The organism is Actinomadura sp. RB99, from assembly GCF_014706005.1.
Taxonomy (GTDB): domain Bacteria; phylum Actinomycetota; class Actinomycetes; order Streptosporangiales; family Streptosporangiaceae; genus Spirillospora.
The window spans coordinates 1-55,594 of the sequence record NZ_JABMCA010000063.1 but is presented as its reverse complement, the minus strand read 5'-3'; the positions used below and the strand labels follow the sequence as shown (position 1 = coordinate 55,594).

Genomic DNA, 55,594 nt, shown 5'->3' with positions numbered 1-55,594 from the left:
GACCAGCTCCGCGACCTCCTGGACCGCTTCGCGCCCGTCCTCAGCCCCTGGACGCGCTGCACCGCCTGCAACGGCGTCCTCGTCGCCGTCGACAAGGAGGAGATCGAGCGCGACCTGGAGGCCGGCACCCGCCGCAGCTACGACGTCTACGGCCGGTGCGCCGGCTGCGGCCAGGTGTACTGGCGCGGCGCGCACGGCGACCGCCTTGAGAGGATCGTCGAGGAGGCGACCCGTCAGGTCGGGACCGCCCGCGCCGGAACCGATCGGCCCCGGGCGGCCGTCTCAGACGGGTAGGGACGGAAGGGGCTGGTCACCATCACCGATCTGGTCGTCGTGGGCGCCGCGATCATCCGCGACGGGCGGCTGCTCGCCGCCCAGCGCGCCGAGCCGCCGCACATGGCCGGCGGCTGGGAGCTGCCGGGCGGCAAGGTGGACCCGGGCGAGTCCGACGAGGACGCCGTGGTCCGCGAGTGCCACGAGGAGCTCGCCGTCAAGATCCGCCCGCTCCGCCGCGTCGGCGGCGACTGGCGGCTCAGCGAGCGCGCGCTCCTGCGCGTCTGGACCGCCGAGATCGTCGAAGGCGAGCCGCAGGCCCTCGAACACCTGGCCCTGCGCTGGCTCACCCGCGACGACCTGTACGACGTCGCCTGGCTCCCCGGCGACCGCCCCGTCATCACGGAGCTGGAGCCCGACCTCCGCTGAGGCGGGGCCCCGCTAGGAGATGCGGTTCGCGCCGGCGAAGTCGGAGCGGGTGGAGAGCTTGGAGATCTTCACCACGTCGCCGGTCTGCGGCGCCTGGAGGAACTTGCCGTCGCCGACGTAGATGCCCATGTGGTGGAGGTTGCTGCCGAAGTACACCAGGTCGCCGGCGCGCAGCGAGGAGCGGGACACCTTGGTGCCGAGCTGGAAGAGGTCGCCGGTGTAGTGCGGCAGGCCCGGCTTGCCGACCTGGGCGTAGGCCCAGACGACGAGGCCGGAGCAGTCGAAGGAGCTCGGGCCGGCGGCGCCCCAGACGTACGGGCTGCCGAGCTTGGTGAGGGCCTTGCGGGCCATCTTGGCGGGCAGGTCCGAACCCTTGATCGTGGCGGTGAGGCCGGACTTCGGGTCGGTGGTGTGGGTGGTGGTCAGCTTGTCGAGGCGCTTCATGACCTCGTCCACCTTGGCCTTGGCGGCCTTGCGGGCGGCCTGGACCTTCGCCTGGGCCTGCTTGACCTGCTCGGTCCGCTGCTGCGCGGCGCGCTGGGCGGCCTCGGCCTGGTCGACCTGCTTCTGCAGGGCGAGGACGGTGGTGGCCTGGTTCTGCTGGAGGTAGGCCGAGTCGGACAGGCTGTCGGCGCTGCCGCCGGAGCTGAAGATCGCGTCGGGCCCGCCGCTCATGTAGTTGGCGGCGGCCAGCTGGGCGAGCCGCTGGCGGGCGGGCTCGGTCTGCTGCAGCAGCTTCTGCGCGTACGCGGTGGCGGACTTCTCCGCCTTGACCGCGCGGCCGAGGTCGACGCGGGTCTTGTTGAACTGCTCGGTGAGCGTCTCGGCCTCGTCGTTCAGTTCCTTGAGGCTCTGCTTCAGCCCCTTCTCCGTGGTGGGAAGGGGGCTGGGCGTCCCGGTGGCCTGCGGTGCGGCGGCGGGGCCGAAGGGGGTCGCGGCGTGCGCGGCGACGGGGGCGGTGGTGCCGAGGCCGATGACCAGCACTGCGGCGGCGGTGGCGGTCGGCGCGACGCGCCGCCGGGGACGGGGGTCCGGTGCCAAGCCGGTGTCTCCTCTCCTCGCTCGCCTACCGGGTTAGCTGACGGGTTCGGGCCAGGAGTCGCCCTACGACGTGCGTCGATTCACCCCAGGGGGATGGGTCCCCGGTTCGTCCGCGGGTGGGTGCCGCGGGGGATTCGGCGGTCCGGTCGCAGCCCCGGGGGGTGGGGCTCCGGACGACCGGATCTCGGGAAGATTACAAAGGATGGGCAAAGATGGCCAATCGAGGCCCGTGTGAGGCAGGGGACGAGCGGCTCTGAACAGGCGGCGCCGTGCGCCAAGTAGAATGTTGGCAGCCGCGCGTCTGCGGCGACTCCCGAACTCTCACGCAAGGCGAGCCCGCATGCCCATCTCCACGCGCGACGACCTCCGGAACGTCGCGATCGTCGCCCATGTCGACCACGGCAAGACGACGCTGGTCGACGCCATGCTCTGGCAGTCCGGTGCCTTCCGCGAGAACCAGGACGTCGACGACCGCGTCATGGACTCCAACGATCTTGAGCGCGAGAAGGGCATCACCATTCTCGCCAAGAACACGGCCGTCCGGCACAACGGCCTGACCATCAACATCATCGACACGCCCGGCCACGCCGACTTCGGCGGCGAGGTCGAGCGCGGCCTGTCCATGGTGGACGGCGTCGTCCTGCTGGTGGACGCCAGCGAGGGGCCGCTGCCGCAGACCCGGTTCGTGCTGCGCAAGGCGCTCGAGGCGCGGCTGCCGGTGATCCTGGTCGTGAACAAGACCGACCGGCCCGACGCCCGCATCGACGAGGTCGTGGACGAGACGTACGAGCTGTTCATGGACCTCGACGCCGAAGAGGACCAGATCGACTTCCCGATCGTGTACGCCTCGGGGCGCGCCGGGCGGGCGTCGCTGAACAAGCCCGCCGACGGCGGCATGCCCGACAGCGAGGACCTGGAGCCGCTCTTCACGGTCATCACCGAGACGATCCCGGCGCCGTCGTTCGACCCGGACGCGCCGCTGCAGGCGCACGTGACGAACCTGGACGCCTCCAGCTACCTGGGCCGGATCGCGCTGTGCCGCGTGCACGCGGGGACGATCAAGAAGGGCCAGCAGGTCGCGTGGTGCCGGCACGACGGCAGCATCGAGAAGGTGAAGATCACCGAGCTGCTGATGACCGAGGCGCTGACCCGCAAGCCCGCCGACGAGGCGGGGCCGGGCGACATCATCGCGATCGCCGGCATCCCGGAGATCATGATCGGCGACACCATCGCCGACCCGGACGACCCGCGCCCGCTGCCGCTGATCACGGTGGACGAGCCCGCGATCTCCATGACGATCGGCACCAACACCGGTCCGATGGCGGGCCGCGAGAAGGGCACGAAGGTCACCGCCCGGATGGTCAAGGACCGGCTCGACCGCGAACTGGTCGGCAACGTGTCGATCAAGGTGCTGCCGACCGAGCGCCCCGACGCCTGGGAGGTGCAGGGCCGCGGCGAGCTGGCCCTCGCGATCCTGGTGGAGAACATGCGCCGGGAGGGCTACGAGCTGACCGTCGGCAAGCCGCAGGTCGTCACGCGGGAGATCGACGGCAAGAAGCACGAGCCGGTCGAGCGGCTCACCGTCGACATCCCCGAGGAGCACCTCGGCGCGGTCACGCAGCTGATGGCGGTCCGCAAGGGCCGCATGGAGCACATGACCAACCACGGCACCGGCTGGATCCGGATGGAGTTCCTGGTCCCGGCGCGCGGCCTGATCGGGTTCCGCACCGAGTTCATGACCGAGACCCGCGGCACCGGCATGGCGCACCACGTGTTCGAGGGCTACGAGCCCTGGTTCGGCGAGCTGCGCACCCGGCCGTCCGGCTCGCTGGTCGCCGACCGCTCCGGCGCCGCCACCGCGTACGCGATCACGAACCTGCAGGAGCGCGGCACGTTCTTCGTGGGGCCGACCACCGAGGTGTACGAGGGCATGATCGTCGGGGAGAACTCCCGCTCCGACGACATGGACGTCAACATCACCAAGGAGAAGAAGCTCACGAACATGCGCTCCTCCACCGGTGACGAGCTGGAGCGGCTCACCCCGCCGCGGGTCCTGTCGCTGGAGGAGGCCCTCGAGTTCTGCCGCGAGGACGAGTGCGTCGAGGTGACCCCGGCGAACGTCCGCATCCGCAAGGTGGTGCTGGACGCCAAGGAGCGCGAGCGGATGCGCGCCCGCACCAAGCGCGCCGGCTGACGCCGGGACGAGGCGCACAGGACGACGAAAGGAAACGGCCCCGCGGGTTCCGAGGAACCCGCGGGGCCGTTTCGTTGTCGGTCGTGCCGGCCGGTCGTGCTAGGCGAGCTGGACCGTGCCGGTCACGTCGGCGGCCAGGCGGAGCTGGTCGCCGTCGCGCAGCGGGGCCTCCACGCCGCGGGGGAGCCGCTCGCCGTTGACGAACGTCCCGTTGGTGGAGCCCTCGTCGCGGACCCAGGCCGTCCCGGACGGGTCGAGCCAGACCGTCGAGTGCCGCCGCGACACGTTGTCGTACTGGGTGAACGTGGCGGCCACGGGCGACTGGCCGGCGTCCCGGCCGAGCACCAGGTGCTGGCCGACGGAGACCTTCAGCTCGCCGGTCGGGAACTGGACCCGCAGGATGGGCGTGCCCTTCTGGGGCAGCGGCCGGCCGCACGAGTTGCACTGCGCGGCGCCCGGGTTGGTCAGCACGGCCTCGCAGTACGGGCACATGAACGCCGTGCTGTCGGGCTGCTGCGGGTGCTGGTGGCCCCGCTGCTGGTCGGGCGGCAGCAGGGTCGCCTCGCGGCCGTGCGGCGGCGGGATCGGCGGCTGCTGCTGCGGCGGCGGGCCGTACTGGTGGTCCGCCGGGCCGGGCTGCGGCATGTACTGGTCCGGCTGCTGCTGGTACGGCTGCTCGGGCTGGTACTGCGGTTCCGGCTGCCGGTACTGGTCGGGCGGCGGCTGGTGCTGCTGCGGAGGCGCACCCCACTGGTCCGGCTGCTGCTGCTGTTGCTGCTGCGGCGGCATGGCCCACGGGTCCGCCGGCTGCTGCCCCTGCTGCGGAGCCCCATGCTGCGGCTGGCCGTGCTGCGGCTGCTGCGGCGGCGGGCCCCACTGGTCCGGCTGCTGCTGCGGCGGTGGCCCCCACTGGTCCGGCTGCTGCTGCGGGGGCGGCCCCCACTGGTCCTGCGACGGCTGGCCGTGCTGGGGCGGGAGCCCGCCCTGCTGAGGGACGCCGTGCTGCGGAGCACCGTGTTGGGGAGCGCCGTGCTGCGGAGGCTGCTGGTAGTCGTGCTGGGGCGGCTGCTGGTACGGCTGGCCTTGCTGCGGCGGGAAGCCGCCGTGCTGGGGAGCGCCGTGCTGGGGAGCGCCGTGCTGCGGAGCACCGTGCTGGGGCGGGCCGCCGTGCTGTGGGGCACCGTGCTGGGGGGCGCCGTGCTGTGGAGCGCCGTGCTGCGGCGGGCCCTGGTCGTACCCGCCCGGACCGGCCCGGTGGCCGCCCCCCGGGCGTGCCAGGTTGGCCCCGCAGCTCAGGCAGAGCAGATCGCCCTGCTGGTACGGCTCGTCACAGACAGGACAGTTCAAGGTCGCCATGACACATCCCCCGAGCGCACGCCGGCGCGTTCGAGCCTCGACGTGAGGTGCTCCATGTCACCCCTTCGCGGGATCCCGATGTAGTACACCCGCCTTCCCTCCGGCCCTTCGTCCACGGACACCTGCACTCGGGGCCCTGCGTGTTCCCTAGTCTTACCGATGCCGGCCGATGCCCCGTACCGCTCCTCCCCCAGCGGGGTGAGCGGGACGGCGCGCTGGTTCGCCGACCCCCTCCAGAGTAGAGAGCCACCTTCCGGGTGTCGCCCCCTCGGGTTGAGCCGGTCGACGTACGGCCCCGCCATCACGGCATCGCACAGGTCGAGGATCTCGCGCGACCCCCTGACCCGCGAAAGCCGAGAGTAGACATATCCGCTGTACACCAATATGTCCAATGGCATCGTCTCACGCCGCGCGGCACGCCACGCGCGGATCCCGCGCAGCAGGGCGGCGAGCGCCTCGGGCTGCTGGAACGGCTCCCCGCCGGAGATCGTGATCCCGTCCAGCGGGCCCGGAAGGGACTCCAGCCAGCCGAGAACGGCCTCGACCGGCACGGCCTTGGCCGGGTCCGCCTCCCAGGTGTCGCGGGACAGGCAGCCGTGGCAGTGCAGCGTGCAGCCCTGCGTCCAGATGCCCGCGCGCGTGCCGGGGCCGAGTGTGGTCACCGGATAGTGCGCCTTGGCGAGCAGCAGCGCGGGAGCCTCGTCCGGGGGCTCGCCGGGGGAGGGGACGGGGGGTCCGGCGGTCACTGGATGTCCAGGTGGACGATGCCGCCCTCGCGCCGGATCCCGTACACGGTGATCCGCTCGTCGGAGCCCAGCTCGCGGTCGAACAGCGCGCGCGCCAGCGGGTTGACGAAGTGCGACTCCAGCGCCATGCCGATGCCCCGGCCGCCCTTGTCGAGCTCGTCGGTGCACCAATCGCGGAGCGTCTGCAGCGCGTCGTCCCGCACCGTCAGCATGAGCCGGTGCTCGTCGGCGACCCGCTTGCAGATGTTCGCGAACTGCAGGTCGAAGATCTTGTGCGCGGCGTCGCCGGAGATGAAGTCGAACACCACGATGTTGTCGCCGAACCGGTTGAGCAGCTCCGGCCGGTTCAGCACCTCGGTGAAGTGCGCGGCGACCGCGTCCTTGATCCGCTGCTCCACCTCGAAGTAGGACATCCCGGGTGTGATGTTGCGCACCCGGTCACCCGCGAGCGCCGGGACGGCCTCCAGCATGCCCGGCTCGCGGCCCGGCACGAACATCCCGAGGTTCGAGGTGAAGATCAGGATCGACTCGGAGAAGTGCACGGTGTTGCCGCGCCCGTCGGTGAGCCGCCCGTCCTCCAGGATCTGCAGGAACTTGTCCAGGATCCGCGGATGCGCCTTCTCGATCTCGTCGAACAGGATCACCCGGAACGGGTCCTCCCGGACGGCGTTGGTCAGCTCGCCGCCCGCCTCGTGCCCGACGTACCCGGGCGGAGCCCCGATCAGCCGGTCCCCGGAGCCCTCGGCGGAGAACTCGCTCATGTCGAAGCGCAGGTAGGCCGACTCGTCGCCGAACACCAGCTCGGTGATCGCCTTGGCCAGCTCGGTCTTGCCGGTGCCGGTCGGCCCGGCGAAGAACAGCACGCCGCGCGGCCGGCTGCCGGACCGGGTCGCCTGCGCGCCCGACAGGCCCAGCACCGCCCGCTTGAGGATGTCGAGGGTCTTGGTGACGGCCTGCGGCTGCCCGATCACCCGCTCCGGGACGCGCTTCTCGCCCTCCAGCACCCGGCGCCGCAGGTGCCCGCGGCTCCACGGGTTGTCGAGGACGCCGAGCTTGTACGTGCGGACCGCGTCGGGCAGGTCCGCCAGGTCGACGTTGCGCTCCTTCGCCAGCCGCGTCACCTCGATCATCGACTGGAGGGTGAGCCCGTCGGCCTGCTCGGCGAACGAGTCGCACGCCGCCGCGGCGGCCTCGTCCGCGCCGACGTCGCTCACCCCGAACGCGCGGGCCAGCAGCCGCGCCGTCTCCTGCCGGTCGCCGAGGTGCGGCCGCGGGATCGTGATCTCGCGGATCGTGTCGTTGTCGGCGGTCAGCCAGGACGGCAGGTCGCCCGGCCGCTCCACCAGCCACACCACCGGGTTGTACAGCGGCTTCGGCCGCGCCCCGTTCCCCCGGACGGGCCGGGCCGTCCGCGACAGCTTCGCGCAGAACCGGAAGAAGTCCCGCTCGGCCGGCTCCATCTCGGTCGGGGTGCGGGCGATCCGGGACGCCGAGTCGATGACGAACGCGGCGCGCACGTTCTCCTGCGGCCGCGCCACCGCCGCCAGGTGCCGGGTCAGCGCCTCCAGCGACGGCCGCTCGTCCTTGATCTTGCCGAGCACCCGCTCGGCGGCGCGCTCCGCCTCGTCGCCGGCCTCGTCGCCCGGCGGCGGGACGATCTCCAGGCCGTCCACCGGGTCGTACACCACCATGAACGACGCGCCGCTGGCGCGCAGCGTCTCCCACAGCAGGGACCGCAGCGGCAGCAGCCGCGCGGGGCCGCCGCCCTCGGCCGGCGGCGCCAGGAAGCTGTCGTACAGGTTCCCCGACAGGACGTACTGGGAGTGCACCGACAGCGTCGCGTCGAGTTCGCGGATGAACGGCGGCCAGCCCTGCAGCCGGCCGCCCAGGGTCGGCGAATCAATGCTCATCTGGCTCGCTCCACTCCGCATGTCCCGAGGGGCGCCGGCCTCCCGCGCCCCGCGGCCCCCATTCTCCGATCACGCGCCGCCGACGGGAGACGGCACGTCACGTGGGACGCTCCCGGCGGCGTTCGCGTTGCCCCGAACGCCCACCAGTCTGCCGTGACGCGCCGCCGACCGGCAGTTCCCGCACCCCGGGATCCACCCGCCAGGACACCTCGGAGCGGATCCCGCCGTCCGCCAGCCGCGCCCGCGCCGCCTCGAACGCCGCGCACCACTCGCGCTCCCGCTCGACGTCGACGCGCCGGTCGTCCTCGCTCTCGGCGGGCCGCTCCCGGACCATCGCCGCCTCGACGCGCGCGGCGCCGTCGACCCGCATCCGCACGCTGTGGTCGGGCCAGGCGCCCTTGGTCAGCACCACCGAGCCGTCCCCGGCGGTCAGCGTCTCGAAACCCGGCTGGACCTCGTAGCCCATGTCCTCGAACGCGGCGGTGATCGAGTCGAGCACATACCGGCGCTCCGCCTCGGCCTGCTCGGCGGCCTCCCGCTCGGCGGCGCGGCGCCGCGCCAGTTCGCGCGCGTCCTCGGTGCGCCGGTTGGCCTCGCGGATCCGCAGCCGGACCTCGTGCAGGACGCTCTCGGCCTCCTCGGCGGTGCCGACGGCGGCGAGGAGGCGGGCCGCCTCGGCGACCGCGCGGCGCTCGTCCTCGGCGGCGTCGGGCAGCAGCCGCGCCATGATCCGTTCGAGGGTCCGCTGGGCGTCGTCGCCGCCGCGACGGGGCGGCGGGGTCCGGCCGGTGTCGGCGCGGAGGCCCTCGGCGGGTGCGGTGAAGACCTGCGCGGTGACCTGCGCGGCGAGATGCTCCGACAGGCGGCGCTCGGCCTCGTCCAGGAGCCGGTCCGTCGCGGCGCACCAGGCGGTCAGCTCCTGCGCGGACTCCTCGCCGGGCCGCAGCGGCGGCGGCAGCGCCACGTCCGCGCCGAGCTTGGCGCGGGTCTCGGCGAGCGCCGCGATGCGCGCGTTGCGCTCGACGACCTCCCGCAGCGCCCGCTCGTGGGTCCGGACCTCGGCGAGCGCCGCCTCCCGCGCCTCGGCCCGTCCCGCGGCGAGCGCGGCCAGCGCCTGCGCGCCGCGACCCGCCGCGTCGCCGCCGCGGCCGAGCACCCGGTTCATGCCCAGGGTCAGCACGACCGCCGCGTCCAGCACGATGTCGGCCTCGACGCCGCTGCTCATGTGGGGGTCCCTCCGGGGTGGCTCGTGCGGGCCTGCTGCCAGCGGTGCATCCGGACACCGGCCGCCACCGCGTGCGCGACGGCTCCGGCGACCATCACCAGCACCCACAGCACGCTCGCGATGGACGTCAGCGCCGCCGCCAGCAGCAGCAGGATCAGCAGCGGCACCGTACCGGCGAGGAGCAGGAACCCGCAGCCCCGCCGGTCATTGCGGCGCGCGGCGCCCGACATCGTGCGCGACGCCCGCGACAGTCCCCGGCCGCCCGCGCCGAGCACCTTCGATATCAGCGACCACGGCCCGTACGGGAGATAGTCGCCGCCCTGCGCGCGCGCCAGCAGCACCTCGGCGCCGCACTGCACGCCCCACGCGATGACCGCCAGGACGGCGAGCGCCGCGAACGGCACGCCGCCGCCCGACGACGCGTGCAGCCCCACCGAGGTCGTCCCGTCGTCGTGCTTCCCGGCGCCGAACAGGCTGCCGACGACCCAGCTGCCCGCCAGCCAGATCGCCAGGATCGGCAGCGACCACACGACCGCCCGCGTCACCGCCGCGCCGCGCCCGGCGAGGCGCTGCCGCTCCCGGTCCGCCCACTGCGCCCGCAGTTCCTCCGAACGACGCGCCGCCGCGTGCCGCTCGCGCGCCCGCGCCTCCGCCTCCACGACGGCCTCCGGCAGCGCGCGCGCGACCGCGAGCAGCCGCAGCGGATCGTCGCCCGCCCCGTCCGCCATCCACGCGAACCACGGCACCGGCTCCGGGACGGCCGCCCGGGCCCGCGCCGCGCCCTGGGCCAGCGACCGGTGCGCCTCCGCGGGCCGGGCCGCCAGCGCGAGCAGCGCCAGCAGGACCGCCGGCGGGTTCCCCGTCTCCGCGTCCGGCAGCCGCGCCGCCAGCCCGGCCGGCGTCGCGTCCTGGGCGCGCAGCCAGCGCGCGAGGTCGTTCCATGCCGCGACGTGCGCGCGCCACTGGCCGTCGATCCCGGCCAGCTCCCCGGCGCCCGCGAAACCCGCCAGGACGCGCAGCAGGCCGTGCTCCCACAGGTCCCGCCCCATCCGGCACGCGAGGCGATGGTCGGGGTGCCGGGGATCGTCCGCGAGGGCGGCGAGCGCGGGCAGGTCCTCGGCGGACGTCCTGCGCCCGAGGTAGTGGGGCGGCAGCGCCGGATTCAGCCACAGGACCAGATGCAGCAGCTTCACGTCCGGCGGCAGCGCCGACGTGAGCGGGCCGTCCACCAGCGCGATGCGGCTGTCGTCCGGCACGCCCGTGAGCCACTCCCGCAGGCTCCGCCACGCCTCGCCGGACTCCCCGCGCCCGAAGAAGTACTGCGCGGCGTCGTCCCAGTTCTCCACCAGCGCGCGCGCCAGATCCTCGCGCCTCGCATAGCGGGCGCCGAGGAACGGCAGCCCGACGCCCGGCTGCGCGGCCTCCTCCACGACGTGCGGCGACGCGCCGTCCAGCCACTCGGCGACCTGCTCGCCGGTCCACCTGTGCCGCGGATCGCGCGTCAGCAGTCCCTGGCAGAGCAGCCGCAGCCGCGCGTCCGGCACGTCGTCCGCGCTCACCGGACGCGTCGCCAGATGATCGACCACCACGGTCTCGCTCATCCCGCGGAACGGCGCCCGGCCCGTCGCGCACTCCCGCACGATCATCCCGAGCGACCACCAGTCCCGGGCCGGGGACACCTGCCCCGACAGCGACTCCGGCGCCGCGTACGCCAGCGTCCGCGACGACGACGCGAACACCACGCTCTCGTCGAGCACCTTGCTCAGCCCGAAGTCGGCGATCGCCAGCCGCAGCGGCTCCGCCTCCAGGACCAGCACGTTCTCCGGCTTCAGGTCGCGGTGGACGATGCCCGCGCGGTGCAGCGCCGCCAGGCCGTCCGCCAGCTGCGCCGCGATCTCCCTGACGGTCCCCTCCGGCAGGGGGCCGTCGATCAGGTTGCGCAGGTTGCCGTCCGGCGCGTACGCGGTGACCTCGTAGTCACGGCCGTCCGCGTGGCCCGTCTCGACGATGCGCAGCACGTGCGGCGAGTCCAGCGACGGCAGCTTCGCCCACACGTCCCGGTCGGCGTGGTACCCGCGGCGGAACACCTTCGCCACGAACCGGTCGCCCCGCTCGTCCCGCACCAGCAGCAGGTCCGACTCCGCGCCCTGCACCGGCAGCTCGGCGACCGCCTCGTACCGCTCCGCCAGCGCCGCCGGCAGGCGCATCAGCGGATCGCCGGCCGCCTGCCCGTCCCGCCGCGTCGCCCCGGGTCCGGACGCCGGCGGCGTGCGCGGCGCGGGCACCCGCTCGTCCCGCCGGGTCGCCCCGGCGTCCCGCCGCGTGTCCCGCGGCCCGCTCCCGCCGGATCCGGCCTCGCCGGACCCGGTCGCGTCGAACTCGCCCACCGCAGCCCCGTCTAGTCCTTGTCCTTGATGGCCCGCAGGTACTCACTGATCTTGAACTGGTTGATCAGGAACTCCAGGACCATCCGGGTGGTCAGCAACTGGAAGATCCACAGGAAGGGGGTCGCGATGAGGGTGAGCAGCCCCAGGGTCGTGTTCCATTCCAGGAAGGCGACCCCGTACCACGCGACCAGCAACGCCAGCAGCGTTATCAGGACCAGTGCCAGCCGGTAGACCATCTTGATCATCCGGGTGGTGACCATGTGGTCGAAATTGGTGTCGAACAGCGCGCTGATCAGGCCCTTCTCCTGCGGGCCGCGAGAAGGGGGCTGCCAGCCCTGCGGCTGCTGGTAGGGGCCGGTGCCGTAGGTGCCGGGCGGGCGGGGGCCGGGGACGGGCCCGGGCTGCTGCTGCGGCGGCGGGCCGTACGGTCCCCCGCCGGGGCCGGACGGGGGTCCCGGGGGGCGCGGTGATTGGCCGGGGTCCGATGGGTGCGTCATCGCCGTCGTCTCCAGTCTGGGGCCGCCTATGGGAAGACTCTAGAGCCTGATCCGGGCGTGCGGACGGAACGGGACGCGCGGCTCACCGGGCGTGCCGTGGTTCTCCCGGACGCGGCCGATGGGCACGCTGCGGGATTCCGCCGGCACGGGTGGTGACGGGAATGTCGCGAAACGGGGCGGCGGGCGAGTCGGACATGGTATTCGAGTCCATTCTCTGAGACATGGGTCCGAGGACCCCCTTTCGGCGGCCGCCCCGTGGGGCCAGGGGCTTAGAGTCCTTCGCTCACCTGCGGATTTTTCGTTCATTCGATAATTGGTCAAGAAAAGTTCACCTTGCTGGTGCACCGTTCTTGGGATCGGTCCAACCGGATATCGGGTAACTTCTCACGAGTCCGTCAGATTGGCCGTTTCAATTCTTGATCGTGGCGTATTTCGATGGTTATCGTGGCCCGCGACTCCGGAAATCCGGCGCGGCGCCGTACCGGGCCGTCCGGACGGCCCGGTGGAGGGTGTGGTGAGGCACGTGACCTTTCGGGGCCCCGCGTGACGCTGGTGATGCTCCCCGACGACGTTCCCGGCCTGGGGGTCTTCCGCGGCGTGGCGGCCGAGCGGTTCCGGGCGGGGTTCTCGCCGCTGTCGGACGAGGGGCTGGAGTTCACCGCCCGGATCGGGAGCACGCTGGCCGAGCGTCCCGCGGTGCTCGCCCTCTACCCGTCGTGGCGGCCGGACGCGGCGGGCCGGCTGCTGCGGTTCGCGCGCGCGTCGCTGGGGACGCGCCGCCTGGCGATCGTCCCGCTCGACCTCCCGCCGCTCGCGCTGTCGCTGGTGGCCGACCAGTTGGCCTTCCTCGCCCCGTACGTCGCGCCGGGGACGCTCGCGACCGTCGCGCCGAGGCTCGCCGGGCTGCTGGTCGCCGGGGCGCGGGTGAACAGCGTCACCCGGCTGGAGCACGTGCCGACGGGCTTCGGCGATCACCTCGCCTCGTACCTGCCCGGCAGCGAGTTCCTGGTCACGGCGGCCCCGTATCCGTCGGTCCTGCGGGCCGGGCCGGACACTGCGCCGGTGACCGGTGACGCGCCGCGGCCCCCGGTGGTCGTGCTGGCCGCCGAGCACGGCGGCAGCGCCGCCTGGGTCCGCGACCGGCTGGGGCGGGCGCTCGGCGCGGTGTCGGTGTCGATGGTCGCCGACCAGCCGCTCGGCGCCGAGTACTGGCGCGCGAAGAGGTACGTGGAGTTCGTCGCGTTCAGCGGGGATAGCGGCGTGCTCCAGGCGATGCTGCGGGACGCGGTCTGCGAGCCCTGCCCGTGGTGCGGTGCGGCGGTCGGCTCGCCGGTCTGCCCGTTCTGCGCGATGGTCCAGCCCGTCCGGACGCCGCCGCCCGCTGCGGCGCCGCCGCAGGCCGGGCACGCCGCCGCCCCAGGACCGTCCCCCGCGTGGCCGCTTCCGGCGGAGCAGCCGCAGCCGCCGCCGGCGCGGCTCGTCAGCGCGCCTCCCTGAAACCGGGCCGGCGTCCCCGAGTCCCCGTCCCCGTCGTATGCGAACGGAGTCACATGAACCCCCGACAGCGCCGCGGCGTGCTGCTCATGATCCTCGCGGCGGTGGGCGCCGTGACGGTGTTCGTGTCGGTGCTCGGCTATGTCGGCTCGGTGCGCGCCGAGGTCGGCGAGAAGCGGCAGGTGCTGCGGTTGAAGGTCGCCGTCCCCGCGTACGGGCGGCTCGACCCGGGCATGGTCGAGCGCGTCGAGATGCCGGCCAAGTGGTCGCCGGACACGATGCTCACCGATCCGGCGTCCGTCGCGGGCAAGGTCGCGCCGACCGCGCTGGTCGCGGGCGCCTACCTGCAGCAGGGCATGCTGATCGACGCGCCGCTGCTGCAGCCCGGCCAGCGCGAGATCGCCATCATGATCGACGCGGAGACGGGCGTGGCGGGCAAGGTCAAGCCCGGCATGGTCGTCGACATCTATGCGACGTTCCAGCAGCAGTCGCAGCGCGACCAGCGGTCCTGCGCGTCCCGGATCATCCGGCGCGCGCAGGTGATCCAGGTCGGCCGGACGACCCGGCAGCATTCGGGGTCCAACGCGCAGGACGTGAACACGGTCGTGCCGATCACGTTCGCGCTGGCGGCCGACGACAGCGTGAAGCTGACCTACGCGGAGGCGTTCGCGAGCCATGTCCGGCTCGCGCTGATCGGCGGCGACCAGGCCGACGCGGCGAGCGACCCGGTGCGCAAGCTCGGCGCGATCTGCGACATGCCGGCGGCCCGGTGAACGGCCCCGTGACCGGACGGCCCGTCCGGGTGCTGCTGGCCACCGCCGACCGCGACCTGGCGTCGCTGCTGAACGCGCAGTTCCGCGAGCTCGGCGCGGTGGAGGTCGCCGGGGTGGAGACGAGCACCGGCGACGTGGTGGACGCGGCGGCGGGCGCCCCGGGACTGGACGTGGTGCTGCTGCACCAGGCGCTCGGGCCGCTGCCGGCGCTCGACCTGATCCGCGAGCTGGGCGTCCGGCATCCGCACCTGCCGGTGGTGCTGATCGCGGAGGAGGCGACGGCGGAGACGTTCGGCGCGGCGATGGCGGCGGGCGCGCGCGGGGTGATCTCGACGGAGCCGACGCTGTCGGAGCTGCAGGGCCGGGTGGAGGCGGCGGCGGAGTGGGCCCGGACGATGCGCCGGCACTTCGACTCGTCCGAGGACGGCCCGCTGCCCGGCCGCGTCGGGACGGTGCTGGCGGTGTGCGGCGCCAAGGGCGGGACGGGCGCGACGACGATCGCGGTGCATCTCGCCGTGGCGGCGGCGACGGCGGGCCGCGGCGTGTGCCTGGTGGACCTGGACCTGCAGAAGGGCGACGCCGCCGGCTACCTGGACGTCGTGCACCGGCGCAGCATCGCCGACCTCGTCGGGGCGGCCGACGACCTGGACGGCCCGACGCTCGCCGAGGCGCTGTTCGTGCACCGCCTCGGCCTGCACCTGCTGCCGGCCCCGGCGGAGGGGGAGCGGGCCGAGGACGTCCCGGCCCGCGCGGCGCGGCAGATCCTCGCCGCGCTGCGGGCCCGCTACCAGGTGGTGATCGTCGACTGCGGCGCCCAGCTGTCGGAGGCGAGCGCGATGGCGGTGGAGCTGGCGGACCGGGTGGTGATCGCGGCGACCCCGGACCTGCCCGCCCTGCGCGGCGCGAAGCGGCTGGTGAAGATGTGGGGGCGGCTGCGCGTCCGCAAGGAGGAGGACGCCGCGGTCCTGCTGAACCGGCACGACCGCCGCAACGAGATCCAGCCGGACCTGGCCGCGAAGATCGTCGGGGTGGGGCTGCTCGGGACGACGGTCCCGGCGGTGTACCGGGCGCTGGAGGACGCGTCGAACACCGGCTCGCCGGAGGCGGTGAAGAGCTCCGACTTCCGCAAGGCGATCAGCGGGCTGGTCCGCGAGACGGGCCTGCTGGACGACCCGGGGGCGCCGGAGGGGACGCACGACCGGGGCGCGGCGTCGGTGGACTTCGCGGCGATCGTCCCGCTGGTCGGGCTGGTGCTGCTGCTGTGCTGGCAGGCGCTGCTGACCGGGCTGACCTCGATGTACGCGAGCCACGCGGCGGACGAGGCGGCGCGGGCGGTGGCGGTGGTCGGCTACGACACGCCGGAGGCGAGGCAGGAGGTGCGGCGCCGCGCCGTGGCGCGGGTGGCGGGCCCGTGGGGCGGCGAGGGCGTGCTGCACCTCGGGGTCGAGGACGGGTACGCGAAGGTGACGGTGGACGTCCCGGCGGTCCTGCCGGGCTGGTCGTCGACGTTCGGGCTGACCACCCGCGCCAGGATCGTCGACGAGGGCGCGGGGGACGGGTGACGCCGTGGCCGCCCCCGACACCGTCCGGACCGCGCGTCCCGCCGCCGACCGCGGGACCGCGTCCGTCGAGTTCGCCGCGCTGCTCCCGATCGTGCTGGCGGTCGTGCTGGTCTGCTTCGAGGCGCTGATGGCGTCCGTGACGGTCGAGCGGGTGGAGAACGCGGCGCGGACCGGCGCCCGCGTGGCGGCCATGCGGCAGGACGCGGCGGCCTGCGTCCCGGCGGCGGCCGCGGCCCTGCCGGGCTGGCTGAACGAGCGGACGCTGCGCGGCGGTGAGGCGGGCGGCGACGGCGTGTCCTGCACCGTCCGGGCGAAGGTGCCGCTGCTGTGGCGCGGCGTCCCGCTCGACTACACCGTGACCCGCACCGTCACGATGCCGGAGGGGTGAGCCGATGGGACTGAGGGACCGCCTGGAGGACGAGCGGCTCCACGGCACCGCCGCGAGCCGCGCCGGGGTGTCGCACTGGCGCCGCCGGCTGCTGGAGGAGGTGAACCTCGACGAGCTGGCGCTGCTCGGGCTGGCGCAGCGGCGGGCCCGGCTGGAGAAGGTCACCGGGCACATCGTCGGCCGCGAGGGGCCGGTGCTGTCGCCGGGGGAGCGGGCGGCGCTGGTCCGCCGGGTGGTGGACGAGGCGCTCGGCCTCGGCGTGCTCGAACCGCTGCTGGCCGACGAGACCGTCACCGAGATCATGGTGAACGGCCCCGACCACGTGTTCGTGGAGCGGGACGGCCGGGTGGAGCGGGTCGACACCGCGTTCGCCAGCGAGGACCAGCTGTACCAGACGATCGACCGGATCGTCGCGCAGGTGAACCGCCGGGTGGACGAGTCGAGCCCGATGGTGGACGCGCGGCTGCCCGGCGGCGAGCGGGTCAACGTGATCATCCCGCCGCTGTCGCTGGTGGGGCCGGTGCTGACGATCCGCCGGTTCCCCCGCTCGTACACGATCGAGGAGCTGGCCGCGCGGGCCAGCCTGGACGCGCCGACGGGGCTGCTGCTGGCCGCGTTCGTCCGGGCCCGGCTGAACCTGGTCATCTCGGGCGGCACCGGGACGGGCAAGACGACGATGCTGAACGCGCTGTCGGCGTTCATCCCCGGCCACGAGCGGATCGTCACGATCGAGGACTCGGCGGAGCTGCGGCTGCGGCAGGAGCACGTGGTGCCGCTGGAGTCGCGGCCGCCGAACATCGAGGACAAGGGCCGGATCACGATCCGCGACCTGGTCCGCAACGCGCTGCGGATGCGCCCGGACCGGATCATCGTCGGCGAGGTCCGCGGCGGCGAGACCCTCGACATGCTCCAGGCGATGAACACCGGCCACGAGGGCTCGATGGTGACGGTGCACGCCAACTCCACCGAGGACGCGGTGTACCGGCTGCAGACGCTGGCCAGCATGAGCGACGTCAAGCTGCCGTTCGACACGATCCGCGACCAGATCGACAGCGCCGTCGACGTGATCGTGCACCTCGGCCGGGGCCCGGACGGCTCGCGCCGGATCGTGGAGATCGCGGCGGTGGCGACGCGGCGCGGGGAGCGGCTGCGGCTGGAGCCGATCATGACGTTCGAGTCGCTGCCGATCGGGCCGGACCGGGTGGTGCGGGGCGAGTTCCGGCACCGCCCGCTGCCCGCGCCGCTGGCGACCCGGCTGTTCCACGCCGGCGAGGGCGTCCCGCCGGTGTTCGGCGTCCGGGCCGACGAGGGGGAGGGGCGATGAGCCTGCCGGTCATCATGCTGCTGATGGCGGTCACGGGGGTCCTGGCCGTCTGGGGGGCGGGGGAGCTCGCCGCGGGCCGGGAGCTGCGCCGCGGCATCACCGTCCGGTCCCGGCTGGACGGGGAGGCGCCGCCGGACGGCCCGCTCGTCCGGCTCGACCGGCGGCTGCGCGGCACCGAGCTCGGCCGGCTGCTGGCCCGCCGGATCGCCGCGGCGGGACTGGCGATGCGCGTCTCCACGTTCCTGCTGGGGATCGTCGCGGGCGGCCTCGCCGCCATCGCGCTGATCGGCCGGCTGCTCGGGCCGGTGTTCGGCGTCGCCGCCGCCGTCGCGGTCGGGTTCGTGTTCTTCGGCTACCTGCGGCGGCGGGAGGAGCGGCGCAAGGAGGAGTTCGTCGCGCAGCTCCCGGAGCTGGCGCGGGTGCTGTCCAACGCCGCGCAGGCCGGGCTGTCGCTGCGCACCGCGATCGCGCTGGCCGCCGACGAGCTGGACGACCCGGCCCGCACCGAGCTGCGCCGCGCCGCCGACGGGCTGCGGCTCGGCGAGTCGCTGGAGGCGGTGCTCGGCGACCTCGCGGGCCGGCTGCCGTCCCGGGAGCTCGGCGTGCTGGTCAGCACGCTGCTGGTGTCGGCGCGGTCGGGCGGGTCGCTGGTCACCGCGCTGCGCAGCATCGCCGCGACGCTGGAGGACCGCAAGGAGATCCGCCGCGAGGTGCGCACGATCCTCGGCCAGGCGGTGGTGTCGAACTGGGCGGTCGGGATCCTCGGCGTCGCCGGCATCGCCATGATCAACCAGATCGAGCCGGGGGCGCTGCGCGAGATGAGCACCCATCTCATCGGGCAGCTGATGCTCGCGGCCGGCGCGGGGCTGTTCGTGACCAGCCTGGTGGTCATCCGCCGGATCACCCGGATCGACGTGTGAGGTGACCAGATGATCTTCGTGCTGGCGGGCGGCGCCGGGCTCAGCGTGCTGCTGGGCGCCTGGGGCTTCGTCCTGCTCACCGGCGGGGAGCGGGTGGCGGGGTCGGCGCTCGCCGCGTCCGCCCCGCCGCCCGCCGCGCGGCCGGGAAGGGGCGAGGTGTTCGGGCTGAACCGGCTGGCCGGGCGGATCGGCCGGCCCTTCGGCCGCCCCCTGATGACCGCGCTCGCCCCCTGGCACCGCCGGATCCGCGAGCGGATCGACGCGGCGGGCCGCCCGGGCGGCATGACGGTCGAGTCGTACGCGCGGATCACCGCCGGGTACGCGGTCCTGTTCGGGTCGCTGGGGGTGCTGCTGCTCAGCGCGGGGCAGGTGCCGATGGGGCTGATCTGCCTCGCCGGGATCTTCCAGAACGAGCTGTTCCTGCTCGGCCGCGCCCGCAGCCGCCGCGACGAGATGCAGCGCGGCATGCCCGACTTCCTCGACGTCCTCGCCGTGACGGTGTCGGCGGGCATGGGGTTCCGGCACTCGCTGGCCCGGGTCGTGGAGAGCATGCCGGGGCCGCTGGCGGACGAGTTCACGATCGCGCTGCGGCAGATGGAGCTCGGCACGTCCCGCCGCGAGGCGTTCGAGGACCTGCGGCGCCGCAACCGGTCGGAGATGCTGAGCCAGTTCGTCACGGCCGTCCTGCAGGCCGAGGAGCTGGGCGCGCCGCTCGCCACCGCGCTGATCGACATCGCCACCGACATGCGCCGCGAGTCGGCGCAGTGGGCGCGGCGCAAGGCGCAGCGGACGACGCCGCAGGTCACCGCCGTCACCACCGCCCTCACCCTGCCGGCGCTCATCCTCGTCGTGCTGGGCGCGCTCTTCTACAGCTCGGGAGCTGATCTCGGTGCCGTCCTCGGCCACTGACCCCGCCCCCGGCCTGGGCCCCGGCCCGGGTCCCGGCTTCGGCCCCGCCCCGGAGGGCGCGGGCGGGTGCGAGGCCACGCGGGCCCGGTCGCGGATCGACGCCGCGTTCCGGCTCCTCATGCAGGTGCGGACGCTGATGGCCGCGATCACGCTGCTCGTCCTCGCCGTGCGCGGGCTGACGGTCGCGACGTTCGTCATGGTGGCGTGCGTCGGGCTGCTGTCCTGGCTGGTCTCCCGGCATGTGGACCGGATCGTCCCGCGGCTGCTCGACCACCCGCTGCTCGTCGCGCTCGACCTGTGCGTGGGGTTCGCGGTGCTGGCGGTGTGCGGGCCGTCCGGGCCGTTCTTACTGTCGACGGTGGCGACCGCGGCGGCGGCGGGGCTGCTGTACCGGTGGCCGGGCATGCTGATCGTGTCCGTCGTGCAGATCGCCGGGTACTTCGTCACGTTCGCCGTCCCGCACGCCGACGTCGGCACGTTCCAGGCGCTGGCCAGCCAGCCCGCCTACTACCCGCTCGTCGGGTTCGCGGGGGTGGCGCTGCGGCGGCTGTTCGAGGAGCACGCGGCGGCGGAGGACGCGCGGGTCGCAGCCGAGGGCATGGCCGCCGCCGCCGAGGAGCGCGCCCGCCTGGCCAGGGAGATGCACGACTCGCTCGCCAAGACGCTGCGGGGCGTCGCGCTCGCCGCGTCCGCGCTGCCCGCGTGGGTCCGCACCGCGCCCGAGCGCGCCGAGCGGGAGGCGGCCCGGCTGGCGGACGCGGCCGAGACCGCGTCCCGCGAGGCGCGCGGCCTGCTGACCGACCTGCGCGACGCCACCGCCGCCGCGCCGCTGCCCGAAGCGGTGCGCGCCGCCTGCGCCGCCTGGTCGGCCCGGACGGGCGTCACCGTCCACGCCGACGTCGCCGGCGACGCGCGGCTCCCGCAGCGCTCGCGCCACGAGGTGCTCGCCATCCTCGGCGAGGCCCTCGCCAACGTGGAGCGGCACGCGGCCGCCGCGAACGTGACCGTCCGGCTCGCGCGGACGGCGGGCGACGTCGTCCTGACGGTCCGCGACGACGGGCGCGGGTTCCGCACGGCGCCGCTGGACGACCACGCCCGCCGCGGCCGCTACGGCCTGGTCGGGGTCTACGAGCGCGCGGAACGGGCCGGTGGGACGGCGCTCGTCCGCTCGGAGCCGGGCGAGGGCACGACCCTGCTCGTCCGCGTCGCGACGGAGCCGGCCGAGTCCGCCGGTGCGGACCGGCCCGCGGAGGTGAGCTGAATGGGCGCGACGCGGGTCCTCGTCGCCGACGACAACGTGGTGGTCCGCTCCGGGCTGGTGTCGCTGCTGGAGGCGCACGGGATCGAGGTCGCGGGCGAGGCCGGCGACGGGCGGCGCGCCGTGGAGCTCACCGCCCGGCTCCGCCCCGACCTGGTGCTGCTGGACGTGCGGATGCCGCTGATGGACGGCGTCGCCGCCGTGGCGGAGATCAGCCCGCTGGCCCCGGTCCTCATGCTGACCTACACCGACGACCCCGGCACCGTGCGGGCGGCGCTCGGCAAGGGCGCGACCGGCTACCTCGTGCACGGCGCGTTCACCGCGGACGAGCTGATCGCGGCCGTGCACGACGCGGTCGGCGGCGCGCACCCGCTGTCGCCCGCGGCGGTGTCCGCGCTGGTCGGCGCCGTCCGGGAGGCGTCCGGGGCCGCCGAGACCGCCGCGCCCGCCGAGGCCCGCACGCCGCCGGACGCCCCGCACGGCGGGTTCGGCCTGTCGGCGCGCGAGGCGGAGGTCATGCGGCTCATCGTCCAGGGCGCGTCCAACGGCGAGATCGCGGCGCGGCTGTTCCTGGCGGAGAAGACGGTGAAGAACCACGTCAACCGCATCTACGCCAAGCTCGGCGTCACCTCGCGCGGCGCCGCGATCGCCCGCTGGATCGGCACGTCCGGTGATCTGGGGCGGAGCCGGTGACCGGCACCGGGGACCGGTCCCCGGCCCCTGGGCCCACGCGCCCGGGCCGCCGATTGGGACGGCGGGCCCTGGGAATGGCGCCGCCCGCTCCATATTTTGGTGGTCGTAAAACGGCCGGGCGCACGTTCCGGTCGAAAATACGGCCGACCAGGAAAGGACGCCGATGAACCTTGAATCGGTGCGTGAAAGGGTTCTGGGCGACGATCGCGGAGCCGACGTCTTCGAGTGGGCGGGGATGCTGATCCTGGTGGCCGCCGTCATTGCCGGCCTCTACGGCCTCGGCATCGTCGACACCACGACGAACGGCGTCAAGGGCGCCCTCACCAGCATCTTCTCTGGTGACCCGGGCGGCGGTGGCGGCGGTGGCGGCGACAAGGGCGACGACAAGACCTGTGTTCTCGGCATCTGCTGGTAAAGGGAATCGATGATGAACGTTCTGCTTCCGGCCGTGGTGCGCGCCCGGTTGTCGATGCGGGCGGGCGCGGAACAGGCCGCGCTCTTCTTCCGAGACCGCGTCGAACGGCTCAAGAACCCCGACGACCGCGGGGCCGACATTTTCGAGTGGGCCGGGATGCTGATCCTGGTGGCCGCGATCATCGCGGGGCTCTACAGCCTCGGGATCGTCGACACGGTCACCAAGGCGGTCCAGGACGCGCTCAAGAAGATCTTCGAGGGCGACCCGGGCGGCGCCAAGGGCGACACCTGATGGGCGAGGCCGCGGCCACCGGAGCGGCGGTCGCGGGAGCGGCCGCCGGGTGGCTGTGCGCCCCGGTCACCGCCGCCTACCGCGGGCCGCTCACGTCCCGCGCCCGAGCCGGGGTCGCGGTGCTCACGGGCGCGGTGCTCGCGGCGCTCGCGGTCCGGCTCGGCGGACGGGCGGACTCCGTGGCGTTCGCCTACCTCGGTGTGGTCGGCGTCCTTCTCGCGGTGATCGACGTCGCGGTGCGGCGGCTGCCCGACCCGCTCACGCTGCCGTCCTACCTCGCGGGGGCGGTCCTGCTGGCGGCCGCCGTCCCGTTCACCGCGCACGGCGCGCTCCGGTTCGCGCACGCCGCGATCGGGATGGCGGTGCTGTGGGCCTTCTACTTCGTCCAGCACCTCCTGCTGCCGCACGCGATGGGCGGCGGCGACGTGAAACTGGCCGGTGTCCTCGGCCTGTACCTCGGTTGGCTCGGTGAGGCGGCATGGGTGACGGGCGTGGTCGCCGGTTTCCTGTACGGCGGCGTGTACGGCGTGACGTGGCTGCTCCTCGGCCGCGCCGGACGCAAGGACGAGTTCCCGTACGGCCCGTTCATGCTGGCCGGCGCGTTGACGGGCATCCTGTTCGGCGGCTGGTTCGCGCGATGAACCGGGCGGGCCGCCGCGGCGACGAGGGCGCGGCCACCTCGGTCCTCGTCGTCGGGATGGCGCTGTGCCTGGTCGCGGCGGTGCTGCTGTTCGGCCGCGTCGCGCAGGCCGGCGACATGCGCAGCCGGGCGCAGCGCGGCGCGGACGCCGCGGCCCTCGGCGCGCTCGAACCGCTCCGGCTGCGGCTGGCGGAGATGGCGCTGTCCGGGACGCCGCCCGCGGGCCTCGGCGCGTGGCTGCTCGCCGACGACGCCCCGCAGAACGCGGCCGAGCGCTACGCCCGCGACAACGGCACGCGCGTCGACGGCAAGGTGCACCTCACCGGGCTCGACGGGACATACGCGAAGGTCAAGGCCGTCACCGCCGACTGCCAGCTCAAGAAGGACGGCGAGCTCACCGAGCAGGAGAAGGACGACCTGCGCCACGGCCGCCATCTCTGCACCGACTCCAAGGGGGACAGGGGCATCGGCCGCGTCGGCAACGCCGTCGCGATCGCCCGTCTCGTCGTGCCGGACTGCACCTACGAGTTCTCCCCGGTCCCGCCGGGCGAGTCCGCCCCCGAGGAGCAGCCGACGGCCCCCGCCCGGCTGGTCTGCGACGGCACCGTGGCATGGCCGGGCGGCGACGCGGCGGCCGTCGAGAAGACGTTCAAGCTCCGGCTCGTCGACAAGGAAAGCGACGTCGCCTACAACGGGTTCCCGTACCAGAACATCGGATACGGCGGCGCGATGCCGCCGCCGGGCCCGCTGCCCGCAGGGACCCCGGAGATGATCCGGCGCGCCATCGCCTTCGCCGAGGCGCAACTCGGCACCCCGTATCAATGGGGCGGGACCTGCACGGCGCCGAACCCGAACGTGGCGACCATGGGGAACTGCGACTGCTCGTCCCTCGTGCAAATGGCGTACCGTGCGGCGGGAATCTCGATTCCCCGTGTCACCTATGACCAGTGGAGGTTCGGCCAGGGCATTCCTGCCGGGCAGGAGAAGGCGGGCGACCTGGTGTTCTTCAATATGGGTCCGCGCGGCCCCGAACACGTCGGAATGGTCGTCGATCCGGCCACCCACACGATGATCGAGGCACCGCACACGGGCGACGTCGTGAAGTTCGCCACCTACGACGGGAACATCGGTTTCCGCCGCCCCTACGCGGGCTGATGAGAAGCCCCGGTAACGGGCAGGGGAACGGCCGGAGAACGGCCCTGTGAATAGGCCCGTATTTGGGTCCTCGGACTCATTCGCGATGGAATCGCGCGTGCGAGCCTGCGAGGCGTGTCCCCCCAGCAGCGCAGCCCGGACCGGCTCGCCGACCGCGGCGCGTCCGTCCCGGAGTACGCCGGGATCCTGGCCCTCGTCGCGGCGGTCTGCGCGTCGCTCTTCGTCCTCGGCGTCCCAGGTCAGACCAGTGATGCGGTGTGCCGGGCGCTGCACCGGATGCACCTCGGCGACGCCTGTGCGGGAGGCGGCGGGAACGGCGGCCGGACCGACCCCGACGAGCCCACCACCGCCTGCACGACGGGCATTGAGACGAAATACCTCGAAGAGACCGTGACGATCCCGACCCGCATCAACGTGCGGACCAACAGCCGCGGCACCGTCCAGCTCACCCGCAAGGTCGGCCCAGACGGGAAGACCAGCTGGGAGGTCACCGACTTCACCTGGGGCGAAGGGGCGGCCGCCAGCCCGGACTTCGACTTTGGATTCGGCAAGTTCGGCATCTGGGGCGGCGGGCAGTTCACCAATGGAACGGTCTACGCGTTCGACGGCGAGAAGGAGGCGAAGAAGTTCTTCGACGACCTCGTCGACCACCGCATCGGGAACACCGCGAAATTCGTCGTCCGCACCAATCCCATCACCGGCGGATTCTCCTGGCTCATCGGCAAGACCCCATGGGTCGGCAAGTACTACGACCGCTGGATCGGCGGCAGCGAGCCCGACAGGAAACCGTCCGCCGACTACCAGGAGGGCGGCCCCACCGGCGGATTCAAAGGCGAGCTGAACCTGTGGAAGGTGAAACTGCCGTTCAAGGCGCGCGGCTGGCTGATCGACGGCACCCGCACCGACCACAAGACCGGGCAGCGCACCACCTACTACACCGAGAAGGGCGAAGGGGAGATCGGAGTCCTCGTCGACCTCGGCGACGTCTGGAAGGTGCTGCCCAAGGGCACCCGCGAACGCGCCGCCGCCGGCGCCGCCGACGCGCTCGCCCTCGCGGTCGACGAGATCGGCAAGCGGCTCGGCGGCAAGGGCGTCGAGCTGTCGCCCGCCGAGGTCGAGAAGATCAAGGGGCAGATCCGGCTCAACCCCAACCTCGGCCTGAACGTCAAGCACCGGGGCCAGACCACCTGGGCGTACACCGAGGACAAGGACGGCGACCCGATCAGCCTGACCAAGACCGGCAACTCCCAGAACGTCATCTACTTCCGCGCCGACGGAAAGGCCAAGGGCTCTTTCGAAGGCGACAAGGGCGAGCTGACCGCCGGCAAGCAGTGGATCCTCAGCTCCCAGCGCACCGTCACCGACAAGACCCTCGACTACGCCGACCCGCAGGACCGGCAGGCGTTCGAGGACTACACACGGACCGGCGACGACGGCGCCCTCGACCGCTACTTCGACGGCGGCGGCGGGCGGATGTCCCGGCTGACCTACGACGTCGGCGGCGACACCGGCAAGCTCGACGTCAAGGGCGAGGCCGGCGGCAAGAGCAAGTTCGGCGGACTGTTCGAGAGCTCCACCGAACACCAGATCAACACCCTCACCGGGGCCCAGTACTACAAGCCGGGGGAGGGGTGGGTGCCGTGGAAGCGCTGCCTCGGCTGACCGCCTGCGCCGCCCTCGCCCTCGCCGCGGGCTGCTCCGCCCACCACGACCCGCCGCCCGTCCCGGCGGGCTTCCGCGAGTACCGCACCGACGCCTACACGTTCGCCTATCCGGCCGGCTGGGCCCCGCACGGCGGCACCGACGAGAGCGGCGCGCCGACCCTCGACGTCGACGGCCCGGAACTGCCGTCCGGCGTCGACGACGGCCAGATCCACCTCGGCCGCCGCGACCGTTTCCCCGGCGAACTCGACGGCCAACTGGCCCAGTTCCGCGGCCTCGCCCTGCTGAACGGCTACCGCCTCACCACCGTCCGCCGCACCGCGCTGGACGGCGCCGACGCACGTCGCGTCGAGGCCCGCTACACGATCACCTCGGCCGACGGCACCCGCACCCCCATGCGCCTGACCGGCCTCTACGTCCTCACCGAGCGGCGGACCCTGCTCGAATTCATGATCCGTTCGCCCGACGGCGGTACCGCCGCCGCCCGGGTCCCCGCCATCCTCGGGTCGTTCCGGCCGAAGGAAGGACGATGAGACGCCGCGCCGTGGTCCTCGCCATCGCGGCCGCCGCCGCGTGGGCCGCGCTGTACCTCCTGGACCTCGCCCCGGCGGGCCGGGCCGCGCTGCTGGTCGCCGGGCCGGTCCTGCTCGTCGCCGCGCCGCTCATCGTCGTCGCGGACGCCGCCGCCCGCCGCCGCACCCCCGCCCGCGCCACCGGCACCGTCCTGGCCTGCGAAGGCGAGGGCGTCGAGCCGTCCGGCTGGGAGTACACGCTGACCGTCCGCTTCACCTCCGCGGACGGCCGCGACCACGTCATCACCGAGTCCGGCCGCCCCCGCCGCCGTCCGTCCGACCGGATGACCGTGCGCTACGACCCCCGCGACCCCGCCCGCGCCCGCCTCGACCTCGGCGCCGCGCCCGCCTGGACGGCCGCCGCCGTGGTCCTGCTCACCGGCGCCGTCGTCACCTGGTTCGCCGCCCGCTGAAGGAGCCCCATGCCCGACCGCCGCCGCGCCGCCACGACGGTACTGCTCACCGCGGCCGCCGCCCTGGCCGTCCTCGCCGCGCTCGCGATCGCCGTGGCGGCCGCCGCCTTCGCCGCACCCACCTTCGCGTCCTCGGACGCCTTCTACTGGACGTCCGCCGCCGCGGCGGCCCTCGTCCAGTTCCCCATCGGCTTCCTCGCCGCCCGCCTCACCGCGCCCCGCCTGCGCCGCGCCGGCGTCTCCGGCCCCGTCGCCCTCCCGCTCCTGACGGCCCTCGGCCCGGCCGTCCCCGCCGTCCTCGCCAACCTCTACCCCGTCGAGCACATCACCCCGCCACTGAACGTCCTCGCCCCCCTCTGCGCCCTCGCCGCCGGCACCCTCCTCGGCCTGCGCCGGACCGCCCGCGAAAGCACGTCCCTCTACTGAATTGGGTCCCCGATTGGGCCTCGAGACCCATGTGCCCCGCCCCCACCTCTCGTTTCAATGACGGCACCATGCCTCCTGAAGACGGTGTCGACCTCCCGCCTCTCCCGCTGGACCTCCCGGGCTTCCCACCCCAGCCCCCCGTCGACCCCGCCCCCCAACCACCCCCGCCCCCAAGCAAGACCGCGCCCGTTGGGCCGCCCGCCACAATGCCGTCGCAGGACGCGCGCGCACCTTCCCCATCCGCGCCGCCACCCGAGCCTGAGTCGAGCCCGGCCGCGCCCGCCACCGACCCCGCACTTTCCGCGCCCGAGCCTGCGGTCGAGCCGCCCCCAGCGCCGCCCGGTGTGCCGCCCGCCGCCGCGCCGTCGTCGCCCGCCCCCGCGCCGCCGCCGTCCAAGCCCGTCACCGAGCCAAGACCGCCCGCGCCTGAGTCCAGCCCAGCGCCGCCCGTTGGTCCGTCCCCCGCCGTACCGTCGCCAGACACGCCCGCGCCGTCACCCGAGTCGAACCCTGCGGCGCCCGCGCCCACCACTGGCCCCGTGCTTGCCGTGTCCGCCGTCGAGTCGAGTCCGACCCCGCCCGTCGAGCCGTCCGCCATGCCGTCGCCGGACGCGCCCGCGTCTTCCGCGCCCGCGCCTCAAGCGAGCCCGGCAGCTCCCGCGCCACAGGCCCCATCCACTGACCCGAGTTCGGCACCGCCCGTTGGGCCACCCGCCACGGTGCCGTCGTCGGACGCCCCCGAGCCTTCCGAACCCGAGTTGACCCAGGCCGCGCCCGTTGGGCCGTCCGCCAAGGTGTCCTCGTCGGACGCCCCCTCGCCGCCGCCCGAGGCCGCGCCCGAGTCGAGCCCGGCGGCTACCGTGCCGTCCGCGCCCACCACCGGCCGCGTGCCTTCCGTGTCTGAGTCCGCTGTTGAGTCGAGCCTGGCGCCGCTCATTGATCCGCCCGCCGTGCCGTCGCCGGACGCGCCCGCGCCTGAAGCGAGTCCGGCGGCTCCCGCGCTACAGGCGCCCACCAGCGACCCCAGTTCGGCCGGGCCCGTTGGGGCGCCCGCCACGGTGCGGTCGCCGGATGCCTCTGCGCCTTCCGCGCCCGTTGATTCGTTCGCCAAGGTGCCCTTGTCGGACGCGCCCGCGCCGCCGCCAAAGCCCGTGCCCGGGTCGGGCTCAGCGGCTCCCTCGCCGTTCGCGCCCGAGACCGCAGTTGCGTCGAGCCCGGTGCCGTTTGGTGGGCAGCCCGCCGTGTCGGCGTCGGACGCCCGTACATCACCGTCGTCCGAGCACGTCACGGAGCCGAACCGAGCAGTGCCCGTTGAGCCGACGCCCGCCACGTTCGTGCCCGCGCCATGGTCGGCCGCTCCCGCGTCCTCGGCGCCGCCTACGCCTGTTGGCGAGCATCCCTCTGCTGTGCCCGCCAGCCCGTCTGCCGCCGCCTCTGTTGTTGAGCCGAACCCGGCGGCGCCAAGTGGGTCGCCTGCCGCGGTGCCGGCGTCGGACGCGCCCGCGCCATCGCCCGAGGGCGTCACCGAGTCGAGCCCGGCCGTGCCTAGGGGGCCGTCTGCTACGGGGGCATCGTCGCCTGCGCCGAGGTCGGATGCTTATGCGCCCTCGGCTGCGCCTACGTCGGCTGCTGGGCGAGCTTCAGCGGTGCCGCCTCGGCCTTCGGCTGCTGCTTCGCCCGATGGCTCGGGGGCGTCCGGAGGTTCGTCTGCTGGGGCGTTTGGTGCCGTGCAGGGCGTGTCGGCGGGTGGGTCGGTGGGCGGCGTAGGTGCGGTGCCGGGGGCAGGCCGGTCGGCGGATCTGCCGTTTTTGGCCGCGCCGACTCCTGGGCCGCAGGTCGCTGCGCCGTTCGGGGGGACGGTTCGGTCCGTGCCGGAGGCTGGGCCGTTCGGGCGGGTGAGCGGGGGCGTCCCGGTGCAGGGGGCGGTGCCGCCGGCCGGTGTCGTCGTTGGCGGGGGGTCGGCGCCGAATGGGGGGTTCGTGGCGCCGGTGGGGGGTGGGCCGCGGGCGCTTGTTCCGGCGCGCCGGAGGGGTCCGCGCCGTCCTCCGCCGGTGCTCATCGCGGGCGTCGCCGCGTTGCTGGTGGTCGCGGTGCTGGCCGGCGTGAAGTCGTTCGGCGGCGGGGGGTGCGGTGGACGGCTGGCGCTGAGCGTGGCGGCCGATCCGGCGGTGGCGCCCGCGGTGACCGCGCTGGCCGAGAGGTTCAACGACGCGGACCACGAGGTCGGCGGACGGTGCGTGGAGGTGTCCACGAACACGCTGCCGTCGTCGGCGATGGCGCTGGCGCTGGGCGGGGACAGGTCCGCCGCGCAAGCGCGCGCGGACGCCTATGTCCTCGACTCGTCGCTCTGGCTGGAGATCGCGGGACGGACCGCCGAGCGGACGGGAACCGCGCTGCCGCGGCCGATCGGCTCGGTCGCGAGTTCGCCGGTGGTGTTCGCGGTGGCGAGGGACGCGGCGCCGGGCGCGCTGGCGTGGCGGGCGATGGCGCCGGGCGGGAACGCGTCCCTGCGGCTGCTCGCGCCGGAGCAGAGTGCGGCCGGCATGATCTCGCTGCTGATGGCGAAGCAGGCGGCCGGGACGGGGGACAAGGCGATCGCCGGGTTCACCGGGATCCTGCAGTCCGCGCAGAGCGTGGACGGGTCCGCGCAGGGCGAGGCGGCGGCGTTCGACGGGCTGGTGCGGTTCGGCGGCGGGAGCACGCCCGTGCTGGCGGTGCCGGAGCTGACGGTCTGGCGGCACGCGGTGGCGGGCGGCGCGCCCGTCCGGGCGGTGCTGCCGGCGGACGGCACGATGAGCCTGGACTTCCCGCTGGTGGCCGTGCCGGGGAAGAAGGCGGAGGCGGCGCGGCGGTTCCTCGCGGAGGTCCGGTCCCGGACGGGGGCGGGCGCGCTGGCGAAGGCGGGCCTGCGTCCGGCGGGCGGCGGCGCGGCGCCGGCCGTGTCGGCGGTGACGGGGCTGTCGGCGGTGCCCGCGACGGCCGCGGCGGCGCCGGGCGCGGTCAGCGAGGCGCTGGAGATGTGGCGGCGGATGCATCTCGGCACGCGCATGCTCACGGTGATCGACGTGTCCGGGTCGATGCTGGAGCAGGTGCAGGGGACGGCCCGGTCGCGGATGGCGGTGACGACGGGCGAGGTGGAGAAGGGGATGTCCCTGCTGCCCGACTCCGCCGACATGGGGCTTTGGGCGTTCTCGACCGCGATGGACGGACGGCTTCCGTACAAGGAGCTGGTCCCGGTGGGACGGCTCGGCGCGGCGGACGGCGGGCTCACGCATCGCGCCGCGATGCAGCAGGCGCTCGGCCGGATGCGGGCGAAGCCGGACGGGGACACCGGCCTGTTCGACTCGGTGCTCGCCGCCTACCGCAGCGTCAAGGCCGGCTACCGCGGCGACGCGATCAACATCGTGCTGGTGCTGACGGACGGGAGGAACGACTTCGCGGGCGGTCTGTCGGAGCAGGCGCTGCTGGCGCAGTTGAAGGCGGAGTACGACGCGAGCCGGCCGGTGCAGGTCGTCGGGCTGGGTTTCGGGCCGGGCGTCGACCTCGGCGCGCTGCAGCGCATCGCGCAGGCCACCGGGGGCGCCGCGTACCAGATCCAGGACCCGAGGCAGATCCATGAGCTGTTCCAGCAGTCGGCCGCGTTGAAGATCTGCGACGACCCGCGGCAGTGCCCGGTGGGGTGACGGGTCCCGCGCCTTCGCGCGCACCGGCGTGCGGGGGCGGGTTATCGTGCCGGAAGCTCCCTCAGAGTGCCGGAATGGGTCGAGGTGCGATGGTCGCGTTGCTGCTGGTCCCTGCCGGGTTCGTCGTCGGCCTCCTCTTGGCACCGCTGGCGGCGCCGTTCACCGGCGGCGTCCCGTGGACGCGGCGGACGGCCCTGGGGGTCGTTACGGCGGCCGTCTTCGGGCTGGCCGGGTGGCGGGTCGGGGCGCACGCCGTCCTCGGTGCGCTGCTGTACCTCGCGGCGGTCGGTGCTCTGCTGGCGTTCATCGACGTCGAGGTCAGGCGGCTGCCCGACCGGTTCACGCTGCCCTCCTACGGCGCCGTGGCGGCGCTGCTGGCCGTGGCGGCGCCGTTCACCGGCGGCGGGTGGCGGCATTTCGAGCACGCCCTCATCGGGATGGCGGCGATGTTCGCGCTCTACGCGGTGCAGGCGTTCGCGGTGCCGTCGGGGATCGGGCTGGGGGACGTCAAGCTGTCGGGCGTGCTCGGGCTGTGCCTCGGCTGGTTCGGGGCGCGGGCCTGGGTGACCGGGCTGCTGGCCACCTACCTGCTCGGCGGCGTCATCGCCGTCGGCGTGCTGATCGTCCGGCGGACGCGCAAGGGCGAGTTCCCGTTCGGGCCGTCGATGCTGGTCGGGACGCTCGTCGGGGTGCTCGCGGCCGCCGGGTAGCGGGGCTCACGCGCAGGGGTTCTTCTGGCCGGCCTTGACCCCTCCGGTGATCTTGTTGAGCGTCTGCTGGGCGAAGTGCACGCCGTTCCTGCCGAGGACGAGGCGGACGCCGCCGGCGGGGGCGGAGCCGTCGGCGGTGAGGAGCGCGTCGGGGACGTCGCGGGCCAGCGCCGACGCCTGGGCCTCGGCGGACGGGTTGTAGACCAGCCGGCTCTCGGCGGCGGGCGCGGCCTTCTCCGTCCTCTTCGCGACCTTGAAGCCGCGCTTGCCGAGCTGCTCGACGACCCGCTGGACCATCGCCTTCGGGGCGCCGGCGGCGACGACGGTGACCCGGACCTTGCCCGGCGCCGGCGGGGCCTGCTCGGCGGGGGCGGGCTTCGCCGGCGCGGCGGGCAGGTCGTTGTCGTGCCGGATCGCGTCGAAGAGCGGCTTGGCCTCGGCCTGGTTCCACTGGACGCGGTTGGGGTCGGGGGCGTAGCCCTCGACCGGGACCGTGACGAACCGGACCTTCCCGGCGTCCATTCCCTTGAGGCCGTCCGCGAGCTTCTTCATGGTCGCGAGGTCGAGGCCGTCGTCGGTCGTCAGCGACCTGGTCGCGGCCTTGAGGAACTTGTAGGTCTTCGCCGGGTCGGTGAGCACCGAGCCGCTGGTGGCCTTGTCGACGACGGCCGCCATGAACTTCTGCTGCCGCTGGATGCGTTCGAGGTCGGAGCCGTTGCCGAGGGAGTAGCGGGCCCGCACGTAGCCGAGGGCCTGGGTGCCCTTGACGGTCTGCCTGCCGGCCTTCAGGTGCAGTTCGGCGCGGGGGTCGTCGACGGGCTTGTCGACGCAGATCTCGACGCCGCCGAGCGCGTCCACCATCCGCTTGAAGCCGGAGAAGTCGACCTGCACGAAGTGGTCGATGTGGATGCCGGTGAGGCTCTCCAGGGTCTTCCACGTGCAGGTCGGCCCGGCCAGGGAGAACGCGGAGTTCAGCATGCCGAACTGGGCGGGGACGGTGCCGCCGCCGTCCTTCTCGCACTGGGGGATCTTCACCATCGAGTCGCGGGGGAAGCTGATGCCGACGGCCTGGTCGCGGTTGGGCGACAGGTGCAGCAGGACCGCGGTGTCGGAGCGGGCGCCGGTGACGCCGTCCGCGGCGTATTTGGCGTTGTCGCCCGCGCGGGTGTCGGACCCGAGCAGCAGGATGTTCAGCGACTTGTTGAGCTTCTTCGGCCGGTTCCCGCCGAGTTGCCCGTCGACGTGCTTCTGGTCGATGCCGCCGACGAGGTCGTGGTAGAGCCAGGCCGCTCCGGCCCCGCCGAGCAGGACGACGCCCGCCGCGCCGATCGCGGTCCAGCGCAGGAACCTGCGGCGGCGCGCCCGCGCCGCCAGGGCCCGCGGCGGGGCGTCGCCGTCGCCGTCGGCGTCGGTGTCGTCGTAGGGCGAGGCGGTGCTGTGGGCGGCGGTGTCCCCCGCGAGGTCGTCGCGGCCGGGGTCTTTGTCGCTCATTCGTCCAGTTTCGGGCGGGCCCTGTCCGGGGCGCGTGGTCTGGGAGGTTCGTCAGTCTAGGCAGGGGGCGGAAGTCACGTACGTCTTCTTGTTGGATGCGCGCTACGCCCGATCTGTTGACGTCTCCGGTTGAATTGTGGCTCGGATCCCTTGCGGCCCCGTTTTCCGTACGATCTCGTCCGTGGACGAGGCGTGGGTGGTCGGCGGCCGGTTCACCATGCTCGACCGGATCGGCGCGGGCGGGACGAGCCGGGTGTGGCGGGCCTATGACCGGGCGGAACGGCGGTACTGCGCGGCGAAGCTCGTGCGGAGCGGGGGCCGGACGTCGGTGCTGCGGGCGATCCGCGAGCAGGCGCTGCGGGTGGCGGACCCGCACGTGGTGACCCCCTACGCGTCGTGCATGGCCGGCGAGGACGTGCTGCTGGCGATGGACCTGGTGAGCGGCGGGTCGCTGGAGACGCTGCTCGGCGACTACGGGCGGCTGCCGCCGGAGTACGCCGCCGAGGTGCTGGACCAGGTGCTGGCCGCGCTGAGCCGCATTCACCGGGCCGGGATCGTCCACCGGGACGTGAAGCCGGCGAACCTGCTGCTGGAGCCGAGCCCGGTCGGGGCGCCGCATGTGCGGCTCGCCGACTTCGGGATCGCGCTCGGCGACGACGGCCTGCGCCTCACCACGACGGGTTTCACGGTCGGCACGCCGGGCTACCTGGCGCCGGAGGTGCTCGACTGGAACCGTCCGGGGCCCCGGCAGGACCTGTACGCGGTGGGCATGGTGGGCTGGCGGATGCTCACCGGCGCGGGCGACCCGGAACCGCGCCAGCGGATCGGCGCGCGGCCCGCGGGCGTGCCGCCGATGCTGTGGACCGTGCTGGGCCACCTGTGCGACCCCGATCCGGCGCGCCGCTTCAAGGACGCGGACGCCGCGCGCCGGGCGCTCGCCCCCCACCGCACGGACCTGCGGTTCCCCGCGCTCACCCTCGACGGAGAGCCGCTGCAGATCTTCGACCATCTCGGCCCGCCGCCCGCCCACCCCCGCTGACCGCGACCGAGCGCGGGCGAGGGTCACGTCTTGTCGAAGGTGATGTCGACGCGGCGGTTCTTGGCCCGGCCGGACGGGTTGTCCTTGCCGCCCACGAGGTTGGGCGCGATGGGACGCGTCTCGCCGTAGCCCTTGGCCTCGATCCGCAGGGCGGTGCCGCCGAGCGCGCGGACCAACTCGGCCTTGACGGCATCGGCCCGCTGCTGCGAGAGGTCGAGGTTGTAGGACGGGGAGCCGACCGAGTCGGAGTGGCCGGAGACCTGCACGGCGCCGCGCGCGTCGCGGAGGCGCGGCGCGAGGTCGGCGATGCGGCGGCGGGCGGCGTCGGTGAGCTCGGCCTTGCCGAAGTCGAACAGGACGTCCGCCGAGATGTGCACGGTGACCTGCGAGCCGTTGTCGTCCTCGGTCTCGAGCGGGACGACGGCCCGGGTGAGGTCGATGGCGCGCACCGCGCCGGCCGTGCCGATGGTCTTGACGGACGCGGCGATGTTCGCGTCGGGGACGACGGGGTCGGTGTCGGCTCCGGCCTGGCCGGGGACCGAGAGGGAGGCTGAGGCGGCCAGCAGCACGGCGGCCGCGACGGCGATCGTCCGGCGCACGCCGCTCACCTCTCGACGGGGACGTCGCGGAACGCCGGCCACGATCCGAGCTGGACGTCGATGCTCTTCACGTTCTCGGGCGGCGCGGCGAACGTGTGGGTCGTCAGGGTGGCCTGGTCGTTGGGCAGGTTGGTCAGGACGTCGTCGCTCTGGAGGTTGTGGCTGGCGGAGTCGGACACGACGACGTAGCGCTTGAGGTTCACCGCGTCGATCAGCGACGCGTCCAGGCCGTGCTCCCCGTTGAGGCGGTAGGGGGTCGGGGTGTTGGCGCTGCCGGTGACGTGCGGGGTCCACTGGAGCGTGAGGGTGGCGAGTCGGCCCTTGACCCGCAGGCCCATGACCGCGATGTCGACCTTGGCGCCGGGCGCCATCGGGCTGTCGAAGGTGGCCTTGGCCACCGGCTTGTCGAAGCGGTCGACGAACGCCTTGCCGGCCGCTCCCTGCACCGCGCCGCCGGGGCCGCGGCCGGAGCCGCCGGAGCCGCCGTCCGAGCCGCCGCCGGACGTGGAGCAGCCGGCCAGCGCGCCGGCGAGGAGGAGGGCGGCCGCCGCCGTCGCGGCCGGGCGGTGTGACAGGCGCATGTACTGCCCTTTCCGTTTCGTCGCATATGCAAAGATCGCTCCCCGTGGCACCATGGTGGCGAGGCCATGGCGCTCCATTGCGTCTGAGAATCTAGCGTTTGCAACTGTGAAGAGTCAAGGGGGGCGGCGAAAGTGGGCGTTGCCGCGGAGACGGTCGTGCGGAACCGGGCGCTGCAGACCGAGTGGTACGGCGAGCCGCTGGGCGATCGCGTCCGCCGGCTCCTGGACCGCCTCGGCCTCTCGCAGTCGGCGCTCGCCGGCGTCCTCGGCCTGTCCGCGCCGATGCTCTCCCAGCTGATGTCGGCGCAGCGCGCCAAGATCAGCAACCCGGCCGTCCTGCACCGGCTGCTGGCCGCCGAGGAGCTCGCCGCCGACCCCGGCTTCGGCGCGCTGGGCCCGGCGGAGGTCAAGGAGCGGTTGAAGGCGATCAGTGCCGAGTCGGCCGCGACGACCTCGGGCCTGCGCGCCGCGACCTCCGGCCATGTCCCGGCCGGGGCCGCCCCCGCCGAGGGGGCGCCCCAGGGTCCCGGGGTGGCGGACGGCGCGCCCGTCCACGCGGAGCAGCCGGCGCGGCTCGTTCAGGCGCTGCTGCGCGAGGTCGCCTCGGCCGCCGAGATCGAGGCCGCCGCCGCGCTCATCGGCGACCGCTTCCCGGACCTGGCGGAACTGCTCCGCGTGTACGGCAACGGCCGCACGAGCGAGGCCGAGGCCCACTACGCCCGGATCATCCGGGACGCCCGCGGTTACTGAGCGCGTTCACCGGCCGCCCGCGCGCGCCCGGCGGCGCGATGGCCATTCGGTCATGCCGTGGCGCGCTCGTCTCGATTCCGCTGGGCCATAACGACTGGTTATGGGAAGCGGGCGGTGCCGTATCGCCTTTCGGGGGCTAAAGTCTGTGGTCAGGGTCACATGCGGGTCTGGCTGTTATGTATGTCACAGCTCCTGTGGGAAGGCGTAAGGTCGCTTCGCTGGAAGCGCACACGAGGCGTCACCGCGCGCATGCGGGACGGCGCCTCAGGCCGGGCGCGACGGCCGCGCGAGTGCGCTCAGACCGTGGTACGGGGACACGACGACCCGAGCTCAGGAGAGCGATCGATGAGCACTGTGGAGGCGCCGGCCAAGTCGCGCGCCCAGATCAAGGAACGCACGCTCCGCAAGGACAACTGGCGCCTGTATCCGATCACGACGTTCGTGATCTTCACGGCGTGGGTGGTGTACGCGACCGTCAGGGCCTTCTGGGGCGCGGCGTTCTACGTCCCCCAGTACCACTACCTGACGCCGTTCTACTCGCCCTGCCTGAACGACATCTGCAACAACGTCACCGTCGACGGCCACACTGGCGACGCCGCCGAGTTCGGCACCTTCCTGCCGGCCGGCACAAGGGGCTTCATCCCCTTCGCCATCATCACGCTGCCGTTCCTGCTGCTGTTCCGGCTGACCTGCTACTACTACCGCAAGGCCTACTACCGCTCGTTCTGGGCGTCGCCGCAGGCCTGCGCGGTGCGCGAGCCGCACGGCAAGTACACGGGCGAGCGCCGCTTCCCCCTCATCGGCCAGAACCTGCACCGCTACTTCTGGATGGCCGCGTTCCTCATCTCCGTCATCAACACCTGGGACGCGATCCGCGCCTTCCACGGCAAGGACGGCGGGTTCGGCATCGGGCTCGGCACCGTCATCCTGGTCGCGAACGTGGTGCTGCTGTGGCTGTACACGCTGTCGTGCCACTCGTGCCGGCACATCGTCGGCGGGCGGCTGAAGAACTTCTCCAAGCATCCCCTCCGGTACCGCATGTGGGGCTGGGTCTCCAAGATCAACCAGAACCACGGGACCTACGCCCTGATCACGCTGGGCTCGCTGGTGGTGGCCGACGCCTACGTCGCGTTCGTGGCCGGCGGCGTCTTCTCCGACCCCCGCATCTTCAACTGAGGCCAAAGGATCATGACTGAGATCGAGAGGCACGCCTACGACGTCGTGGTGATCGGTGCCGGCGGCGCCGGGCTGCGGGCGGCGATCGAGGCCCGCCTCCAGGGCAAGAAGACCGCGATCATCTCCAAGTCGCTGTTCGGCAAGGCGCACACGGTGATGGCGGAGGGCGGCGCCGCCGCCGCGATGGGGAACGTCAACCCCAACGACAACTGGCAGGTGCACTTCCGCGACACCATGCGCGGCGGCAAGTTCATGAACAGCTGGCGGATGGCCGAGCTGCACGCCAAGGAGGCGCCCGAGCGCATCTGGGAGCTGGAGCACTGGGGCGCGCTGTTCGACCGCACCAAGGACGGCAAGATCAGCCAGCGGAACTTCGGCGGGCACGAGTACCCGCGGCTGGCGCACGTCGGCGACCGGACGGGCCTGGAGCTGATCCGCACCGCGCAGCAGAAGATCGTCGCGCTGCAGCAGGAGGACCACGCCGAGCACGGCGACTACGAGGCCCGGCTCAAGGTGTGGGCCGAGACGACCGTGACGCGGCTGCTCAAGGACGGCGACCGGATCTGCGGCGCGTTCGCCTACGTCCGCGAGACCGGGAAGTTCGTGGTGTTCGAGGCGCCCACGGTGGTGCTGGCGACCGGCGGCATCGGCAAGGCGTTCAAGGTCACCTCGAACTCCTGGGAGTACACCGGCGACGGGCACGCGCTGGCGCTGCTCGCCGGCGCGACGCTGCTGAACATGGAGTTCGTGCAGTTCCACCCGACCGGCATGGTCTGGCCCCCCTCGGTGAAGGGCATCCTCGTCACCGAGTCGGTGCGCGGCGACCGCGGCGTCCTCAAGAACTCCGAGGGCCGGCGGTTCATGTTCGACTACGTCCCCGAGGTCTTCAAGAACCAGTACGCCACCACCGAGGAGGAGGGCGACCGCTGGTACGACGACCCCGACAACAACAAGCGGCCCCCGGAGCTGCTGCCGCGCGACGAGGTGGCCCGCGCCATCAACTCCGAGGTGAAGGCCGGCCGGGGATCGCCGCACGGCGGCGTGTTCCTCACCGTCGTCGACCGGATGCCGGGCGGCGCCGCGGAGATCGTCCGGCGGCTGCCGTCGATGCACCACCAGTTCAAGGAGCTGGCGGACGTCGACATCACCAAGGAGCCGATGGAGGTCGGCCCGACCTGCCACTACGTGATGGGCGGCGTCGAGGTCGACCCGGACACCGGGGCGGCGAAGGTGCCGGGGCTGTTCGCGGCCGGCGAGGTCTCGGGCGGCATGCACGGCTCGAACCGGCTCGGCGGCAACTCCCTGTCCGACCTGCTGGTCTTCGGCCGCCGGGCCGGGCTCGGCGCGTCGGAGTACATCGACGCCCTTCCTGAGCGCCCCAGCGTCCCGGAGTCGGAGGTCGAGGCGGCGGTCGCGGAGGCGCTCGCGCCGTTCGAGCGGGAGGACGGCGAGAACCCCTACGCCGTCCACGCCGAACTCCAGCAGACGATGAACGACCTGGTCGGCATCATCCGCAAGGAGGCGGAGCTGCAGCAGGCGATCGAGGCGCTCGGCAAGCTCCGCGAGCGGGTCGCCAACGTCGGCGTCACGCCGGTCGCGGTGGGCGACGACGGGCGCGGCTACCACCCGGGCTGGCACCTGTCGCTGGACCTGCGGAACATGATGCTGGTGTCGGAGGCCGTCGCGAAGGCGGCGCTGGAGCGGCAGGAGAGCCGCGGCGGGCACACCCGCGACGACTACCCGCAGATGTCGGCGGAGTGGCGGAAGGTGAACCTGGTCTGCAGCCTCGCCGGCGACCCGTCGTCCCCGCACGTCGAGCTGACGCGCCAGCCGATGGTGCCGATGCGCGAGGACCTGCTGGGGCTGTTCGAGACCGACGAGCTGAAGAAGTACCTCACGGCCGAGGAGCTGCCGGCCGACGTGGCCGCCGAGCCGGTGTCGCCGGAGGCGTCGGCCGAGGCGTCCGAGGGCGCGGCGGCGGCCGAGGGGGCGCCCTCCGCGGACGCGGTCGCGAAGGCGGACGAGGAGACCGATGCGACCGCCGCGGGCGCCGCTGGGGACGACGAGGAGGGCGAGCAGTGAGCTACGAGGCCAAGTTCAAGGTCTGGCGCGGCGACGACGGCGCGGGTGAGCTGACGGACTACACGGTCGAGGTGAACGAGGGCGAGGTCGTCCTCGACATCATCCACCGCCTGCAGGCCACGCAGGCGCCCGACCTCGCCGTCCGGTGGAACTGCAAGGCCGGCAAGTGCGGCTCGTGCTCGGCGGAGATCAACGGCATGCCGCGGCTGATGTGCATGACGCGGATGTCCACCTTCACCGAGGACGAGACGATCACCGTCACCCCGATCCGGACGTTCCCCGTGATCCGCGACCTCGTGACGGACGTGTCGTTCAACTACGAGAAGGCGCGGCAGATCCCCTCGTTCGACCCGGGCGAGGTGAAGCCGGGCGAGTTCCGGATGCAGCAGGAGGACGTCGAGCGCTCGCAGGAGTTCCGCAAGTGCATCGAGTGCTACCTGTGCCAGAACGTCTGCCACGTGATCCGCGACCACGAGGAGAACAAGCCCGAGTTCGCCGGGCCGCGGTTCCTCATGCGGATCGCGGAGCTGGAGATGCACCCGGCCGACCAGGCGGACCGGCGTGAGATCGCGGCGAAGGACCACGGCCTCGGGTTCTGCAACATCACCAAGTGCTGCACCGAGGTGTGCCCCGAGCACATCAAGATCACCGACAACGCGCTGATCCCGATGAAGGAGCGGGTCGTCGGCCGCAAGTACGACCCGGTCGTGTGGCTCGGCACCAAGCTCGGCATCGTCAAGAAGGGGCAGGACACCCCGTCCGCCTGACCGGTGGACGGCGCCCGGGACGGCGGGCGGCGATGCCCCCGGACCGCCGCCCGCCGTTCCGCCGTTCCCCATGAACGCCGTGCTTCCATGAAGGCCGTGCGCCCCCGTGAACGCCGTGCCCATGAACGCCGTGCCTCCATGAACGCCGTGCTCGCCGCCGGGGGCACGGCGCCCCTGTCCACCGTGCCTCCGCGCAAGCCGGACGCGCGCGACCTGCCGGCCGCACACGCCGCGATCAACCCTGGCGCCCGCCCGTCCCGCTGAATAGGGAAGAGTGCACACAACGCGTGACAAATTCGTGATTATCCCCCGGGACTCGCACCGCCGGGTTCCCCTTAGCGTGGTGGGCATGAGCCCCCTCGAACCGGGTTCGTTCCTTGCCGAGCTGACCCCGGAGGAACGCGGCGACCTGGAATCCCGCGGCCGCGTCCGCGAGTTCGCCCGGGGGGACACGCTGTTCGTCGAGGGGGACCGGTCCAGCTGGGTGGCGGTCCTGCTGAGCGGGCGGGTCAAGGCGTTCTCCTACCGCGAGCACGGCGGCGAGGCGCTGCTCGCGGTGCGCGGCCCGGGCGCGCTGCTCGGGGAGGTCGCCGCGATCGACGGGCTGCCCCGCTCCGCCACCGTCGCCGCGCTGGAGCCGGCGCGCGCGCTGGCCGTCACGGCCGAGGAGTTCATGGCGTTCCTCCAGGCGCACGGCCGCGTGTCCATCATCATCATGCGGATGCTGTGCCAGCGCTGGCGCGACGCGGACCGCAAGCGCGTCGAGTTCGGCATGTTCGACGCGACGGGCCGGGTGGCGCAGCGCCTCGTCGAGCTGGCGGAGCGGTTCGGGCAGCCCTACGAGGGCCGCGCCGGCGCGGCCGGAAGGGCCAGCGGGCAGAGCGGCCAGAGCGGGCAGGGCGGCCAGAGCGTCCGGATCACGCTGAACCTGTCCCAGGAGGAGCTGGCCGGGTGGGTCGGCGCGTCGCGGGAGGCGGTCAGCAAGGCGCTGCGGACGCTGCGGCGGCACGGCTGGATCGAGACGGGCCGGCGCCGGCTGATCGTCCACGACCTCCAGGCCCTGCGCCGGCACGCGCGCTAACGGCCAAGGCGGTCGCGGGCGGCGCCGGTGCGGGCCCGTACTCTGTGCAGGATGCAGTTACAGCAGCTCGCCTACTTCGTCGCGGTCGCGGAGGTTCGCCATTTCACGCAGGCCGCGGAGCTCCTGCGGGTGGCGCAGCCGTCGCTGTCCAAGCAGATCCGCGCGCTGGAGACCGAGCTGAACGCGCCCCTCTTCTCTCGCGCGCGCGGGAACATCACCCTGACGCCCGCCGGGGAGGCGCTGCTGCCGCTGGCCAAGCGCATCCTGGCCGACGTCGACACGGCGCGGCTGGAGGTGCAGGAGCTGACCGGGCTGCGCCGCGGACGCGTGCGGCTGGGCGCCACGCCGTCGCTGTGCGCGGGGCTCCTCGCGGACGTGCTGCGCCGCTTCCATGACGCCTATCCCGGCATCCAGCTGCTGGTGGAGGAGGGCGGGTCGCGGGACCTGGTGAAGGAGCTGACCCGCGGGTCGCTCGATCTGGCCCTGGTCATCCTGCCGCTGCACGGCGACCCGCCGCTGGACACCAGCCCGATACTGCGCGAGTACCTGGTGGTGGCCTCCCCTGTGGGCGCGGACGACGGCGACGCCAGGGCGGTGCAGATGCCGCGCCGCTCCTACCTCCGCATCGAGGACCTGCGCAACCGTCCGCTGGTGATGTTCCGGTCGGGCTACGACCTGCGCGAGGCGACGATCAGCGCGTGCCGCGCGGCCGGGTTCGAGCCGCGGTTCGCCGTCGAGGGCGGCGAGATGGACGCCGTCCTGCGGTTCGTCGAGGCGGGCCTCGGGGTCGCGGTCGTCCCGAGCATGGTCCTCGCGGGACGTCCGGGCCTGCGCGGGACGCCGCTCGTCCTGGCCGACGAGGAGGCCCGGCGCGGCCACCACGGGACCGGCCTCCTCCGCACGATCGCGCTGGCGCACCGCAAGGACGTCGACCTGACGCACGCGGCCCGCGCCTTCCAGGACCTCCTGATGACGTTCCTCGTGGAGGCGGGTGCCGCGGGCGACCTTCCCGCCGGGGTGGAGAGCCTCGTCCGCGACTGATCCGGCCGCCCTTCGCCCGCTCGACGTGCGGGACGGTCAGCTTCGGCGGGACGGTCAGCGCAGGTCGTCGGCGGCCTCGCGGTAGGCGTCGGCGGCGCGCCGGAAGTAGTCGAAGAGGACCGCGCGCTGCTCGGGCGCGTACCCGCCGATGATCTCGCCGATCCGCCGGCGGGCGGGCGCGAGGACGCGGTCCAGGTCCGCGGGTTCGCCGACGGGCTCCACGATCACCTTGCGGCGGTCGCCGGGGACGGGGACGCGCCGGACGTACCCGGCCTCCTCCAGCCGGTCGATCAGCCGGGTCGTCGGCCCCGTCGTCAGCCCGGTCCGCGCGGACAGCTCGCCCGGTGTCATGGCCCCGGCGAGGTCGAGGATGTTCAGCGCGTACAGGTCGGTGGCGCCGAGCCCGCAGGCGCGGGCGCCGGCGTGCCCGTGCAGCATGACGGCGCTGAGGTAGCGCCGGTAGGTCTCCGATTCCGGCTCGGGCGTTGACATGCGGCCTCCCGCTGCTTAATCTCTTCCTCAACGAAGAGAAATCTTCAAAGCAGAAACTTCTACAGAGAAGCTATCACGGGAGGGCTCCGCCATGACCGACACCGACGCGATCCGCGCCCTGTTCGAACAGCTCACCGACGCCTGGGACCGCGGCGACGGCGCCGCCTACGGCGCCTGCTTCACCGCCGACGCCACGTACATCACCTACGTCGGCACCCTCTACCGAGGCGCCGAGGAGATCGGCACCGCGCACCAGGCGCTCTTCGACAGCTTCCTGAAGGGCACGAAGCTCGCCTGCGAGATCGTCGACATCCGCATGACGACGCCCGACAGCGCCGTGGTCATCACCCGGGGCGACACGTACAAGAAGGCCCCCGGCAAGCTGAAGAAGCTCCAGACGAACACCGCCGTCCGCGGCGCCGATGGCCGGTGGCGGCTCGCGGCCTTCCAGAACACCCTGCACAAGTCCCTGATGGAGGCCGTCTCCTTCAGGTTCCAGCCCGCCACGAAGCCCGCCGCCGAGCTCGCCTAGAAACCCACCGCCGAGCTCGCCGAGAAGCCCCGCCGCGGATACCGCGGCGAACCCCGCCGCATGACCCGCGAACCGCTGATCCGGTTCGGCGCACCGGCCGGCGGCGGCGTTGTACGGTTGCGGGACGGGCGGCGGGCGGCGAGGGGAGGCCGGTGTGGAGCACCGCACCTCCCGGCAGCGGCGCCTGGTGATGCTGCTGGCGGGCTTCTTCGGCTTCGCCATGACGGCCACCCTGTCCGTCGTCCCGAACGCGGCGGCCGTCGAGATCGTCCGGATCGGGACGGCGGCGGCCGCGAGCGGCACGGGCTCGCGGGGCCTCGCGGCCTCGCCCGTCCGGGACCGCCGCTCCACGCCCGCCTGGCCGCGGTTCTCCGCGGCGGACGTCCACCTGTGGAAGCGGCTCGGGTTCGTCTCCGGCGAGAAGCCGGGACAGCACGCGGCCCTGCCGTCGGCCGCTCCCGACCTGGCGCTGCAGCGGGTCCGCGTCGCGGCCGCCCGGTCGCGCACGGTCGTCCCGGCGTCCGTCCATACCGGCACCGTCCAGGTGCGCGGGCCTCCACTCCGCACGGGTTCCTGACGCTCACCAGTCACCGGCCGCAGTAGTCCTGCGGACGCTGCGGCGTACCCGTACGGAGGCCAGTCATCTTCCGCTTCGCCATGCGGCGAGCGCGCCATGCGCTCGCCCGGTTCACACTGCCCGCGCACCGGCCGGACGCGGCGTGCTGACCGCGCTCGCCCGCGCGTTCCGGACCCCGGAACTGCGCAAGAAACTGCTGTTCACCCTGTTCATCGTCCTCGTGTTCCGGCTGGGGCAGAACCTGCCGCTCCCGAACGTGGACGTGACCGCGCTGAAGTCCGCCGCCGATGCCGCGAAGAGGAGCGACCAGCTGTACGGGCTGCTCGACCTGTTCAGCGGCGGCGCGCTGCTGAAACTGTCGGTCTTCGCGCTCGGCATCTACCCCTACATCACCGCGAGCATCGTCCTGCAGCTGCTGACGGTGGTCGTCCCGAAGCTGGAGGCGCTGAAGAAGGAAGGCCAGTCCGGCACCACGAAGATCACGCAGTACACCCGCTACCTCACCGTCGCGCTGGCGATCCTGCAGGGCGCGAGCGTCGTGGCGATGACGTCCGCCGGGCAGCTCTTCCGGGGCTCGGACGGCATCCTGCACGACAAGGGGGTCTTCCCGATCGCCACGATGGTCGTGTGCATGGTCGCCGGGACGGCCGTCACGATGTGGCTGGGCGAGCTCGTCACCGAGCGGGGCGTCGGCAACGGGATGTCGGTCCTGATCTTCACGCAGGTGGTGGCCGTCTTCCCCGGCCAGCTCTGGGGCATCTACAAGGCGAAGGGCGGGTTCGTCTTCGCCCTCGTCGTCATCGTCGGGCTGGCGATCATGGCCGGCGTCGTCTTCGTCGAGCAGGCGCAGCGGCGCGTCCCGGTGCAGTACGCCAAGCGGATGGTCGGCCGCCGCGTCTACGGCGGCACCTCGACCTACCTCCCGCTCAAGGTCAACCAGGCGGGGATCATCCCCGTCATCTTCGCGTCGTCGCTGCTGTACCTGCCGGTGCTGGCCACCCGGCTGTGGCCGGACGCGGGGTGGCTGCGGCGGGTCCAGCCCTATCTCGACCAGGCGAACCCGTGGCACATGAGCGCGTTCTTCGCGCTCATCGTGTTCTTCACCTACTTCTACGTGGCGATCACCTTCAACCCGGTGGAGGTCGCCGGCAACATGCAGAAGTACGGCGGCTTCGTGCCCGGCATCCGGCCGGGACGCCCGACCGCCGAGTACCTCGACCACGTCCTGACCCGCGTGACCGCGCCCGGCTCGCTCTACCTGGGGCTCGTCGCGCTCATCCCGATGGCGGCGCTGGCGCTCCTGGACGTCGGGGACCAGTTCCCCTTCGGCGGGACGACGATCCTCATCGCGGTCGGGGTCGCCCTGGACACCGTCAAGCAGATCGAGAGCCGCCTCCAGCAGCACAACTACGAAGGGTTCCTCACCTGACCGCGAGCCGCCGCGTGAGCCGCCGCGTGAGCCGCCGCCGGGACGCGCCGTCCCGGCGGCGGGCCGCGCGGCCGCCGGACCGGTGGGTCACAGGTGCGGGGAGAGGGCGGCGAGGAGGTGGCGCTTGGGCTTGGCGCCGACCATCTGGTGGACGACCTCGCCGTCCTTGTAGAGGGTCAGCGTGGGGAAGCCGAGGACGCCGTACCGGGCGGCGATGTCGGGGTTCTCGTCGCCGTTGAGCGAGGCGATGGTGAGCCGGTCGCCGAGTTCGGCGTCGAGCTGCTCAAGGATCGGCGCGATCATCTTGCACGGCGGGCACCAGTCGGCCCAGAAGTCGACCAGGACCGGGCCCGGTGCGTTCAGCACCCGCTCGTCGAAGGTCGCGCTGGTCACCGTGATCATTCGTCGCCTCCTGGGGGACGGTGCACCCGGGGCAGGCCCGGGCGAGTTGGGCGGCCACGTCGGCACGGCGCCGGACGAGGGTGCGGATCTCGGCGTCGATCTCGGCGAGCTTGCGCCGGTAGACCGCGACCGGCTCGGGGCACGCGTCACCGGTCGCGTGGCCGGAGCGCAGGCAGTCCACGAACGGGCGGGTCTCCTCCAGCGTGAACCCCGCCGCGAGCAGCGACCGGATCTGCGCGACGAGCCGCAGGTCGGACTCGTCGTACTGGCGGTACCCGTTGGGCGCGCGGCGCGCGGTGATCAGCCCCTGCTGCTCGTAGAAGCGCAGCGTGCGGGTGCTGACGCCGGCGCGTTCGGCCAGCTCGCCGATCAGCATCGGAGACCCTCCTTCGGTGGCCGTCAGCGACCGTACGCCTTGACGTGCGCGTCAAGGTCAAGCGGCGCGGGCTCGGGACGGGCGTCGAAGGACTCCCGGGCGGTGAGGACGTCGGGCGCGTGGGTCAGGGCCCAGTCGGCGATGGCGCCGGTCAGGTGGCCGACCTCGGCGCCGAGCGGGGTGAGGCCGTACTCGACGCGCGGCGGGACGGTCGGGTAGACGGTGCGGCTGACCAGGCCGTCGCGTTCGAGGGCGCGCAGGGTCCGGGTGAGCATCTTCTGGGTGATGCCGTCGAGCGTGCGGCGCAGCTCGTTGAAGCGCATCGGCCCGTCAGCGCGGCGCAGGGCGGCGAGCACGTAGAGCGTCCACTTGTTGGCGAGGACCTCGATGACCGTGCGGGACGGGCAGTCGTGGCGGTAGACGAGGGGCCGGCGGTCGTGCGAGGCGGTATCCATAAGGTACCTGGATATCAAACAGGTGCCTTCTTCACAACGGATACCGTTCTCGTCCAGCATGGACGCCGTGCGGTCGGGTGACCGCGGAAGGGGTGCCGGAGATGCGTGCTGTGCGGCAGCGGACGTGGGGCGGTCCGGACGTGCTGGAGGTCGCCGAGGTCCCGCGACCGGACGCGGGACCGGGCGAGGTGCTGGTCAGGGTCGCGGCGGCCGGGGTGAACCCGGCGGACTGGAAGATCCGTTCGGGCGCCGTGCGGAGGTTCGGGGAGCCGCCGTTCACGCTCGGACTGGACGTCGCGGGCGTGGTCGAGGCCGTCGGCGGCGGCGTGGCCGCGTTCCGGCCGGGCGACGCGGTGTTCGGCAACGCGCTGCCGCCGAACGGGGCGTACGCGGAGTTCGTCGCGGTTCCGCAGGAACGGCTCGCGCACGTCCCGGACAGGCTGGACCTCGTGCACGCCGCGGCGCTGCCGACCGCCGTGCTGACGGCGTGGCAGCCGCTCGTCCGGGTCGCGGGGGTCGGCGCGGGGCAGCGGGTGCTGGTGCACGCGGCGGCGGGCGGGGTCGGGCACCTGGCCGTGCAGATCGCCAAGGCGCGCGGCGCGCACGTCACGGGCACGGCGCGGGCCGCCAAGCACGCGTTCCTGCGCGGGCTGGGCGCCGACGAGCTGGTCGACTACACGGTGGACGACTTCGCCGCGACCGTCCGGGACATCGACGTGGTCCTGGACCCGATCGCCGGCGACTACGGGCCCCGGTCGCTGCGGACGCTGAAGCCCGGCGGGCTGCTCGTCGACGTGCGCGGCACCGGCCCCGACCGGACGGAGGTGCGGCGGCTGGCGGACGAGCGGGGCCTGCGGTTCGTGGAGTTCGGGTTCACCCCGTCCGGCGCGGACCTGGCCGACGCCGTCCGCGGCGGGGTGCGGGCCGTGGTCGACGAGGTGCTGCCGCTGGACGAGGCGGCGAAGGCGCACGGGCTCAGCGAGACGGGACGGGTGGCGGGGAAGATCGTCCTCGTCGTGTGAGCCGGACCCGCGCCGCGGGGCGGAGCCGTGCCGCGGGGCGGAGCCGCCGGACGAGGTGGAACAGCGCGGCGGGCGTGGCGGCGGCGCAGAGGAGCGCGGCGCCCGCGTGCTGGTCGTCCAGGGGAGCTGCGCCCCAGCGGCGTCCGAGACCTTCGTACCAGCCGCCGCCGAGGACGGTCCCGTCCAGCATGAGGACGATCCCGGCCGCGACCAGCAGTGGCGGCAGGACGAGCGGCACGCGCGCGCTGCTGAAGAACGCGAGGCCGACGCCGAGGAAGCACGCCATGGCCAGCGAGTGCAGCGCATGATTGGCGAGCGACGCACCGAACAGAGGCGAGACGTAATACGCGTAGAGGCTCAGCAGGAACAGCGCTGAGGACACGACCGGTTCCCTGAGGAACCGCACGCCCCGGCTGTCGAGGACGGCGGCGAGCAGCGAGCCCGCAGGTACGAGCCGTGAGGGACGTCCATACAGGAGCAGTATGGGGGCGACCACTCCGACTAGTACGTGCTGCAAGGCGTGGGCGCTGAACAGGACCATGCTGTAGCGAGCGATGCCGCTGCCCATGGCGAACAGCAGGACGCTCAATCCCGCTGCCCACGCCACGCTACGGCGAACAGGCCAGCTCCCCGCATGCAACACCGCGATCCCGTACAGGACGGCCCCGGTGAGGACGAGCACCAGGAACAACGGGTCGATCCACCAGTGCGTCAGGTACGCGCCGACGCCGGCGGGACCGGGAAGCGGGAAGCCGAGCCGCAGGGCGACCGCGTCGATGGTGCCGGGCGAGACCTCGGGCGGCGGCGTCCGCGACAGGCCGGTCGCCAGCGCCATCGTCGCGGCCATCGCGACGATCTCCGCCGACCCGAGCCGGACGAACGGCCAGGGCGCCGACGCCAGTACCGGGATCGTGGCGCGGCGGTGCCACCAGCCCACCGCGCCGAGGGCGACGAGCGCGGCGGCCTTCGCCGCCACCAGCGCGCCGTACCGCGACCCGAGGTGCGGGCCGCCGAGCCGGATCCACGCGTTCACCGCGCCGCTCACCCCGACGACGGTGAACGCGACCAGCGCGAGCCCGCTGTACCGCTCCACGACGCCGGGCAGCCGGTCCCGGATCTCCGGCGCGAGGAGGACGAGCGCGACGAGCCCGCCGATCCACAGCGACGCGCCCGCGATGTGGGCGGCGAGGCTGTAGACGGCGAGGGCGTGGTGGGATCCGGTCGCGGCGTGGCCGGTGAACAGCGGCGGCATGAGCCCGGCGAGCGCGCCGAGCAGCAGGTATCCGGCCGCGCCGGGGGCGGCGCGCAGCCGGGCCGCCCACCAGAGCGCGGCGGCGGCCGCGAAGACGAGGACCAGCGCCCGGCCCTGCGGCAGGTCGAGGAGGAACGTCCGCAGCATGTCGCCGCTGATCCCGGTGAGCCCGATCCCGAACAGGTCGGAGACGCTGAACGCGGCGAGCGCGAGCGTGCACAGCGCCCAGGCCAGCGCGCTCAGCGACGCGGCCCGCAGGCACCGGCGCGCGGTGTCCGTCGCCGGGACGTACACGGCGGCGGCGAGCAGCCAGCCGACCGTCGCGGTGGACGCGGCGTTCACGCCCAGCTTGGCGACGGTGAGGCCGGTCTCGGTCAGCGCGCCGGCCTCCGACAGCCCGGGCGCGGCGGCGGCTCCGAGCGACCCTCCGAGCCGTATGACCAGCGCGAGGACGAGCAGGGACGCCGCGAGCGCCGCCGTCAGGAGGACGGGCCGGTCGATCCCGGGCGCCTGCCGCGGTTGCGTTGCCACGGCGGGAGATACGCGCGGACCGGGGCGGAAGGTTCACCGCGCACTAAAGTGTCCGCCATGCCGCCGCCGTCCGTGCCGCCGCCACCCCCTTCCTCCCCGCCCCCGTCCTTCTCGCCGCCCCCGTCCTTCGCTCCGCCTCCGCCGCCGCGCTTCCCGGCGAACCCCGACCCGGACCGGCTGCACGGGTGCCTGCTCGGCGGCGCGATCGGCGACGCGCTCGGCGCGCCCGTCGAGGGGCTGACGCTCGACCGGATCCGGGCGCGGCACGGCCCGGACGGGGTGACCGGCTTCGTCGACGAGCGCTTCGGCGCGGGCGCGATCACCGACGACACGCAGCTGACGATGTTCACCGCGAACGCGCTGGTCGAGGACTTCCTGCGGGCCCGCGAGCGCGGGATCGGCGGCGCCACGATGGGCATGCTCCAGGAGTCGTACCTGAGGTGGCTGAAGGGCCAGGGGGAGATGTTCCCCGACCAGGGCATGGGCGGCATCTGGCGGTTCCCGCAGCCTGAGCACGCGCTGATGACGCGCCGCGGGCCGGGCCGCAGCACCATCTCCGCCCTGCTGAAGGCGGCGGAACGGCAGCGGTCGGGGTGGCCGCTCGGCACGGTCGACGAGCCCATCAACGACTCGAAGGGCTGCGGCGGCGTGATGCGGGCGGCGCCCTGCGGCTTCCCGCCGTGGGGAGGGGGCGCCGAGAGCGCGTTCCGCATCGGCCGGGACGCGGCGGCGCTCACGCACGGCCATCCCAGCGGCCACCTCCCGGCGGGCGTCCTCGCCGCGACGGTGTGGGTGCTGGTGCGCGGCGGCGACCTGCCGGAGTCCCTCGACATCGCCCGCGAGCAGCTCGAGACGCAGGACGGGCACGGCGAGACGTCCGCGGCCCTCGACGCCGCCGTGGACCTGGCCCGCCGCGGCGGGCCGCCGTCGCCCGAGCGGCTGGAGGCGCTCGGCGCGGGCTGGACGGGGGAGGAGGCGCTCGCCATCGCCGTCTACGCCGCCCTCGTCCCGATGCCGTCCGAAGGCGAGGCGGCCCGCCGGCTGCTGCTCGCCGTGAACCACTCGGGCGACAGCGACTCCACCGGCGCGATCTGCGGCAATCTCGTCGGCGCGATGCACGGCACCGGGGCGCTCCCGGCCCGCTGGCGGGCGGACGTGGAGGTCGCCGCGGGGATCGAGACGCTGGCCGGAGCCTGCGCCGACGAGTTCGGGCCGACCCCGCCCGTCGACGCCACGGGATACCCGACGAGGAGAAGATGAGCGCCAACGACGGTGGCAACACCTACCTGGAGAAGGTCGTCGCCCAGCAGGCCGTCCTGGAGGACGGCCTGAGGTCGCGCCGCACGGCCCCGCCGCCGCCCGGCGCGGTGCCGCCGCCGGGGCCGCTGGCCAAGCGGGACCGCGCGCTCGGCGCCGCGCCCGCCGCGTCCCCCGAGCACGCCGAGGCGGGCCCGGTCGAGGTGCGGGTCAAGGGGTTCTGGCGCTGGAAGAACGTGCTGGTCCCGCCGAACGCCTTCGTCGTGCACACCCGCCGGGGGCGCGCGGAGCCGCTGCACATCGGGCTGGGGGTGTCGTTCCGGTTCAACCCGTCCACGGACTCGTTCCTGGTGGTGCCGGGCGCGACGCAGACCATCCTGATCAACGCGTACTGCATCTGCAGCGAGCTGCAGGGCGTCCTCGTCCAGGGCTACGTCCAGTGGATCATCCAGGACTTCGCGACCGCGTACCGCAAGCTCGACTTCGGCGACGCGCAGGACCCGATGCGGGTGGTGAACCTGCAGCTCCGCGAGCAGGCCGAGGCGGCGATCAAGGACAAGGTCTCCAGCATGGGCGTGCGGGACGTGCTGAGCGACAAGCAGCCGATCATCGAGGAGCTGACCGCGCGGCTGCGCGCCGTCGCCGAGGGCGAGGACCACAGCGACCGGGGGCTCGGGCTGCGGATCGTCACCGTGCAGATCAAGGAGGCGGTGGTCAGCTCGTCGCGGCTGTGGGAGAACCTGCAGAAGCCGTACCGGGCCGAGCAGGGCCGGATCGCGCGGCTGGCGGAGCTGGAGGCGGAGGAGGCCGTCGCGCAGCGGGAGATGGCGGCCGAGCGGGTGAAGGAGACGCAGCGGCTGGAGCACGAGCGGGAGCTGGCGGAGCTGCGGTCGCGCAACGAGGCGCAGCGGTTCGACACCGAGGCCGCCGAGAAGCAGCGCCGGACCCGCCGCGAGCACGACGACGCCCGCGAGGTCGCCGAGCTGGAGACGGAGACCACGCGGCACGCGCTGCGGATGGAGCGCGAGCGGCACGCGGAGGAGGCCGAGACGGGGCGGCTGCGGATCGAGCGCGACCACGAGCTGAACCGGCTGCGGGTCGAGGGCGAGCTGGTGATCCAGGAGACGCGGGCGCGGTCCCAGCACGAGACGGCGCTGCTGGGGCTGGAGCGCGACCGGGCCCGCGCCGCGATGGACAACGAGCAGACGCCCGCCGCGATCCAGGCGCGCCTCATCGCCCGGCTGCCCGACATCCTGGAGCGGCTGCCGAAGCCGGACGAGCTGCGCACCGTGACCGTCAACGGCGCTGACCAGACCAGCCTGGCGGGGCTGCTGACCCAGCTCGCCGCGGTGGTCGGCGCCCTGCGCGCGGCCGCCGGCGAGCCCCCGTCCGCCACGGCCGGGGCGCCGTCCGTCACGGGCGGGGCGCCTCCGGCGGGAAGCGGACGGGCAGCGCGGTGAGCGCCCGGTGGAACGGGCCGGGACGCCATTCCAGCTCGTCCACCGGGACCGCCGGTTCCATGTCGGGGAGCCGGTCGAGGAGCTTCTCGATGGCCACGGACGCGATGAGCCGCGCCTGGCCCTTGGCCGGGCAGGTGTGCGGGCCGGCGCTGAACGCCAGGTGGGCGCGGTTGCCGGCGCGTCCGGCGGCCGCCCGCGACGGGTCGGTGTTGGCGGCGGCGTAGGAGATGACGACCGGCTGGTCCTTGGGCAGCACGCGGCCCCGGAACTCGACGTCCTGCCGCGGATAGGTGATCCCGAAGTTCGCCATCGGCGGGTCCGTCCACAGGATCTCGTCGAGGGCGTCCTCGACGGGCAGGCTGCCGCCGGACAGGTCGCCGCCGAACCGGTCGTCCGACAGCAGCAGCCGCATGCCGTTGGCGATGAGGTTCTGCTCCGGCTCGACGCCGCCGCCGAGCAGCGTCACGAGCTGGTGCAGCATCTCCGCGTCGGTCAGCTCGGACGGGTGGGACAGCAGCCACGACGTCACGTCCGCGCCCGGCCTCTCCCGCTTCAGCGCGACGAGCTCCATCGTCGCGCCGCCGAGCATCGCGTTGCTCGCCTCGGCGTCGACGCCGTTGAGGATGCCGCCGAGCCCGGTCAGCATCCGCTCGCCGATGTCCGGCGGGCAGCCGAACAGCTCCAGCACCACCCGCGTCGGCAGCATCCGGGCGTACCCGGCGATCAGCTCGACCTCCCCGTCCCCGGCGAAGCCGTCGATGACGAGGTCGGCGTTGCGCTCGACGTTCTCGCGCAGCGCCGCGGGGTCGACGCGCGCGAGGCCGTCGGTCACCGCGGACCGCAGCCGCGCGTGGGCCGGGCCGTCCGCCGCCTGGCAGTTCTCCCGCCACATCATCACCGGCAGCACCGGGCAGTCCGCGGGCACCCCGGCCTGCCAGCGCCGCGCGTCCTTCGGGAACGTCGCCGGGTCGCGCAGCACCTCCAGCGCCGCGTCGTAGCCGATGACGAGCGTCGCCGGGATCCCGGGCGCCAGCTCGACGGGCGCGAGGTCGCCGTGCTCCCGCATCCGCGCGTAGACGCGTTCGGGCGCCTCCGCGAACTCCGGCCCGTACATGGGCACGCGGTCGGCCGTGACAGGCGCTTCGGTCATTGCGGGGGGAACCTCACCGGCAGGGCGACCAGCGCGCGGTGGAACGGGCCGGGCCGCCATTCCAGCTCCTCCACCGGGACCGCCAGCTCCATGTCGGGCAGCCGGTCGAGGAGCATCTCGATCGCGGCGGACGCGATGAGGCGCGCGTGCCCCTTGGCCGGGCAGGTGTGCGGGCCCGCGCCGAAGGCCAGGTGGGCGCGGTTGCCCGTCCGGGCGTGCGAGGCGCGGGACGGGTCGGTGTTCGCCGCCGCGTACGAGATCAGCACGGGCTGGTGGGCGGGCAGCCGGTGGCCCTGGAAGTCGAGGTCGTGCCGCGGGAAGGCGGTGTTGTAGTTCGCCAGCGGCGGGTCGGTCCACAGGATCTCGTCGAGGGCGTCCTCGACGGGGAGGCTGCCGCCGGACAGGTCGCCGCCGAACCGGTCGTCCGACAGCAGCAGCCGGATGCCGTTGGCGATGAGGTTCTGCTCCGGCTCGGTGCCGGCGCCCAGCAGCAGCACGATCTGCTCGGCCATCTCGTCGTCGTCGAGCTCGGCGGGATGGCTCATCATCCAGGACGTCACGTCCGCCCCCGGGCTCTCCCGCTTCAGCGCGACCAGGTCCCGCGCGGCCTGCCCGAGCATGGCGTTGGCCTGCTCCGGGGAGACGCCGTCGAAGATCCCGCTCATGCCGCGCACGAGCCGGTCCCCGATCTCGGGCGGGCAGCCGAACAGCTCCCGGAACACCAGCAGCGGCAGCACGCGGGCGTACCCGCCGATGAGGTCGGCCTCGCCCGCGCCGGCGAACCCGTCGATCAGCGTCGTCGCGGCGCCCTCGGTGTGCTCGCGCAGCGCGGCGGGGTCCACGCGGTCCAGGCTCTCCTTGATCACCGCGCGCAGGCGCGCGTGCGTGGCGCCGTTGGTGAACAGGGCGTTGGGCCGGCTCATCATCATCGGCAGCACCGGGCACTCCGGTCCCACCGACGCCTCCCACACCGTGCTGCACCGCGGGAAGGTCTCCGCCTCCCGCATGACCTCCAGCGCCGCGTCGTAGCCGATGACGAGCGTCGCGGGGACCCCGGGGGAGATCTCGACGGGCGCGAGCGCGCCGTGCGCGCGCAGCGCGTCGTACACCCGGCGGGGGTCGGCGGCGAACTCCGGCCCGTAGAGCCGTCCGGGCTCCCCGCCGTCGCCGGCGGCGCCGTCCGCGGGGCGGGTCTGGTCGACGGTCACGGGGCCTCCTGGCCGAGCGCGAGCAGGTGGTCGACGAGCGCGATCAGCGCGTGCGTGGAGGACGTCCGCTCCCGCGCGTCGCAGGTGACGAGCGGCGTGGACGGCGCGAGGTCGAGCGCCTCGCGCACCTCCTCGTCGGGGAACTCCGGCGACCCGTCGAACCGGTTCACCGCCACCGCGTACGGCAGCCCCTGCCTCTCCACGATGTCCATGACGGCGAACGACTCCTGCAGCCGCGCGGTGTCCACCAGGATCAGCGCGCCGAGCGCGCCGCGCGCCAGGTCGTTCCAGAGCCGGGTGAAGCGCTTCTGGCCGGGCGCGCCGAACAGGTACAGGACGAGGTCGTCGCTCAGCGTGAGCCGGCCGAAGTCCATCGCGACGGTGGTCGTCGTCTTGTCGCGGACGCCGGCCAGGTCGTCGACGGTGGCGCCGGCCTGCGTCATCCGCTCCTCGGTGCGCAGCGGCCGGATCTCCGACAGCGTCCCGACGTAGGTCGTCTTGCCGACCGCGAAGTGCCCCACGATGAGGATCTTGACGGCGGTCCGGACGGTCTCCCGCAGGTAGGTCCCACCGCCGGCCACGCCCGTGTCAGAGACTTGCGCGGAGTCCATCGAGCACCTCCTGCAGGAGCCGGGTCCGGGACGTCGGGGCGGCCGGTGCCGGCGCCCGCGTGGCGAGGTGGCCGCTGTCGACCAGGTCGGACAGCAGCACCTTCGTGACCCCGACGGGCAGGGCCAGATGCCCGGCGATCTCCACGACCGACAGCGCGCCGCCCCGGCACAGCTCCACGATCCGCAGCTTCTCCGGGGACAGCCCCCGCCGGGGCAGGTCGCCGGCCGAGATCACCAGCGTGACCAGGTCGAACACATTGCGGGACGGGTGCGCCCGGCCGCCGGTGACCACGTGCGGCCGGACCAGCGCCCGCTCGTCGCGGCGGCGGCTCATGCGACGCTGTCCGCGCCCGGGCGCGGCGGGCTGGTCAGCTCCTTGCCCAGCCGCTGCACCAGCTCCTGGAGCCGGAACGACACCGTCTCCATGTCCACGTGCTGCGTCGCCGACACCGCCAGGTAGGCGCCCGGCCCCGCCGCGACGAGGAACACGTACCCGTCGTCGAACTCGCTGACGGTCTGCCGCCACGTCGTGCCCGCGTCGCCGCAGAACTCGGCGGTGCTGCGGGCCAGCGACTGCAGCCCGGACATGCCGGCCGCCTGCCGTTCCGCCTCGTCCCGCCCGATGCGCTCCGAATGGGCCATCAGCAGCCCGTCGGCCGACAGCAGGATCGCGTACCGCGTCTCCGGCATCCGCAGGGCGTCGTCGAGCATCCACCCGAGCCGGTTCGTGCCGTCGTCCATCGCGCCGTTCCACCCCTCGTTCATGGCCGCAGGTCCTTTCCTTCAACGCTCGGCGGCGGCACCGGAGTGCCGGCGGGCGGCGTGCCCGCGCGGCCGGACCGGGTGCCGCGCTGCCAGGCGCCGAGCCCGGCGGCGGTCTCGCGCGC

At 73.7% G+C, this 55,594-nt stretch carries 57 protein-coding genes and 1 riboswitch (1 of these 58 cut by a window edge); of the genes, 37 read left to right on the top strand and 20 right to left on the bottom strand.

The genetic code is table 11. The features are described 5' to 3' along the window. Together amrb99_RS38040 and amrb99_RS38035 are read left to right on the top strand one after the other, a co-directional pair. Positions 1–294 carry the 3' end of a Mut7-C RNAse domain-containing protein gene (locus amrb99_RS38040; protein ID WP_347257027.1) on the top strand. The gene continues 483 nt to the left of window position 1, outside the view, so 294 of the gene's 777 nt are visible here — the last part of the coding sequence; its start codon lies off the left edge, out of view; the stop codon is at positions 292–294. A gap of 39 nt (positions 295–333) precedes the next feature. After that, entirely contained in the window at positions 334–702 is a 369-nt protein-coding gene (locus amrb99_RS38035) for a (deoxy)nucleoside triphosphate pyrophosphohydrolase (protein ID WP_347257026.1), read from the top strand. Positions 703–714: 12 nt separating this feature from the next. Here the strand turns inward: amrb99_RS38035 and amrb99_RS38030 are convergent, their stop codons facing one another. Beyond that, entirely contained in the window at positions 715–1,743 is a 1,029-nt protein-coding gene (locus amrb99_RS38030) for a C40 family peptidase (RefSeq protein WP_190865592.1), read from the bottom strand. Positions 1,744–1,749: 6 nt separating this feature from the next. Then, positions 1,750–1,876: riboswitch (cyclic di-AMP (ydaO/yuaA leader) on the bottom strand. A gap of 207 nt (positions 1,877–2,083) precedes the next feature. On the opposite strand from amrb99_RS38030, the gene typA reads away from it, so the two are divergent. Further along, positions 2,084–3,937, top strand: coding sequence for a translational GTPase TypA (gene typA / locus amrb99_RS38025; RefSeq protein WP_190865590.1), 1,854 nt, complete (start codon positions 2,084–2,086; stop codon positions 3,935–3,937). A gap of 99 nt (positions 3,938–4,036) precedes the next feature. On the opposite strand, the gene amrb99_RS38020 is transcribed toward typA, so the two are convergent. Then, a complete protein-coding gene (locus amrb99_RS38020) occupies positions 4,037–4,582 on the bottom strand; it encodes an FHA domain-containing protein (RefSeq protein ID WP_190865588.1) in 546 nt (181 codons plus the stop codon). Between amrb99_RS38020 and amrb99_RS38015 the strand changes: the two genes are divergently transcribed. Beyond that, a complete protein-coding gene (locus tag amrb99_RS38015; RefSeq protein ID WP_190865585.1) occupies positions 4,556–5,377 on the top strand; it encodes a hypothetical protein in 822 nt (273 codons plus the stop codon). The two genes, amrb99_RS38020 and amrb99_RS38015, sit on opposite strands and share 27 nt — an antisense overlap. On the opposite strand, the gene amrb99_RS38010 is transcribed toward amrb99_RS38015, so the two are convergent. From amrb99_RS38010 to amrb99_RS37990, 5 genes are all read right to left on the bottom strand, one after another. After that, on the bottom strand, positions 5,281–6,039 hold the full coding sequence (locus tag amrb99_RS38010; protein WP_347257025.1) for a 4Fe-4S single cluster domain-containing protein: 759 nt from the start codon (positions 6,037–6,039) through the stop codon (positions 5,281–5,283). The two genes, amrb99_RS38015 and amrb99_RS38010, sit on opposite strands and share 97 nt — an antisense overlap. Next, positions 6,036–7,949: an AAA family ATPase gene (locus tag amrb99_RS38005; RefSeq protein ID WP_190865583.1), complete on the bottom strand. Its 1,914-nt coding sequence runs from the start codon at positions 7,947–7,949 to the stop codon at positions 6,036–6,038. Before amrb99_RS38005 ends, amrb99_RS38010 begins: the two co-directional genes overlap by 4 nt. A 97-nt stretch (positions 7,950–8,046) precedes the next feature. Then, entirely contained in the window at positions 8,047–9,174 is a 1,128-nt protein-coding gene (locus tag amrb99_RS38000; protein ID WP_190865581.1) for a response regulator receiver protein, read from the bottom strand. Continuing rightward, positions 9,171–11,561, bottom strand: a complete 2,391-nt coding sequence (locus tag amrb99_RS37995; protein WP_190865579.1) for a protein kinase — start codon at positions 11,559–11,561, stop codon at positions 9,171–9,173. Before amrb99_RS37995 ends, amrb99_RS38000 begins: the two co-directional genes overlap by 4 nt. Before the next feature lie 11 nt (positions 11,562–11,572). After that, the gene (locus tag amrb99_RS37990) at positions 11,573–12,058 is read right to left on the bottom strand and encodes a DUF4282 domain-containing protein (protein WP_190865577.1); all 486 of its coding nucleotides are present in this window, start codon (positions 12,056–12,058) and stop codon (positions 11,573–11,575) included. A 543-nt stretch (positions 12,059–12,601) separates the two neighbouring features. Between amrb99_RS37990 and amrb99_RS37985 the strand changes: the two genes are divergently transcribed. The 19 genes from amrb99_RS37985 (at position 12,602) to amrb99_RS37895 (ending at position 31,346) form a co-directional block, all read left to right on the top strand. Further along, positions 12,602–13,555 carry a hypothetical protein gene (locus amrb99_RS37985; RefSeq protein ID WP_190865575.1) on the top strand — a complete coding sequence of 318 codons (954 nt, stop codon included), beginning with the start codon at positions 12,602–12,604 and terminating at the stop codon, positions 13,553–13,555. Between the two features lie 53 nt (positions 13,556–13,608). Further along, the gene (cpaB, locus tag amrb99_RS37980) at positions 13,609–14,325 is read left to right on the top strand and encodes a Flp pilus assembly protein CpaB (RefSeq protein ID WP_190865573.1); all 717 of its coding nucleotides are present in this window, start codon (positions 13,609–13,611) and stop codon (positions 14,323–14,325) included. Positions 14,326–14,333: 8 nt separating this feature from the next. Next, positions 14,334–15,887 (top strand): AAA family ATPase, encoded by a 1,554-nt coding sequence (locus tag amrb99_RS37975; protein ID WP_347257024.1) that lies wholly within the window; start codon positions 14,334–14,336, stop codon positions 15,885–15,887. A 4-nt stretch (positions 15,888–15,891) separates the two neighbouring features. Beyond that, positions 15,892–16,275, top strand: a complete 384-nt coding sequence (locus amrb99_RS37970; protein ID WP_190865571.1) for a TadE family protein — start codon at positions 15,892–15,894, stop codon at positions 16,273–16,275. A gap of 4 nt (positions 16,276–16,279) precedes the next feature. Further along, positions 16,280–17,599, top strand: coding sequence for a CpaF family protein (locus tag amrb99_RS37965; protein WP_190865569.1), 1,320 nt, complete (start codon positions 16,280–16,282; stop codon positions 17,597–17,599). Continuing rightward, the gene (locus tag amrb99_RS37960; RefSeq protein ID WP_190865567.1) at positions 17,596–18,519 is read left to right on the top strand and encodes a type II secretion system F family protein; all 924 of its coding nucleotides are present in this window, start codon (positions 17,596–17,598) and stop codon (positions 18,517–18,519) included. The genes amrb99_RS37965 and amrb99_RS37960 overlap by 4 nt, the downstream gene beginning before the upstream one ends. Before the next feature lie 9 nt (positions 18,520–18,528). Then, complete coding sequence (locus tag amrb99_RS37955) at positions 18,529–19,428, top strand: type II secretion system F family protein (protein ID WP_190865565.1); 900 nt, start codon at positions 18,529–18,531, stop codon at positions 19,426–19,428. Further along, positions 19,409–20,689 (top strand): histidine kinase, encoded by a 1,281-nt coding sequence (locus tag amrb99_RS53475; RefSeq protein ID WP_190865563.1) that lies wholly within the window; start codon positions 19,409–19,411, stop codon positions 20,687–20,689. Before amrb99_RS37955 ends, amrb99_RS53475 begins: the two co-directional genes overlap by 20 nt. Beyond that, positions 20,690–21,379, top strand: coding sequence for a response regulator transcription factor (locus amrb99_RS37945; protein ID WP_190865561.1), 690 nt, complete (start codon positions 20,690–20,692; stop codon positions 21,377–21,379). It abuts the gene before it with no gap. A 163-nt stretch (positions 21,380–21,542) separates the two neighbouring features. After that, a complete protein-coding gene (locus amrb99_RS37940) occupies positions 21,543–21,794 on the top strand; it encodes a hypothetical protein (protein ID WP_190865559.1) in 252 nt (83 codons plus the stop codon). 12 nt (positions 21,795–21,806) lie between these two features. Further along, positions 21,807–22,085: a hypothetical protein gene (locus amrb99_RS37935; protein WP_190865557.1), complete on the top strand. Its 279-nt coding sequence runs from the start codon at positions 21,807–21,809 to the stop codon at positions 22,083–22,085. Then, positions 22,085–22,726, top strand: coding sequence for an A24 family peptidase (locus amrb99_RS37930; RefSeq protein WP_190865555.1), 642 nt, complete (start codon positions 22,085–22,087; stop codon positions 22,724–22,726). Before amrb99_RS37935 ends, amrb99_RS37930 begins: the two co-directional genes overlap by 1 nt. After that, positions 22,723–23,880, top strand: a complete 1,158-nt coding sequence (locus amrb99_RS37925) for a C40 family peptidase (RefSeq protein ID WP_190865554.1) — start codon at positions 22,723–22,725, stop codon at positions 23,878–23,880. Before amrb99_RS37930 ends, amrb99_RS37925 begins: the two co-directional genes overlap by 4 nt. A gap of 114 nt (positions 23,881–23,994) precedes the next feature. Next, positions 23,995–25,542 (top strand): hypothetical protein, encoded by a 1,548-nt coding sequence (locus tag amrb99_RS37920; protein WP_190865552.1) that lies wholly within the window; start codon positions 23,995–23,997, stop codon positions 25,540–25,542. Further along, positions 25,521–26,075, top strand: a complete 555-nt coding sequence (locus amrb99_RS37915) for a hypothetical protein (RefSeq protein WP_190865550.1) — start codon at positions 25,521–25,523, stop codon at positions 26,073–26,075. Before amrb99_RS37920 ends, amrb99_RS37915 begins: the two co-directional genes overlap by 22 nt. After that, positions 26,072–26,527 carry a DUF3592 domain-containing protein gene (locus tag amrb99_RS37910; RefSeq protein ID WP_190865548.1) on the top strand — a complete coding sequence of 152 codons (456 nt, stop codon included), beginning with the start codon at positions 26,072–26,074 and terminating at the stop codon, positions 26,525–26,527. The genes amrb99_RS37915 and amrb99_RS37910 overlap by 4 nt, the downstream gene beginning before the upstream one ends. A 9-nt stretch (positions 26,528–26,536) precedes the next feature. After that, entirely contained in the window at positions 26,537–26,953 is a 417-nt protein-coding gene (locus amrb99_RS37905; RefSeq protein ID WP_190865546.1) for a hypothetical protein, read from the top strand. A gap of 2,051 nt (positions 26,954–29,004) precedes the next feature. Further along, on the top strand, positions 29,005–30,636 hold the full coding sequence (locus amrb99_RS53470) for a substrate-binding domain-containing protein (protein WP_190865544.1): 1,632 nt from the start codon (positions 29,005–29,007) through the stop codon (positions 30,634–30,636). Positions 30,637–30,710: 74 nt separating this feature from the next. After that, positions 30,711–31,346, top strand: coding sequence for an A24 family peptidase (locus tag amrb99_RS37895; RefSeq protein ID WP_241756308.1), 636 nt, complete (start codon positions 30,711–30,713; stop codon positions 31,344–31,346). 6 nt (positions 31,347–31,352) lie between these two features. On the opposite strand, the gene amrb99_RS37890 is transcribed toward amrb99_RS37895, so the two are convergent. Next, on the bottom strand, positions 31,353–32,837 hold the full coding sequence (locus tag amrb99_RS37890) for an LCP family protein (RefSeq protein WP_190865541.1): 1,485 nt from the start codon (positions 32,835–32,837) through the stop codon (positions 31,353–31,355). A gap of 181 nt (positions 32,838–33,018) precedes the next feature. Between amrb99_RS37890 and amrb99_RS37885 the strand changes: the two genes are divergently transcribed. Beyond that, positions 33,019–33,876, top strand: coding sequence for a serine/threonine-protein kinase (locus amrb99_RS37885; RefSeq protein ID WP_190865539.1), 858 nt, complete (start codon positions 33,019–33,021; stop codon positions 33,874–33,876). A 23-nt stretch (positions 33,877–33,899) separates the two neighbouring features. Here amrb99_RS37885 and amrb99_RS37880 read toward each other — a convergent pair whose 3' ends face one another. Next, a complete protein-coding gene (locus amrb99_RS37880) occupies positions 33,900–34,475 on the bottom strand; it encodes an OmpA family protein (RefSeq protein ID WP_190865537.1) in 576 nt (191 codons plus the stop codon). A 5-nt stretch (positions 34,476–34,480) separates the two neighbouring features. Continuing rightward, a complete protein-coding gene (locus amrb99_RS37875; RefSeq protein WP_190865535.1) occupies positions 34,481–35,056 on the bottom strand; it encodes a hypothetical protein in 576 nt (191 codons plus the stop codon). A gap of 132 nt (positions 35,057–35,188) precedes the next feature. On the opposite strand from amrb99_RS37875, the gene amrb99_RS37870 reads away from it, so the two are divergent. The 7 genes from amrb99_RS37870 to amrb99_RS37845 all read left to right on the top strand — a co-directional run bounded on the left by amrb99_RS37870 (position 35,189) and on the right by amrb99_RS37845 (position 41,953). Further along, the gene (locus tag amrb99_RS37870) at positions 35,189–35,806 is read left to right on the top strand and encodes a helix-turn-helix domain-containing protein (protein ID WP_190865533.1); all 618 of its coding nucleotides are present in this window, start codon (positions 35,189–35,191) and stop codon (positions 35,804–35,806) included. A 345-nt stretch (positions 35,807–36,151) separates the two neighbouring features. Further along, positions 36,152–36,982 carry a hypothetical protein gene (locus amrb99_RS37865; RefSeq protein WP_190865531.1) on the top strand — a complete coding sequence of 277 codons (831 nt, stop codon included), beginning with the start codon at positions 36,152–36,154 and terminating at the stop codon, positions 36,980–36,982. A gap of 12 nt (positions 36,983–36,994) precedes the next feature. Further along, on the top strand, positions 36,995–39,064 hold the full coding sequence (locus amrb99_RS37860; protein ID WP_190865528.1) for a fumarate reductase/succinate dehydrogenase flavoprotein subunit: 2,070 nt from the start codon (positions 36,995–36,997) through the stop codon (positions 39,062–39,064). Then, positions 39,061–39,831: a succinate dehydrogenase/fumarate reductase iron-sulfur subunit gene (locus tag amrb99_RS37855; protein WP_190865526.1), complete on the top strand. Its 771-nt coding sequence runs from the start codon at positions 39,061–39,063 to the stop codon at positions 39,829–39,831. The genes amrb99_RS37860 and amrb99_RS37855 overlap by 4 nt, the downstream gene beginning before the upstream one ends. Before the next feature lie 138 nt (positions 39,832–39,969). After that, a complete protein-coding gene (locus amrb99_RS52775; RefSeq protein ID WP_277820181.1) occupies positions 39,970–40,095 on the top strand; it encodes a hypothetical protein in 126 nt (41 codons plus the stop codon). An 85-nt stretch (positions 40,096–40,180) separates the two neighbouring features. Continuing rightward, positions 40,181–40,912: a Crp/Fnr family transcriptional regulator gene (locus amrb99_RS37850; RefSeq protein WP_190865525.1), complete on the top strand. Its 732-nt coding sequence runs from the start codon at positions 40,181–40,183 to the stop codon at positions 40,910–40,912. 51 nt (positions 40,913–40,963) lie between these two features. Beyond that, positions 40,964–41,953, top strand: a complete 990-nt coding sequence (locus tag amrb99_RS37845) for a LysR substrate-binding domain-containing protein (protein ID WP_190865523.1) — start codon at positions 40,964–40,966, stop codon at positions 41,951–41,953. Positions 41,954–42,007: 54 nt separating this feature from the next. Here amrb99_RS37845 and amrb99_RS37840 read toward each other — a convergent pair whose 3' ends face one another. Beyond that, on the bottom strand, positions 42,008–42,445 hold the full coding sequence (locus amrb99_RS37840; protein ID WP_190865521.1) for a MarR family transcriptional regulator: 438 nt from the start codon (positions 42,443–42,445) through the stop codon (positions 42,008–42,010). Positions 42,446–42,536: 91 nt separating this feature from the next. On the opposite strand from amrb99_RS37840, the gene amrb99_RS37835 reads away from it, so the two are divergent. The 3 genes from amrb99_RS37835 to secY all read left to right on the top strand — a co-directional run bounded on the left by amrb99_RS37835 (position 42,537) and on the right by secY (position 44,983). Next, the gene (locus amrb99_RS37835; RefSeq protein WP_190865518.1) at positions 42,537–42,977 is read left to right on the top strand and encodes an SgcJ/EcaC family oxidoreductase; all 441 of its coding nucleotides are present in this window, start codon (positions 42,537–42,539) and stop codon (positions 42,975–42,977) included. Positions 42,978–43,131: 154 nt separating this feature from the next. Next, the gene (locus amrb99_RS37830) at positions 43,132–43,554 is read left to right on the top strand and encodes a hypothetical protein (RefSeq protein ID WP_190865516.1); all 423 of its coding nucleotides are present in this window, start codon (positions 43,132–43,134) and stop codon (positions 43,552–43,554) included. A gap of 142 nt (positions 43,555–43,696) precedes the next feature. Beyond that, on the top strand, positions 43,697–44,983 hold the full coding sequence (gene secY / locus amrb99_RS37825) for a preprotein translocase subunit SecY (protein ID WP_190865514.1): 1,287 nt from the start codon (positions 43,697–43,699) through the stop codon (positions 44,981–44,983). An 87-nt stretch (positions 44,984–45,070) separates the two neighbouring features. Here secY and trxA read toward each other — a convergent pair whose 3' ends face one another. Genes trxA through amrb99_RS52770 form a run of 3 tightly spaced genes read right to left on the bottom strand, consistent with a single transcriptional unit; the run spans position 45,071 to position 46,216 of the window. Then, positions 45,071–45,385, bottom strand: a complete 315-nt coding sequence (trxA, locus tag amrb99_RS37820; protein WP_190865512.1) for a thioredoxin — start codon at positions 45,383–45,385, stop codon at positions 45,071–45,073. Continuing rightward, positions 45,267–45,761, bottom strand: coding sequence for a MerR family transcriptional regulator (locus amrb99_RS37815; protein WP_190865509.1), 495 nt, complete (start codon positions 45,759–45,761; stop codon positions 45,267–45,269). Before amrb99_RS37815 ends, trxA begins: the two co-directional genes overlap by 119 nt. Positions 45,762–45,784: 23 nt before the next feature. Then, positions 45,785–46,216 carry a helix-turn-helix domain-containing protein gene (locus amrb99_RS52770; protein ID WP_190865507.1) on the bottom strand — a complete coding sequence of 144 codons (432 nt, stop codon included), beginning with the start codon at positions 46,214–46,216 and terminating at the stop codon, positions 45,785–45,787. Between the two features lie 101 nt (positions 46,217–46,317). On the opposite strand from amrb99_RS52770, the gene amrb99_RS37805 reads away from it, so the two are divergent. Continuing rightward, positions 46,318–47,238 (top strand): NADP-dependent oxidoreductase, encoded by a 921-nt coding sequence (locus tag amrb99_RS37805; RefSeq protein WP_190865505.1) that lies wholly within the window; start codon positions 46,318–46,320, stop codon positions 47,236–47,238. Here the strand turns inward: amrb99_RS37805 and amrb99_RS37800 are convergent. Continuing rightward, positions 47,192–49,021, bottom strand: a complete 1,830-nt coding sequence (locus tag amrb99_RS37800) for a cytochrome c oxidase assembly protein (RefSeq protein ID WP_190865503.1) — start codon at positions 49,019–49,021, stop codon at positions 47,192–47,194. The two genes, amrb99_RS37805 and amrb99_RS37800, sit on opposite strands and share 47 nt — an antisense overlap. 57 nt (positions 49,022–49,078) lie before the next feature. Between amrb99_RS37800 and amrb99_RS37795 the strand changes: the two genes are divergently transcribed. Next, positions 49,079–50,281, top strand: a complete 1,203-nt coding sequence (locus amrb99_RS37795) for an ADP-ribosylglycohydrolase family protein (RefSeq protein ID WP_190865501.1) — start codon at positions 49,079–49,081, stop codon at positions 50,279–50,281. After that, a complete protein-coding gene (locus amrb99_RS37790) occupies positions 50,278–51,738 on the top strand; it encodes an SPFH domain-containing protein (RefSeq protein WP_190865499.1) in 1,461 nt (486 codons plus the stop codon). The genes amrb99_RS37795 and amrb99_RS37790 overlap by 4 nt, the downstream gene beginning before the upstream one ends. On the opposite strand, the gene amrb99_RS37785 is transcribed toward amrb99_RS37790, so the two are convergent. From amrb99_RS37785 to amrb99_RS37765, 5 genes are read right to left on the bottom strand one after another with little or no spacing between them, the layout of a single operon-like run. Then, positions 51,692–52,888, bottom strand: coding sequence for a cytochrome P450 (locus amrb99_RS37785; protein WP_190865497.1), 1,197 nt, complete (start codon positions 52,886–52,888; stop codon positions 51,692–51,694). The genes amrb99_RS37790 and amrb99_RS37785 overlap by 47 nt on opposite strands. Next, positions 52,885–54,096: a cytochrome P450 gene (locus tag amrb99_RS37780; protein ID WP_190865495.1), complete on the bottom strand. Its 1,212-nt coding sequence runs from the start codon at positions 54,094–54,096 to the stop codon at positions 52,885–52,887. Before amrb99_RS37780 ends, amrb99_RS37785 begins: the two co-directional genes overlap by 4 nt. After that, entirely contained in the window at positions 54,093–54,707 is a 615-nt protein-coding gene (locus tag amrb99_RS37775; protein ID WP_190865493.1) for an ATP/GTP-binding protein, read from the bottom strand. Before amrb99_RS37775 ends, amrb99_RS37780 begins: the two co-directional genes overlap by 4 nt. Continuing rightward, on the bottom strand, positions 54,685–55,041 hold the full coding sequence (locus amrb99_RS37770; protein ID WP_190865491.1) for a DUF742 domain-containing protein: 357 nt from the start codon (positions 55,039–55,041) through the stop codon (positions 54,685–54,687). Before amrb99_RS37770 ends, amrb99_RS37775 begins: the two co-directional genes overlap by 23 nt. Further along, on the bottom strand, positions 55,038–55,472 hold the full coding sequence (locus amrb99_RS37765; protein WP_241756307.1) for a roadblock/LC7 domain-containing protein: 435 nt from the start codon (positions 55,470–55,472) through the stop codon (positions 55,038–55,040). Before amrb99_RS37765 ends, amrb99_RS37770 begins: the two co-directional genes overlap by 4 nt. Between the last annotated feature and the right edge of the window lie 122 nt (positions 55,473–55,594).

Coding starts and splice junctions, on each gene's coding strand:
- amrb99_RS37910 (WP_190865548.1), top strand. CDS start 26,072: ATGAGACGCCGCGCCGTGGTCCTCGCCATCGCGGCCGCCGCCGCGTGG.
- amrb99_RS37965 (WP_190865569.1), top strand. CDS start 16,280: ATGGGACTGAGGGACCGCCTGGAGGACGAGCGGCTCCACGGCACCGCC.
- trxA (WP_190865512.1), bottom strand. CDS start 45,385: ATGATCACGGTGACCAGCGCGACCTTCGACGAGCGGGTGCTGAACGCA.
- amrb99_RS37945 (WP_190865561.1), top strand. CDS start 20,690: ATGGGCGCGACGCGGGTCCTCGTCGCCGACGACAACGTGGTGGTCCGC.
- amrb99_RS37860 (WP_190865528.1), top strand. CDS start 36,995: ATGACTGAGATCGAGAGGCACGCCTACGACGTCGTGGTGATCGGTGCC.
- amrb99_RS37990 (WP_190865577.1), bottom strand. CDS start 12,058: ATGACGCACCCATCGGACCCCGGCCAATCACCGCGCCCCCCGGGACCC.
- amrb99_RS37805 (WP_190865505.1), top strand. CDS start 46,318: ATGCGTGCTGTGCGGCAGCGGACGTGGGGCGGTCCGGACGTGCTGGAG.
- amrb99_RS38005 (WP_190865583.1), bottom strand. CDS start 7,949: ATGAGCATTGATTCGCCGACCCTGGGCGGCCGGCTGCAGGGCTGGCCG.
- amrb99_RS37785 (WP_190865497.1), bottom strand. CDS start 52,888: ATGACCGAAGCGCCTGTCACGGCCGACCGCGTGCCCATGTACGGGCCG.
- amrb99_RS37960 (WP_190865567.1), top strand. CDS start 17,596: ATGAGCCTGCCGGTCATCATGCTGCTGATGGCGGTCACGGGGGTCCTG.
- amrb99_RS37815 (WP_190865509.1), bottom strand. CDS start 45,761: ATGCTGATCGGCGAGCTGGCCGAACGCGCCGGCGTCAGCACCCGCACG.
- amrb99_RS52770 (WP_190865507.1), bottom strand. CDS start 46,216: ATGGATACCGCCTCGCACGACCGCCGGCCCCTCGTCTACCGCCACGAC.
- cpaB (WP_190865573.1), top strand. CDS start 13,609: ATGAACCCCCGACAGCGCCGCGGCGTGCTGCTCATGATCCTCGCGGCG.
- amrb99_RS37930 (WP_190865555.1), top strand. CDS start 22,085: ATGGGCGAGGCCGCGGCCACCGGAGCGGCGGTCGCGGGAGCGGCCGCC.
- amrb99_RS37905 (WP_190865546.1), top strand. CDS start 26,537: ATGCCCGACCGCCGCCGCGCCGCCACGACGGTACTGCTCACCGCGGCC.
- amrb99_RS37925 (WP_190865554.1), top strand. CDS start 22,723: ATGAACCGGGCGGGCCGCCGCGGCGACGAGGGCGCGGCCACCTCGGTC.
- amrb99_RS37775 (WP_190865493.1), bottom strand. CDS start 54,707: ATGGACTCCGCGCAAGTCTCTGACACGGGCGTGGCCGGCGGTGGGACC.
- amrb99_RS37845 (WP_190865523.1), top strand. CDS start 40,964: ATGCAGTTACAGCAGCTCGCCTACTTCGTCGCGGTCGCGGAGGTTCGC.
- amrb99_RS37895 (WP_241756308.1), top strand. CDS start 30,711: ATGGGTCGAGGTGCGATGGTCGCGTTGCTGCTGGTCCCTGCCGGGTTC.
- amrb99_RS38000 (WP_190865581.1), bottom strand. CDS start 9,174: ATGAGCAGCGGCGTCGAGGCCGACATCGTGCTGGACGCGGCGGTCGTG.
- amrb99_RS37875 (WP_190865535.1), bottom strand. CDS start 35,056: ATGCGCCTGTCACACCGCCCGGCCGCGACGGCGGCGGCCGCCCTCCTC.
- amrb99_RS37865 (WP_190865531.1), top strand. CDS start 36,152: ATGAGCACTGTGGAGGCGCCGGCCAAGTCGCGCGCCCAGATCAAGGAA.
- amrb99_RS37835 (WP_190865518.1), top strand. CDS start 42,537: ATGACCGACACCGACGCGATCCGCGCCCTGTTCGAACAGCTCACCGAC.
- amrb99_RS37940 (WP_190865559.1), top strand. CDS start 21,543: ATGAACCTTGAATCGGTGCGTGAAAGGGTTCTGGGCGACGATCGCGGA.
- amrb99_RS37765 (WP_241756307.1), bottom strand. CDS start 55,472: ATGAACGAGGGGTGGAACGGCGCGATGGACGACGGCACGAACCGGCTC.
- amrb99_RS37840 (WP_190865521.1), bottom strand. CDS start 42,445: ATGTCAACGCCCGAGCCGGAATCGGAGACCTACCGGCGCTACCTCAGC.
- amrb99_RS37795 (WP_190865501.1), top strand. CDS start 49,079: ATGCCGCCGCCGTCCGTGCCGCCGCCACCCCCTTCCTCCCCGCCCCCG.
- amrb99_RS37935 (WP_190865557.1), top strand. CDS start 21,807: ATGAACGTTCTGCTTCCGGCCGTGGTGCGCGCCCGGTTGTCGATGCGG.
- amrb99_RS37850 (WP_190865525.1), top strand. CDS start 40,181: ATGAGCCCCCTCGAACCGGGTTCGTTCCTTGCCGAGCTGACCCCGGAG.
- amrb99_RS37790 (WP_190865499.1), top strand. CDS start 50,278: ATGAGCGCCAACGACGGTGGCAACACCTACCTGGAGAAGGTCGTCGCC.
- amrb99_RS37770 (WP_190865491.1), bottom strand. CDS start 55,041: ATGAGCCGCCGCCGCGACGAGCGGGCGCTGGTCCGGCCGCACGTGGTC.
- amrb99_RS38020 (WP_190865588.1), bottom strand. CDS start 4,582: ATGCCGCAGCCCGGCCCGGCGGACCACCAGTACGGCCCGCCGCCGCAG.
- amrb99_RS52775 (WP_277820181.1), top strand. CDS start 39,970: ATGAACGCCGTGCTCGCCGCCGGGGGCACGGCGCCCCTGTCCACCGTG.
- typA (WP_190865590.1), top strand. CDS start 2,084: ATGCCCATCTCCACGCGCGACGACCTCCGGAACGTCGCGATCGTCGCC.
- amrb99_RS37890 (WP_190865541.1), bottom strand. CDS start 32,837: ATGAGCGACAAAGACCCCGGCCGCGACGACCTCGCGGGGGACACCGCC.
- amrb99_RS37955 (WP_190865565.1), top strand. CDS start 18,529: ATGATCTTCGTGCTGGCGGGCGGCGCCGGGCTCAGCGTGCTGCTGGGC.